This window comes from Klebsiella pneumoniae subsp. pneumoniae HS11286, assembly GCF_000240185.1.
In the GTDB taxonomy this organism is placed as follows: domain Bacteria; phylum Pseudomonadota; class Gammaproteobacteria; order Enterobacterales; family Enterobacteriaceae; genus Klebsiella; species Klebsiella pneumoniae.
This window is the reverse complement of record NC_016845.1, coordinates 4819752-4874015: the sequence shown is the minus strand read 5'-3', so window position 1 is coordinate 4874015 and position 54264 is coordinate 4819752. Positions and strand designations below refer to the sequence as shown.

The 54264-nt window shown below is 52.2% G+C and carries 72 protein-coding genes, 1 tRNA gene and 4 rRNA genes (2 of these 77 running past the window's edge); 64 read left to right on the top strand and 13 right to left on the bottom strand.

The features are described from left to right. From KPHS_48750 to KPHS_48720, 4 genes are all read left to right on the top strand, one after another. Positions 1–91, top strand: partial view of an elongation factor G gene (locus KPHS_48750; protein ID YP_005229175.1) — the 3' end only. Its footprint begins 2024 nt before the window's first position; only the last 91 of its 2115 coding nucleotides appear in the window; its start codon lies beyond the left edge, outside the window; it ends in the stop codon at positions 89–91. A gap of 69 nt (positions 92–160) precedes the next feature. Next, positions 161–1345 (top strand): elongation factor Tu, encoded by a 1185-nt coding sequence (locus tag KPHS_48740; RefSeq protein YP_005229174.1) that lies wholly within the window; start codon positions 161–163, stop codon positions 1343–1345. 180 nt (positions 1346–1525) lie between these two features. Beyond that, positions 1526–1720 (top strand): bacterioferritin-associated ferredoxin, encoded by a 195-nt coding sequence (locus KPHS_48730; protein ID YP_005229173.1) that lies wholly within the window; start codon positions 1526–1528, stop codon positions 1718–1720. A 73-nt stretch (positions 1721–1793) separates the two neighbouring features. After that, positions 1794–2270 (top strand): bacterioferritin, encoded by a 477-nt coding sequence (locus tag KPHS_48720; RefSeq protein YP_005229172.1) that lies wholly within the window; start codon positions 1794–1796, stop codon positions 2268–2270. Here KPHS_48720 and KPHS_48710 read toward each other — a convergent pair. Further along, complete coding sequence (locus tag KPHS_48710; RefSeq protein ID YP_005229171.1) at positions 2254–2739, bottom strand: leader peptidase HopD; 486 nt, start codon at positions 2737–2739, stop codon at positions 2254–2256. The genes KPHS_48720 and KPHS_48710 overlap by 17 nt on opposite strands. Positions 2740–3122: 383 nt before the next feature. Between KPHS_48710 and KPHS_48700 the strand changes: the two genes are divergently transcribed. After that, entirely contained in the window at positions 3123–3434 is a 312-nt protein-coding gene (locus tag KPHS_48700; protein ID YP_005229170.1) for a 30S ribosomal protein S10, read from the top strand. 41 nt (positions 3435–3475) lie between these two features. Here the strand turns inward: KPHS_48700 and KPHS_48680 are convergent, their stop codons facing one another. Beyond that, positions 3476–3868: a hypothetical protein gene (locus KPHS_48680; protein ID YP_005229169.1), complete on the bottom strand. Its 393-nt coding sequence runs from the start codon at positions 3866–3868 to the stop codon at positions 3476–3478. Between the two features lie 9 nt (positions 3869–3877). Here KPHS_48680 and KPHS_48690 point away from each other — a divergent pair, with 9 nt between their 5' ends. From KPHS_48690 to KPHS_48410, 28 genes are all read left to right on the top strand, one after another. After that, complete coding sequence (locus tag KPHS_48690) at positions 3878–4096, top strand: 50S ribosomal protein L3 (protein ID YP_005229168.1); 219 nt, start codon at positions 3878–3880, stop codon at positions 4094–4096. Between the two features lie 10 nt (positions 4097–4106). Then, positions 4107–4712 (top strand): 50S ribosomal protein L4, encoded by a 606-nt coding sequence (locus KPHS_48670; RefSeq protein ID YP_005229167.1) that lies wholly within the window; start codon positions 4107–4109, stop codon positions 4710–4712. Next, positions 4709–5011: a 50S ribosomal protein L23 gene (locus tag KPHS_48660; RefSeq protein YP_005229166.1), complete on the top strand. Its 303-nt coding sequence runs from the start codon at positions 4709–4711 to the stop codon at positions 5009–5011. Before KPHS_48670 ends, KPHS_48660 begins: the two co-directional genes overlap by 4 nt. 17 nt (positions 5012–5028) lie before the next feature. Beyond that, positions 5029–5850, top strand: a complete 822-nt coding sequence (locus tag KPHS_48650; RefSeq protein YP_005229165.1) for a 50S ribosomal protein L2 — start codon at positions 5029–5031, stop codon at positions 5848–5850. Positions 5851–5866: 16 nt separating this feature from the next. Next, positions 5867–6145 (top strand): 30S ribosomal protein S19, encoded by a 279-nt coding sequence (locus KPHS_48640; RefSeq protein ID YP_005229164.1) that lies wholly within the window; start codon positions 5867–5869, stop codon positions 6143–6145. A gap of 14 nt (positions 6146–6159) precedes the next feature. Further along, positions 6160–6492: a 50S ribosomal protein L22 gene (locus KPHS_48630; protein YP_005229163.1), complete on the top strand. Its 333-nt coding sequence runs from the start codon at positions 6160–6162 to the stop codon at positions 6490–6492. A gap of 17 nt (positions 6493–6509) precedes the next feature. Beyond that, positions 6510–7208: a 30S ribosomal protein S3 gene (locus tag KPHS_48620; protein ID YP_005229162.1), complete on the top strand. Its 699-nt coding sequence runs from the start codon at positions 6510–6512 to the stop codon at positions 7206–7208. A gap of 12 nt (positions 7209–7220) precedes the next feature. Further along, complete coding sequence (locus KPHS_48610) at positions 7221–7631, top strand: 50S ribosomal protein L16 (RefSeq protein ID YP_005229161.1); 411 nt, start codon at positions 7221–7223, stop codon at positions 7629–7631. Then, entirely contained in the window at positions 7631–7822 is a 192-nt protein-coding gene (locus KPHS_48600) for a 50S ribosomal protein L29 (protein ID YP_005229160.1), read from the top strand. The genes KPHS_48610 and KPHS_48600 overlap by 1 nt, the downstream gene beginning before the upstream one ends. Next, positions 7822–8076 (top strand): 30S ribosomal protein S17, encoded by a 255-nt coding sequence (locus tag KPHS_48590; RefSeq protein ID YP_005229159.1) that lies wholly within the window; start codon positions 7822–7824, stop codon positions 8074–8076. Before KPHS_48600 ends, KPHS_48590 begins: the two co-directional genes overlap by 1 nt. A 183-nt stretch (positions 8077–8259) precedes the next feature. Beyond that, a complete protein-coding gene (locus KPHS_48580) occupies positions 8260–8613 on the top strand; it encodes a 50S ribosomal protein L14 (RefSeq protein ID YP_005229158.1) in 354 nt (117 codons plus the stop codon). Between the two features lie 10 nt (positions 8614–8623). After that, the gene (locus tag KPHS_48570; RefSeq protein YP_005229157.1) at positions 8624–8938 is read left to right on the top strand and encodes a 50S ribosomal protein L24; all 315 of its coding nucleotides are present in this window, start codon (positions 8624–8626) and stop codon (positions 8936–8938) included. A 14-nt stretch (positions 8939–8952) separates the two neighbouring features. Continuing rightward, positions 8953–9492 carry a 50S ribosomal protein L5 gene (locus tag KPHS_48560; RefSeq protein YP_005229156.1) on the top strand — a complete coding sequence of 180 codons (540 nt, stop codon included), beginning with the start codon at positions 8953–8955 and terminating at the stop codon, positions 9490–9492. Between the two features lie 14 nt (positions 9493–9506). Continuing rightward, entirely contained in the window at positions 9507–9812 is a 306-nt protein-coding gene (locus KPHS_48550; RefSeq protein ID YP_005229155.1) for a 30S ribosomal protein S14, read from the top strand. Positions 9813–9845: 33 nt separating this feature from the next. After that, a complete protein-coding gene (locus KPHS_48540) occupies positions 9846–10238 on the top strand; it encodes a 30S ribosomal protein S8 (RefSeq protein ID YP_005229154.1) in 393 nt (130 codons plus the stop codon). 12 nt (positions 10239–10250) lie between these two features. Continuing rightward, complete coding sequence (locus KPHS_48530) at positions 10251–10784, top strand: 50S ribosomal protein L6 (protein ID YP_005229153.1); 534 nt, start codon at positions 10251–10253, stop codon at positions 10782–10784. Positions 10785–10793: 9 nt separating this feature from the next. Then, entirely contained in the window at positions 10794–11147 is a 354-nt protein-coding gene (locus KPHS_48520) for a 50S ribosomal protein L18 (RefSeq protein ID YP_005229152.1), read from the top strand. A 14-nt stretch (positions 11148–11161) separates the two neighbouring features. Then, a complete protein-coding gene (locus tag KPHS_48510) occupies positions 11162–11665 on the top strand; it encodes a 30S ribosomal protein S5 (RefSeq protein ID YP_005229151.1) in 504 nt (167 codons plus the stop codon). Positions 11666–11668: 3 nt separating this feature from the next. Next, positions 11669–11848 (top strand): 50S ribosomal protein L30, encoded by a 180-nt coding sequence (locus KPHS_48500; protein YP_005229150.1) that lies wholly within the window; start codon positions 11669–11671, stop codon positions 11846–11848. Between the two features lie 3 nt (positions 11849–11851). Then, positions 11852–12286, top strand: coding sequence for a 50S ribosomal protein L15 (locus tag KPHS_48490; protein YP_005229149.1), 435 nt, complete (start codon positions 11852–11854; stop codon positions 12284–12286). Between the two features lie 7 nt (positions 12287–12293). After that, positions 12294–13625, top strand: a complete 1332-nt coding sequence (locus tag KPHS_48480) for a preprotein translocase subunit SecY (RefSeq protein ID YP_005229148.1) — start codon at positions 12294–12296, stop codon at positions 13623–13625. Positions 13626–13921: 296 nt separating this feature from the next. Beyond that, a complete protein-coding gene (locus KPHS_48470) occupies positions 13922–14278 on the top strand; it encodes a 30S ribosomal protein S13 (RefSeq protein YP_005229147.1) in 357 nt (118 codons plus the stop codon). Between the two features lie 268 nt (positions 14279–14546). Next, positions 14547–14684, top strand: coding sequence for a 30S ribosomal protein S11 (locus KPHS_48460; protein ID YP_005229146.1), 138 nt, complete (start codon positions 14547–14549; stop codon positions 14682–14684). A 33-nt stretch (positions 14685–14717) separates the two neighbouring features. Next, positions 14718–15338, top strand: a complete 621-nt coding sequence (locus KPHS_48450) for a 30S ribosomal protein S4 (protein YP_005229145.1) — start codon at positions 14718–14720, stop codon at positions 15336–15338. Positions 15339–15363: 25 nt separating this feature from the next. After that, a complete protein-coding gene (locus KPHS_48440; protein YP_005229144.1) occupies positions 15364–16353 on the top strand; it encodes a DNA-directed RNA polymerase subunit alpha in 990 nt (329 codons plus the stop codon). A 40-nt stretch (positions 16354–16393) separates the two neighbouring features. Continuing rightward, complete coding sequence (locus KPHS_48430; protein YP_005229143.1) at positions 16394–16780, top strand: 50S ribosomal protein L17; 387 nt, start codon at positions 16394–16396, stop codon at positions 16778–16780. A 108-nt stretch (positions 16781–16888) separates the two neighbouring features. Then, positions 16889–17257: a DUF1992 domain-containing protein gene (locus tag KPHS_48420; protein ID YP_005229142.1), complete on the top strand. Its 369-nt coding sequence runs from the start codon at positions 16889–16891 to the stop codon at positions 17255–17257. Between the two features lie 2 nt (positions 17258–17259). Continuing rightward, a complete protein-coding gene (locus KPHS_48410) occupies positions 17260–17685 on the top strand; it encodes a zinc-responsive transcriptional regulator (protein YP_005229141.1) in 426 nt (141 codons plus the stop codon). Between the two features lie 271 nt (positions 17686–17956). Here KPHS_48410 and KPHS_48400 read toward each other — a convergent pair whose 3' ends face one another. The 5 genes from KPHS_48400 to KPHS_48360 all read right to left on the bottom strand — a co-directional run bounded on the left by KPHS_48400 (position 17957) and on the right by KPHS_48360 (position 22720). Then, on the bottom strand, positions 17957–18370 hold the full coding sequence (locus KPHS_48400) for a large-conductance mechanosensitive channel (RefSeq protein ID YP_005229140.1): 414 nt from the start codon (positions 18368–18370) through the stop codon (positions 17957–17959). Between the two features lie 140 nt (positions 18371–18510). Next, on the bottom strand, positions 18511–19887 hold the full coding sequence (locus KPHS_48390) for a potassium transporter peripheral membrane protein (RefSeq protein YP_005229139.1): 1377 nt from the start codon (positions 19885–19887) through the stop codon (positions 18511–18513). Positions 19888–19900: 13 nt separating this feature from the next. Beyond that, positions 19901–21196, bottom strand: coding sequence for an RNA methyltransferase Sun (locus KPHS_48380; protein YP_005229138.1), 1296 nt, complete (start codon positions 21194–21196; stop codon positions 19901–19903). Positions 21197–21248: 52 nt separating this feature from the next. Further along, entirely contained in the window at positions 21249–22196 is a 948-nt protein-coding gene (locus KPHS_48370) for a methionyl-tRNA formyltransferase (protein YP_005229137.1), read from the bottom strand. 14 nt (positions 22197–22210) lie between these two features. After that, positions 22211–22720, bottom strand: a complete 510-nt coding sequence (locus tag KPHS_48360; protein YP_005229136.1) for a peptide deformylase — start codon at positions 22718–22720, stop codon at positions 22211–22213. Between the two features lie 128 nt (positions 22721–22848). Here KPHS_48360 and KPHS_48350 point away from each other — a divergent pair, with 128 nt between their 5' ends. Genes KPHS_48350 through KPHS_48300 form a run of 6 tightly spaced genes read left to right on the top strand, consistent with a single transcriptional unit; the run spans position 22849 to position 26639 of the window. Further along, on the top strand, positions 22849–23973 hold the full coding sequence (locus tag KPHS_48350) for a putative competence protein (RefSeq protein ID YP_005229135.1): 1125 nt from the start codon (positions 22849–22851) through the stop codon (positions 23971–23973). After that, positions 23945–24418 carry a DUF494 domain-containing protein gene (locus KPHS_48340; RefSeq protein YP_005229134.1) on the top strand — a complete coding sequence of 158 codons (474 nt, stop codon included), beginning with the start codon at positions 23945–23947 and terminating at the stop codon, positions 24416–24418. Before KPHS_48350 ends, KPHS_48340 begins: the two co-directional genes overlap by 29 nt. A 25-nt stretch (positions 24419–24443) precedes the next feature. Then, positions 24444–24986, top strand: a complete 543-nt coding sequence (locus tag KPHS_48330) for a putative DNA topoisomerase (RefSeq protein YP_005229133.1) — start codon at positions 24444–24446, stop codon at positions 24984–24986. Between the two features lie 4 nt (positions 24987–24990). Beyond that, complete coding sequence (locus tag KPHS_48320) at positions 24991–25563, top strand: putative RNA-binding protein with unique protein fold (protein ID YP_005229132.1); 573 nt, start codon at positions 24991–24993, stop codon at positions 25561–25563. A gap of 3 nt (positions 25564–25566) precedes the next feature. Beyond that, on the top strand, positions 25567–26385 hold the full coding sequence (locus KPHS_48310) for a shikimate 5-dehydrogenase (RefSeq protein YP_005229131.1): 819 nt from the start codon (positions 25567–25569) through the stop codon (positions 26383–26385). Continuing rightward, complete coding sequence (locus KPHS_48300; RefSeq protein YP_005229130.1) at positions 26382–26639, top strand: DUF1488 domain-containing protein; 258 nt, start codon at positions 26382–26384, stop codon at positions 26637–26639. Before KPHS_48310 ends, KPHS_48300 begins: the two co-directional genes overlap by 4 nt. On the opposite strand, the gene KPHS_48290 is transcribed toward KPHS_48300, so the two are convergent. Further along, the gene (locus tag KPHS_48290; RefSeq protein YP_005229129.1) at positions 26615–27265 is read right to left on the bottom strand and encodes a transferase; all 651 of its coding nucleotides are present in this window, start codon (positions 27263–27265) and stop codon (positions 26615–26617) included. The two genes, KPHS_48300 and KPHS_48290, sit on opposite strands and share 25 nt — an antisense overlap. 382 nt (positions 27266–27647) lie before the next feature. Here KPHS_48290 and KPHS_r00240 point away from each other — a divergent pair. The 5 genes from KPHS_r00240 (at position 27648) to KPHS_r00070 (ending at position 32737) form a co-directional block, all read left to right on the top strand. Continuing rightward, positions 27648–29174, top strand: a 16S ribosomal RNA gene (locus KPHS_r00240). A 205-nt stretch (positions 29175–29379) separates the two neighbouring features. Next, a 23S ribosomal RNA gene (locus KPHS_r00160) occupies positions 29380–32279 on the top strand. A gap of 99 nt (positions 32280–32378) precedes the next feature. Next, positions 32379–32493, top strand: a 5S ribosomal RNA gene (locus KPHS_r00080). A 13-nt stretch (positions 32494–32506) separates the two neighbouring features. Then, positions 32507–32582: transfer RNA gene (locus tag KPHS_t00580), tRNA-Thr, on the top strand. A 40-nt stretch (positions 32583–32622) separates the two neighbouring features. Then, positions 32623–32737 (top strand): 5S ribosomal RNA (locus KPHS_r00070). The 16S, 23S and 5S rRNA genes sit together here with 1 tRNA gene alongside, the layout of an rRNA operon. 226 nt (positions 32738–32963) lie before the next feature. On the opposite strand, the gene KPHS_48280 is transcribed toward KPHS_r00070, so the two are convergent. The 3 genes from KPHS_48280 to KPHS_48260 form a co-directional block, all read right to left on the bottom strand. Next, a complete protein-coding gene (locus KPHS_48280) occupies positions 32964–33185 on the bottom strand; it encodes a membrane protein (RefSeq protein ID YP_005229128.1) in 222 nt (73 codons plus the stop codon). 293 nt (positions 33186–33478) lie between these two features. Continuing rightward, positions 33479–36589, bottom strand: a complete 3111-nt coding sequence (locus tag KPHS_48270; protein ID YP_005229127.1) for an inner membrane multidrug efflux protein BpeB — start codon at positions 36587–36589, stop codon at positions 33479–33481. A gap of 12 nt (positions 36590–36601) precedes the next feature. After that, entirely contained in the window at positions 36602–37741 is a 1140-nt protein-coding gene (locus KPHS_48260) for a transmembrane protein (RefSeq protein ID YP_005229126.1), read from the bottom strand. Between the two features lie 377 nt (positions 37742–38118). Between KPHS_48260 and KPHS_48250 the strand changes: the two genes are divergently transcribed. The 7 genes from KPHS_48250 (at position 38119) to KPHS_48190 (ending at position 43463) form a co-directional block, all read left to right on the top strand. Beyond that, on the top strand, positions 38119–38769 hold the full coding sequence (locus KPHS_48250) for a DNA-binding transcriptional regulator EnvR (RefSeq protein YP_005229125.1): 651 nt from the start codon (positions 38119–38121) through the stop codon (positions 38767–38769). Positions 38770–39044: 275 nt separating this feature from the next. Beyond that, the gene (locus KPHS_48240; RefSeq protein ID YP_005229124.1) at positions 39045–40271 is read left to right on the top strand and encodes an integrase family protein; all 1227 of its coding nucleotides are present in this window, start codon (positions 39045–39047) and stop codon (positions 40269–40271) included. Between the two features lie 92 nt (positions 40272–40363). After that, positions 40364–41305 carry a hypothetical protein gene (locus KPHS_48230; RefSeq protein ID YP_005229123.1) on the top strand — a complete coding sequence of 314 codons (942 nt, stop codon included), beginning with the start codon at positions 40364–40366 and terminating at the stop codon, positions 41303–41305. Positions 41306–41486: 181 nt separating this feature from the next. Next, positions 41487–41771 (top strand): phage transcriptional regulator AlpA, encoded by a 285-nt coding sequence (locus KPHS_48220; protein ID YP_005229122.1) that lies wholly within the window; start codon positions 41487–41489, stop codon positions 41769–41771. 10 nt (positions 41772–41781) lie between these two features. After that, positions 41782–42561: a Roi protein gene (locus tag KPHS_48210; protein YP_005229121.1), complete on the top strand. Its 780-nt coding sequence runs from the start codon at positions 41782–41784 to the stop codon at positions 42559–42561. Between the two features lie 541 nt (positions 42562–43102). Further along, entirely contained in the window at positions 43103–43282 is a 180-nt protein-coding gene (locus KPHS_48200) for a host cell division inhibitor Icd-like protein (protein YP_005229120.1), read from the top strand. Then, positions 43275–43463, top strand: coding sequence for a hypothetical protein (locus KPHS_48190; protein YP_005229119.1), 189 nt, complete (start codon positions 43275–43277; stop codon positions 43461–43463). The genes KPHS_48200 and KPHS_48190 overlap by 8 nt, the downstream gene beginning before the upstream one ends. 76 nt (positions 43464–43539) lie before the next feature. Here the strand turns inward: KPHS_48190 and KPHS_48180 are convergent, their stop codons facing one another. Then, positions 43540–43668: a hypothetical protein gene (locus KPHS_48180; RefSeq protein ID YP_005229118.1), complete on the bottom strand. Its 129-nt coding sequence runs from the start codon at positions 43666–43668 to the stop codon at positions 43540–43542. A 98-nt stretch (positions 43669–43766) separates the two neighbouring features. Here KPHS_48180 and KPHS_48170 point away from each other — a divergent pair, with 98 nt between their 5' ends. From KPHS_48170 to KPHS_48140, 4 genes are all read left to right on the top strand, one after another. Next, positions 43767–44135, top strand: coding sequence for a hypothetical protein (locus KPHS_48170; protein ID YP_005229117.1), 369 nt, complete (start codon positions 43767–43769; stop codon positions 44133–44135). Beyond that, on the top strand, positions 44132–44497 hold the full coding sequence (locus KPHS_48160; protein ID YP_005229116.1) for a hypothetical protein: 366 nt from the start codon (positions 44132–44134) through the stop codon (positions 44495–44497). The genes KPHS_48170 and KPHS_48160 overlap by 4 nt, the downstream gene beginning before the upstream one ends. Next, complete coding sequence (locus KPHS_48150; RefSeq protein ID YP_005229115.1) at positions 44497–46632, top strand: putative prophage protein; 2136 nt, start codon at positions 44497–44499, stop codon at positions 46630–46632. Before KPHS_48160 ends, KPHS_48150 begins: the two co-directional genes overlap by 1 nt. Positions 46633–46974: 342 nt before the next feature. Beyond that, positions 46975–47310, top strand: coding sequence for a hypothetical protein (locus KPHS_48140; protein ID YP_005229114.1), 336 nt, complete (start codon positions 46975–46977; stop codon positions 47308–47310). A gap of 48 nt (positions 47311–47358) precedes the next feature. Here KPHS_48140 and KPHS_48130 read toward each other — a convergent pair whose 3' ends face one another. Next, positions 47359–47871: a hypothetical protein gene (locus KPHS_48130; RefSeq protein YP_005229113.1), complete on the bottom strand. Its 513-nt coding sequence runs from the start codon at positions 47869–47871 to the stop codon at positions 47359–47361. A 263-nt stretch (positions 47872–48134) separates the two neighbouring features. Between KPHS_48130 and KPHS_48120 the strand changes: the two genes are divergently transcribed. The 9 genes from KPHS_48120 to KPHS_48040 all read left to right on the top strand — a co-directional run. Then, on the top strand, positions 48135–49301 hold the full coding sequence (locus KPHS_48120) for a phage major capsid protein, HK97 family (RefSeq protein ID YP_005229112.1): 1167 nt from the start codon (positions 48135–48137) through the stop codon (positions 49299–49301). A gap of 51 nt (positions 49302–49352) precedes the next feature. Beyond that, entirely contained in the window at positions 49353–49913 is a 561-nt protein-coding gene (locus KPHS_48110; RefSeq protein YP_005229111.1) for a phage prohead protease, HK97 family, read from the top strand. A gap of 1 nt (position 49914) precedes the next feature. Continuing rightward, the gene (locus KPHS_48100) at positions 49915–51156 is read left to right on the top strand and encodes a phage portal protein, HK97 family (protein YP_005229110.1); all 1242 of its coding nucleotides are present in this window, start codon (positions 49915–49917) and stop codon (positions 51154–51156) included. Positions 51157–51332: 176 nt separating this feature from the next. Next, positions 51333–51488 carry a putative phage head-tail adaptor gene (locus tag KPHS_48090; RefSeq protein ID YP_005229109.1) on the top strand — a complete coding sequence of 52 codons (156 nt, stop codon included), beginning with the start codon at positions 51333–51335 and terminating at the stop codon, positions 51486–51488. Continuing rightward, complete coding sequence (locus tag KPHS_48080; RefSeq protein YP_005229108.1) at positions 51485–51784, top strand: phage QLRG family, putative DNA packaging; 300 nt, start codon at positions 51485–51487, stop codon at positions 51782–51784. Before KPHS_48090 ends, KPHS_48080 begins: the two co-directional genes overlap by 4 nt. Before the next feature lie 206 nt (positions 51785–51990). After that, positions 51991–52227, top strand: coding sequence for a putative prophage holin (locus tag KPHS_48070; protein ID YP_005229107.1), 237 nt, complete (start codon positions 51991–51993; stop codon positions 52225–52227). Beyond that, complete coding sequence (locus KPHS_48060; protein YP_005229106.1) at positions 52220–52372, top strand: hypothetical protein; 153 nt, start codon at positions 52220–52222, stop codon at positions 52370–52372. The genes KPHS_48070 and KPHS_48060 overlap by 8 nt, the downstream gene beginning before the upstream one ends. Before the next feature lie 130 nt (positions 52373–52502). Then, on the top strand, positions 52503–52859 hold the full coding sequence (locus tag KPHS_48050; protein YP_005229105.1) for a phage terminase small subunit: 357 nt from the start codon (positions 52503–52505) through the stop codon (positions 52857–52859). Next, positions 52843–54264, top strand: partial view of a putative phage terminase, large subunit gene (locus tag KPHS_48040; protein ID YP_005229104.1) — the 5' portion only. 240 nt of this gene lie beyond the right edge of the window; the window shows 1422 of its 1662 coding nt (coding positions 1–1422); its start codon is at positions 52843–52845; its stop codon lies off the right edge, out of view. Before KPHS_48050 ends, KPHS_48040 begins: the two co-directional genes overlap by 17 nt.

Genomic DNA, 54264 nt, shown 5'->3' with positions numbered 1-54264 from the left:
AGGTCGTGCATCATACACCATGGAATTCCTGAAGTATGATGATGCGCCGAACAACGTTGCTCAGGCCGTTATTGAAGCCCGTGGTAAATAATCCACAGGATTAAAACCTAAGTCCCGTGCTCTCTCCGAAGGGGAGAGCACTATAGTAAGGAATATAGCCGTGTCTAAAGAAAAATTTGAACGTACAAAACCGCACGTCAACGTTGGTACTATCGGCCACGTTGACCATGGTAAAACTACCCTGACTGCTGCCATCACTACCGTTCTGGCTAAAACCTACGGTGGTTCTGCTCGCGCATTCGACCAGATCGATAACGCGCCGGAAGAAAAAGCTCGTGGTATCACCATCAACACCTCTCACGTTGAATATGACACCCCGACTCGCCACTACGCGCACGTAGACTGCCCGGGCCACGCCGACTATGTTAAAAACATGATCACCGGTGCTGCGCAGATGGACGGCGCGATCCTGGTTGTTGCTGCGACTGACGGCCCGATGCCGCAGACTCGTGAGCACATCCTGCTGGGTCGTCAGGTAGGCGTTCCGTACATCATCGTGTTCCTGAACAAATGCGACATGGTTGATGACGAAGAGCTGCTGGAACTGGTTGAGATGGAAGTTCGTGAACTGCTGTCTCAGTACGATTTCCCGGGCGACGACACCCCGATCGTTCGTGGTTCTGCTCTGAAAGCGCTGGAAGGCGACGCAGAGTGGGAAGCGAAAATCATCGAACTGGCTGGCCACCTGGATACCTATATCCCGGAACCAGAGCGTGCGATTGACAAGCCGTTCCTGCTGCCGATCGAAGACGTATTCTCCATCTCCGGTCGTGGTACCGTTGTTACCGGTCGTGTAGAGCGCGGTATCATCAAAGTAGGTGAAGAAGTTGAAATCGTTGGTATCAAAGAAACCGCGAAAACCACCTGTACTGGCGTTGAAATGTTCCGCAAACTGCTGGACGAAGGCCGTGCTGGTGAGAACGTAGGTGTTCTGCTGCGTGGTATCAAACGTGAAGAAATCGAACGTGGTCAGGTACTGGCTAAGCCGGGCACCATCAACCCGCACACCAAGTTCGAATCTGAAGTGTACATCCTGTCCAAAGATGAAGGCGGCCGTCACACTCCGTTCTTCAAAGGCTACCGTCCGCAGTTCTACTTCCGTACTACTGACGTGACTGGCACCATCGAACTGCCGGAAGGCGTAGAGATGGTAATGCCGGGCGACAACATCAAAATGGTTGTTACCCTGATCCACCCGATCGCGATGGACGACGGTCTGCGTTTCGCAATCCGTGAAGGCGGCCGTACCGTTGGCGCGGGCGTTGTAGCTAAAGTTCTGGGCTAATTCGTTAGCTTTGAATTAAAAAGGGCGCTTCGGCGCCCTTTTTGCTGTCTGTCATTCAGCGAAAAACGGATTTTTGCTGGCTATTCATATCGTGCGTTGCGGCGGATAATGAGCAAATGGTCTATTGTAATCATAACCATTCTCATTTAATATTTGTGCATAAATTGAACGGGAGTTTCTATGTACGTTTGTTTGTGCAATGGCGTCAGCGATAAAAAAATTCGTCAGGTTGTGCGCCAGTTTCAACCGCAATCTTTTCAGCAATTACGTAAGTTTGTTCCCGTGGGAAATCAATGCGGTAAGTGTGTTCGTGCCGCGCGTGAAGTGATGGAAGATGAATTAACCACCATGCCGGAATTCAAAGAAATCGCCTGAAGTCCACGCTTCTCTTTTGACATCCCTATAGGCCGGACTACGCTTCAATGAGTGGAAGCGGAGGGACTATATAATGAAAGGTGATGTCAAAATCATAAGTTATCTCAATAAATTATTGGGAAATGAGCTAGTCGCAATTAATCAGTACTTTCTTCATGCGAGAATGTTTAAAAATTGGGGCCTGATGCGCCTCAACGATATTGAGTACCACGAATCCATCGACGAAATGAAGCACGCCGATAAGTATATCGAGCGTATTCTTTTTCTCGAAGGTATCCCTAATCTGCAGGATCTCGGCAAACTTGGCATCGGTGAAGATGTGGAAGAGATGCTGCGGTCCGATTTGAGGCTGGAGCTGGAAGGGGCGCAAAATTTGCGTGAGGCTATTGCCTATGCCGACAGCGTCCATGACTACGTCAGCCGCGATATGATGATTGAGATCCTGGCGGATGAAGAAGGCCATATCGACTGGCTGGAAACCGAACTCGATTTGATTGGCAAAATCGGTCTGCAAAATTACCTGCAGTCGCAGATCAAAGTGTCAGACTAGCCAGCGTCTGCCACCCGCACCAAAAACCCGCGGCCGCCAGGAATGGCCCAAACGGCAGCGGGTTGCTTCTTCCCCATTTGCTCTTCCTGCCGCAACTGGCGTATAAACCTGCTCCTGCCCACGCTATGCCGGCGAGTAGCGAGGCAACCAGGACCAACTGCGGCAGCAATCGCCAGCCATGCCAGGCGCCGAGGGCGGCAAGATATTTTATATCTCCATAACCCAACCCTTCATAGCCGCGGATACCGCGGTATAGCCAGTAAATCGCAGCCAAAGAGAGATAGCCCGTTATCGCCCCCCAGACGGCATCATGCAGCTGGTGCGGCGCCAGACAGAGATAAAAAAGTAAACCACTCCACAGCAGGGGACAGGTGTAACGGTCGGGCAACAGACCGTGGCGCAGATCCTGGTGGCATAATGCCACGGTCAAACCGCTATAGCACAGCAAGAAGGGGAGGGCGGCGAGCATAGTTGACCCCGCAATGATCGATGAACATTGCGTCACTATGCTCATCCTCTCCCGTTCAGCACAAAAGGCATTTTCCGGGAATGGATCCCACAATCCGCACTCTTACTCCGCATTGCAGCCCCGTACAGCGCGCTAACGCGAAGGCGCGCAAATCCTGGTGATGATTTTCTAAACAGCACTTGCGTCGCGCCAGAATTTGCGTATAATGCGCGGGCCTGTCAAAGTTGACGGCCGGTTCAATATGAACCCTGGTAATCGCATTTGGGTTATCAAACAATGTCCCCAATCGGGGGACTATGTAAGAACGGTTACACTCTCCCATCAATCGTAATGGGTATGAGGAGTAATCATTTCGTCTATAAAATAATTGGAGCTCTGGTCTCATGCAGAACCAAAGAATCCGTATCCGCCTGAAAGCGTTTGATCATCGTCTGATCGATCAATCAACCGCGGAAATCGTCGAGACTGCTAAGCGCACTGGTGCGCAAGTCCGTGGTCCGATCCCGCTGCCGACCCGCAAAGAGCGCTTTACCGTTCTGATCTCCCCGCACGTCAACAAAGACGCGCGTGACCAGTACGAAATTCGCACTCACAAGCGTCTGGTTGACATCGTTGAGCCAACTGAAAAAACCGTTGATGCTCTGATGCGTCTGGATCTGGCTGCCGGTGTAGACGTGCAGATCAGCCTGGGTTAATCAGGTCATCGAGCGATTGAGAGGTTGAAACAATGATTGGTTTAGTCGGTAAAAAAGTGGGCATGACCCGCATCTTCACTGAAGATGGCGTTTCTATCCCAGTAACCGTAATCGAAGTTGAAGCAAACCGTGTTACTCAGGTTAAAGACCTGGCTAACGATGGCTACCGCGCAATCCAGGTTACCACCGGTGCTAAAAAAGCTAACCGTGTAACCAAGCCGGAAGCGGGTCACTTCGCTAAAGCTGGCGTTGAAGCTGGCCGTGGTCTGTGGGAATTCCGTCTGGCTGACGGCGAAGAATTCACCGTAGGTCAGAACATTAGCGTTGAACTGTTTGCTGACGTTAAAAAAGTTGACGTAACCGGTACCTCTAAAGGTAAAGGTTTTGCTGGTACCGTTAAGCGCTGGAACTTCCGTACCCAGGACGCTACTCACGGTAACTCCTTGTCCCACCGCGTTCCGGGTTCTATCGGTCAGAACCAGACTCCGGGCAAAGTGTTCAAAGGCAAGAAAATGGCAGGTCAGCTGGGTAATGAGCGTGTAACCGTTCAGAGCCTGGACGTAGTACGTGTTGACGCTGAGCGCAACCTGCTGCTGGTTAAAGGTGCTGTCCCGGGTGCGACCGGTAGCGACCTGATCGTTAAACCAGCTGTGAAGGCGTGAGGAGATAGCAATGGAATTAGTATTGAAAGACGCGCAGAGCGCGCTGACTGTTTCCGAAACTACCTTCGGTCGTGATTTCAACGAAGCGCTGGTTCACCAGGTTGTTGTTGCTTATGCAGCCGGTGCGCGTCAGGGCACTCGTGCTCAGAAGACTCGTGCTGAAATCACTGGCTCCGGTAAAAAACCGTGGCGCCAGAAAGGTACCGGCCGTGCGCGTTCTGGTTCTATCAAGAGCCCGATCTGGCGTTCCGGTGGCGTGACCTTCGCTGCTCGTCCGCAGGACCACAGTCAAAAAGTTAACAAGAAGATGTACCGCGGCGCGCTGAAAAGCATTCTGTCCGAACTGGTACGTCAGGATCGTCTGATCGTTGTCGAGAAGTTCTCTGTTGAAGCGCCGAAAACTAAGCTGCTGGCACAGAAACTGAAAGACATGGCTCTGGAAGATGTGCTGATCATCACCGGTGAGCTGGACGAGAACCTGTTCCTGGCCGCACGTAACCTGCATAAGGTTGACGTACGTGATGCGAACGGTATCGACCCGGTTAGCCTGATCGCCTTCGACAAAGTCGTAATGACTGCTGATGCTGTTAAGCAAGTTGAGGAGATGCTGGCATGATTCGTGAAGAACGTCTGCTGAAGGTGCTGCGCGCACCGCACGTTTCTGAAAAAGCGTCTACTGCGATGGAAAAAACAAACACCATCGTTCTCAAAGTTGCTAAAGACGCGACCAAAGCAGAAATCAAAGCTGCTGTGCAGAAACTGTTTGAAGTCGAAGTCGAAGTCGTTAACACCCTGGTTGTTAAAGGGAAAGTTAAACGTCACGGACAGCGTATCGGTCGTCGTAGCGACTGGAAAAAAGCTTACGTCACCCTGAAAGAAGGCCAGAATCTGGACTTCGTTGGCGGCGCTGAGTAAGTCGGAGGAGTAATACAATGGCAGTTGTTAAATGTAAACCGACATCTCCGGGTCGTCGCCACGTCGTTAAAGTGGTTAACCCAGAGCTGCACAAGGGCAAACCTTTTGCTCCGTTGCTGGAAAAAAACAGCAAATCCGGTGGTCGTAACAACAATGGCCGTATCACCACCCGTCATATCGGTGGTGGCCACAAGCAGGCTTACCGTATTGTTGACTTCAAACGCAACAAAGATGGTATCCCGGCAGTTGTTGAACGTCTTGAGTACGATCCGAACCGCTCCGCGAACATCGCGCTGGTTCTGTACAAAGACGGCGAGCGCCGTTACATCCTGGCCCCGAAAGGCCTGAAAGCTGGCGACCAGATTCAGTCTGGCGTTGATGCTGCAATCAAAGCAGGCAACACCCTGCCGATGCGCAATATCCCGGTTGGTTCTACCGTTCATAACGTAGAAATGAAACCAGGTAAAGGCGGTCAGCTGGCTCGTTCCGCTGGTACTTACGTTCAGATCGTTGCTCGTGACGGTGCTTATGTCACCCTGCGTCTGCGTTCTGGTGAAATGCGTAAAGTCGAAGCAGACTGCCGCGCGACTCTGGGCGAAGTTGGCAATGCTGAGCATATGCTGCGCGTTCTGGGTAAAGCAGGTGCTGCACGCTGGCGTGGTGTTCGTCCTACCGTTCGCGGTACTGCGATGAACCCAGTAGACCACCCACATGGTGGTGGTGAAGGTCGTAACTTTGGTAAGCACCCGGTATCCCCGTGGGGCCTGCAGACCAAAGGTAAGAAGACCCGCAGCAACAAGCGTACTGATAAATTCATCGTACGTCGCCGTAGCAAATAATTTTAGAGGATAAGCCATGCCACGTTCTCTCAAGAAAGGTCCTTTTATTGACCTGCACTTGCTGAAGAAGGTAGAGAAAGCGGTGGAAAGCGGAGACAAGAAGCCCCTGCGCACTTGGTCCCGTCGTTCAACGATCTTTCCTAACATGATCGGTTTGACCATCGCTGTCCATAATGGTCGTCAGCACGTTCCAGTATTTGTTTCCGACGAAATGGTCGGTCACAAACTGGGTGAATTCGCACCGACTCGTACTTATCGCGGCCACGCTGCTGATAAAAAAGCGAAGAAGAAATAAGGTAGGAGGAAGAGATGGAAACTTTAGCTCAACATCGCCATGCTCGTTCTTCTGCTCAGAAGGTTCGCCTTGTAGCTGACCTGATTCGCGGTAAGAAAGTGTCGCAGGCCCTGGATATTCTGACCTACACCAACAAAAAAGCTGCTGTACTGGTCAAGAAGGTACTGGAATCTGCCATTGCTAACGCTGAACACAACGATGGCGCTGACATTGATGATCTGAAAGTTGCGAAAATTTTCGTAGACGAAGGCCCGAGCATGAAGCGCATTATGCCGCGTGCTAAAGGTCGTGCAGATCGCATCCTGAAGCGCACCAGCCACATCACTGTGGTTGTGTCCGATCGCTGAGACTCTGGAGACTAGCAATGGGTCAGAAAGTACATCCTAATGGTATTCGCCTGGGTATTGTCAAACCATGGAACTCTACCTGGTTCGCGAACACCAAAGAATTCGCTGACAACCTGGACAGCGATTTTAAAGTACGTCAGTTCCTGACTAAAGAACTGGCTAAAGCGTCTGTATCTCGCATCGTTATCGAGCGTCCGGCTAAGAGCATCCGTGTGACCATTCACACCGCTCGCCCGGGTATCGTTATCGGTAAGAAAGGCGAAGACGTAGAAAAACTGCGCAAGGTCGTAGCGGATATCGCTGGCGTACCTGCACAGATCAATATCGCCGAAGTTCGTAAACCTGAACTGGACGCAAAACTGGTTGCTGACAGCATCACTTCTCAGCTGGAACGTCGCGTTATGTTCCGTCGTGCGATGAAGCGTGCTGTACAGAACGCAATGCGTCTGGGCGCTAAAGGTATCAAAGTTGAAGTTAGCGGCCGTCTGGGCGGCGCGGAAATCGCACGTACCGAATGGTACCGTGAAGGTCGCGTACCGCTGCACACTCTGCGTGCTGACATCGACTACAACACCTCTGAAGCGCACACCACTTACGGTGTAATCGGCGTTAAGGTATGGATCTTCAAAGGTGAGATCCTGGGTGGTATGGCTGCTGTTGAACAACCGGAACCGGCTGCTCAACCTAAAAAGCAGCAGCGTAAAGGCCGTAAATAAGGAGCGTCGCTGATGTTACAACCAAAGCGTACAAAATTCCGTAAAGTGCACAAAGGCCGCAACCGTGGTCTGGCGCAGGGTACGGATGTTAGCTTCGGCACTTTCGGTCTGAAAGCTGTTGGCCGTGGTCGTCTGACTGCACGTCAGATCGAAGCAGCACGTCGTGCTATGACCCGTGCAGTTAAGCGTCAAGGTAAGATCTGGATCCGTGTATTCCCGGACAAACCGATCACCGAGAAGCCGCTGGAAGTTCGTATGGGTAAAGGTAAAGGTAACGTGGAGTACTGGGTTGCCTTGATTCAGCCGGGTAAAGTCCTGTATGAAATGGACGGTGTACCGGAAGAGCTGGCCCGTGAAGCATTCGGCCTGGCAGCAGCGAAACTGCCGATCAAAACCACCTTTGTAACTAAGACGGTGATGTAATGAAAGCAAAAGAGCTGCGTGAAAAAAGCGTTGAAGAGCTGAACGCTGAGCTGCTGAACCTGCTGCGTGAGCAGTTCAACCTGCGCATGCAGGCTGCAAGTGGCCAGCTGCAACAGACTCATCTGCTGAAGCAAGTGCGTCGTGATGTTGCACGCGTTAAGACTTTACTGACTCAGAAGGCGGGTGCGTAATGACCGATAAAATCCGTACTCTGCAAGGTCGCGTAGTTAGCGACAAAATGGAGAAATCCATTGTTGTTGCTATCGAACGTATGGTGAAACACCCGGTTTACGGTAAATTCATCAAACGTACGACCAAACTGCACGTACATGACGAGAACAACGAATGCGGTATCGGCGACAAGGTTGAAATCCGCGAATGCCGTCCGCTGTCCAAGACTAAGTCCTGGACGCTGGTTCGCGTTGTAGAGAAAGCGGTTCTGTAATAGAGTACGCATTCTCGATACGGATAAACGGCTCAGCGATGAGCCGTTTATTTTTTCTACCCATATCTGGTTTGTGGTGTTATAATGCCGCGCCCTCGATATGGGGCTTTTTAACGACCCTAATTTTCGGGTCTCAGTAGTAGTTGACATTAGCGGAGCACTAAAATGATCCAAGAACAGACTATGCTGAACGTCGCCGACAACTCCGGTGCACGTCGCGTAATGTGTATCAAGGTTCTGGGTGGCTCGCACCGTCGCTACGCAGGCGTAGGCGACATCATCAAGATCACCATCAAAGAAGCAATTCCGCGTGGTAAGGTCAAAAAAGGTGATGTGCTGAAGGCGGTAGTGGTGCGCACCAAGAAGGGTGTTCGTCGCCCGGACGGTTCTGTCATTCGCTTCGATGGTAATGCATGCGTTATTCTGAACAATAACAGCGAGCAGCCTATCGGTACGCGTATTTTTGGGCCGGTAACTCGTGAACTTCGTACCGAGAAGTTCATGAAAATTATCTCTCTGGCACCAGAAGTACTCTAAGGAGCGAATCATGGCAGCGAAAATCCGTCGTGATGACGAAGTTATCGTGTTAACCGGTAAAGATAAAGGTAAGCGCGGTAAAGTTAAGAATGTCCTGTCTTCCGGCAAGGTCATTGTTGAAGGTATCAACCTGGTTAAGAAACACCAGAAGCCGGTTCCGGCTCTGAACCAACCAGGCGGCATCGTTGAAAAAGAAGCTGCAATTCAGGTTTCTAACGTTGCAATCTTCAATGCGGCAACCGGCAAGGCTGACCGTGTAGGCTTTAGATTCGAAGACGGTAAAAAAGTCCGTTTCTTCAAGTCTAACAGCGAAACTATCAAGTAATTTGGAGTAGTACGATGGCGAAACTGCATGATTACTACAAAGACGAAGTAGTTAAGAAACTCATGACTGAGTTTAACTACAATTCTGTCATGCAAGTCCCTCGGGTCGAGAAGATCACCCTGAACATGGGTGTTGGTGAAGCGATCGCTGACAAGAAACTGCTGGATAACGCAGCAGCTGACCTGGCAGCAATCTCCGGTCAAAAACCGCTGATCACCAAAGCACGCAAATCAGTTGCAGGCTTCAAAATCCGTCAGGGCTATCCGATCGGCTGTAAAGTAACTCTGCGTGGCGAACGCATGTGGGAGTTCTTTGAGCGCCTGATCACTATTGCTGTACCGCGTATTCGTGACTTCCGCGGCCTGTCCGCTAAGTCTTTCGACGGTCGTGGCAACTACAGCATGGGTGTCCGTGAGCAGATCATCTTCCCAGAAATCGACTACGATAAAGTCGACCGCGTTCGTGGTTTGGATATTACCATTACCACTACTGCGAAATCTGACGAAGAAGGCCGTGCTCTGCTGGCTGCCTTTGACTTCCCGTTCCGCAAGTAAGGTAGGGTTACTTAATGGCTAAGCAATCAATGAAAGCACGCGAAGTAAAGCGCGTGGCTTTAGCTGATAAATTCTTCGCTAAACGCGCTGAACTGAAAGCTATCATCTCTGATGTGAACGCAACCGACGAAGATCGTTGGAATGCCGTTCTCAAGCTGCAGACTCTGCCGCGTGATTCCAGCCCGTCTCGTCAGCGTAACCGCTGCCGTCAAACAGGTCGTCCGCATGGTTTCCTGCGGAAGTTCGGGTTGAGCCGTATTAAGGTCCGTGAAGCCGCTATGCGCGGTGAAATCCCGGGTCTGAAAAAGGCTAGCTGGTAATTGTCACCAATTGAATCACGGGAGTAAAGACAGATGAGCATGCAAGATCCGATCGCGGATATGCTGACCCGTATCCGTAACGGTCAGGCCGCGAACAAAGCTGCGGTCACCATGCCTTCCTCCAAGCTGAAAGTGGCAATCGCCAACGTGCTGAAGGAAGAAGGTTTTATCGAAGATTTTAAAGTTGAAGGCGACACCAAGCCTGAACTGGAACTTACTCTCAAGTATTTCCAGGGCAAAGCTGTTGTAGAAAGCATTCAGCGTGTCAGCCGCCCAGGTCTGCGCATCTATAAGAAAAAAGATGAGCTGCCGAAAGTTATGGCCGGTCTGGGTATCGCAGTTGTTTCTACCTCTAAAGGTGTTATGACTGATCGTGCAGCGCGCCAGGCTGGTCTTGGTGGCGAAATTATCTGCTACGTAGCCTAATCGGAGGAAAAAATGTCTCGTGTTGCTAAAGCACCGGTCGTTGTTCCTGCCGGCGTTGATGTAAAAATCAACGGTCAGGTTATTACGATCAAAGGTAAAAACGGCGAGCTGACTCGTACTCTCAACGATGCTGTTGAAGTTAAACATGCAGATAATGCACTGACCTTCGGTCCGCGTGATGGTTACGCAGACGGTTGGGCTCAGGCTGGTACCGCGCGTGCCCTGCTGAACTCAATGGTTATCGGTGTTACCGAAGGCTTCACTAAGAAGCTGCAGCTGGTTGGTGTAGGTTATCGTGCAGCGGTCAAAGGGAATGTAGTAAACCTGGCTTTAGGTTTCTCTCACCCGGTTGATCATCAGCTGCCTGCGGGTATCACTGCAGAATGTCCGACTCAGACTGAAATCGTGCTGAAAGGCGCTGATAAGCAGGTGATCGGCCAGGTTGCAGCAGATCTGCGCGCCTACCGTCGTCCTGAGCCTTACAAAGGCAAGGGTGTTCGTTACGCCGACGAAGTCGTGCGTACCAAAGAGGCTAAGAAGAAGTAAGGTAACACTATGGATAAGAAATCTGCTCGTATCCGTCGTGCGACCCGCGCACGCCGCAAGCTCCAGGAGCTGGGCGCAACTCGCCTGGTGGTACATCGTACCCCGCGTCACATTTACGCACAGGTAATTGCACCGAATGGTTCTGAAGTTCTGGTAGCTGCTTCTACTGTAGAAAAAGCTATCGCTGAACAACTGAAGTACACCGGTAACAAAGACGCTGCAGCAGCTGTGGGTAAAGCTGTCGCTGAACGCGCTCTGGAAAAAGGCATCAAAGATGTTTCCTTTGACCGTTCCGGGTTCCAATATCATGGTCGTGTCCAGGCACTGGCAGATGCTGCCCGTGAAGCTGGCCTTCAGTTCTAAGGTAGAGGTGTAAGATGGCTCACATCGAAAAACAAGCTGGCGAACTGCAGGAAAAGCTGATCGCGGTAAACCGCGTATCTAAAACCGTTAAAGGTGGTCGTATTTTCTCCTTCACAGCTCTGACTGTAGTAGGCGATGGTAACGGTCGCGTTGGTTTTGGTTACGGTAAAGCGCGTGAAGTTCCAGCAGCGATCCAGAAAGCGATGGAAAAAGCCCGTCGCAATATGATTAACGTCGCGCTGAACCACGGCACCCTGCAGCACCCGGTTAAGGGTACTCACACGGGTTCTCGTGTATTCATGCAGCCGGCTTCCGAAGGTACCGGTATCATCGCCGGTGGTGCAATGCGCGCCGTTCTGGAAGTCGCTGGGGTTCGTAACGTTCTGGCTAAAGCGTATGGTTCCACTAACCCGATTAACGTGGTTCGTGCAACTATCGACGGTCTGGAAAACATGAAGTCCCCGGATATGGTCGCTGCCAAGCGTGGTAAATCCGTTGAAGAAATTCTGGGGAAATAAACCATGGCAAAGACTATTAAAATTACTCAAACCCGCAGTGCAATCGGTCGTCTGCCGAAACACAAGGCAACGCTGCTTGGCCTGGGTCTGCGTCGTATTGGTCACACCGTAGAGCGCGAGGATACTCCTGCTGTTCGTGGTATGGTCAACGCGGTTTCCTTCATGGTTAAAGTTGAGGAGTAAGAGATGCGTTTAAATACTCTGTCTCCGGCCGAAGGCTCCAAAAAGGCGGGTAAACGCCTGGGTCGTGGTATCGGTTCTGGCCTCGGTAAAACCGGTGGTCGTGGTCACAAAGGTCAGAAATCTCGTTCTGGCGGTGGCGTACGTCGCGGTTTCGAGGGTGGTCAGATGCCTCTGTACCGTCGTCTGCCGAAATTCGGCTTCACTTCTCGTAAAGCGATGATCACCGCAGAGATCCGTCTCTCCGATCTGGCTCACGTAGAAGGCGATGTAGTAGACCTGAACGCGCTGAAAGCGGCTAACATTATCGGTGTCCAGATCGAGTTCGCGAAAGTGATCCTGTCTGGTGAGGTAACTCGTCCGGTAACTGTTCGTGGCCTGCGTGTGACTAAAGGTGCTCGTGCTGCTATCGAAGCTGCTGGCGGTAAAATTGAGGAATAAGTAGCAGATGGCTAAACAACCGGGATTAGATTTTCAAAGTGCCAAAGGTGGCCTTGGCGAACTGAAACGCAGACTTCTGTTTGTGGTCGGTGCGCTGATAGTGTTCCGTATTGGCTCTTTTATTCCGATCCCTGGTATTGATGCCGCTGTACTTGCCAAACTGCTTGAGCAACAGCGAGGCACCATCATTGAAATGTTCAACATGTTCTCTGGTGGTGCTCTCAGCCGTGCTTCTATCTTTGCGCTGGGGATTATGCCGTACATTTCGGCATCGATCATCGTGCAGCTGCTGACGGTGGTTTATCAACCGCTGGCGGAACTGAAGAAAGAAGGGGAGTCTGGTCGTCGTAAGATCAGCCAGTACACCCGCTACGGTACTCTGGTGCTGGCGATATTCCAGTCGATCGGTATTGCTACCGGTCTGCCGAATATGCCTGGTATGCAAGGCCTGGTGATTAATCCAGGCTTTGCATTCTATTTCACCGCTGTTGTCAGTCTGGTCACAGGGACTATGTTCCTGATGTGGCTCGGCGAACAGATCACTGAACGTGGTATCGGTAACGGTATCTCGATCATTATCTTCGCCGGTATCGTTGCGGGACTCCCGCCGGCCATCGCCCATACTATCGAGCAAGCGCGTCAAGGCGACCTGCACTTCCTCCTGTTGCTGTTGGTTGCAGTATTAGTATTTGCAGTGACCTTCTTTGTTGTATTCGTTGAGCGTGGTCAACGCCGCATTGTGGTAAACTACGCGAAACGTCAACAGGGTCGTCGTGTCTATGCTGCACAGAGCACACATTTACCGCTGAAAGTGAATATGGCGGGGGTAATCCCGGCAATCTTCGCTTCCAGTATTATACTGTTCCCGGCAACCATCACGTCATGGTTCGGGGGTGGTACTGGTTGGAACTGGCTGACAACAATTTCGCTGTATTTGCAGCCTGGGCAACCGCTTTATGTGTTACTCTATGCGTCTGCAATCATCTTCTTCTGTTTCTTCTACACGGCGTTGGTTTTCAACCCGCGTGAAACAGCAGATAACCTGAAGAAGTCCGGTGCATTTGTACCAGGAATTCGTCCGGGAGAGCAAACGGCGAAGTATATCGATAAAGTGATGACTCGCCTGACTCTGGTTGGTGCGTTGTACATTACTTTTATCTGCCTGATCCCGGAGTTCATGCGTGACGCGATGAAAGTGCCGTTCTACTTCGGTGGGACCTCGCTGCTTATCGTTGTTGTCGTGATTATGGACTTTATGGCTCAAGTGCAAACTCTGATGATGTCCAGTCAGTATGAGTCTGCATTGAAGAAGGCGAACCTGAAAGGCTACGGCCGTTAAAACTGGTCGCCCGAGAAGTTACGGAGAGTAAAAATGAAAGTTCGTGCTTCCGTCAAGAAATTATGCCGTAACTGCAAAATCGTTAAGCGTGATGGTGTCATCCGTGTGATTTGCAGTGCCGAGCCGAAGCATAAACAGCGCCAAGGCTGATTTTTTCGCATATTTTTCTTGCAAAGTTGGATTGAGCTGGCTAGATTAGCCAGCCAATCTTTTGTATGTCTGTACGTTTCCATTTGAGTATCCTGAAAACGGGCTTTTCAGCATGGTGCGTACATATTAAATAGTAGGAGTGCATAGTGGCCCGTATAGCAGGCATTAACATTCCTGATCACAAACATACCGTTATCGCTTTAACCGCTATTTTCGGTATCGGCAAAACCCGTTCTAAAGCCATCTGCGCTGAAACGGGCATCGCTGAAAATGTTAAGATCAGTGAGCTGTCTGAAGAACAAATTGATATTCTGCGTGAAGCAGTAGGTAAATTTGTCGTTGAAGGTGATCTGCGCCGTGAAATCACCCTGAGCATCAAGCGTCTGATGGACCTTGGTTGCTACCGTGGTTTGCGTCATCGTCGTGGTCTCCCGGTTCGCGGTCAGCGTACCAAGACCAACGCACGTACCCGTAAGGGTCCGCGTAAACCGATCAAGAAATAATCGGGGTGATTGAATAATGGCAAAGGCACCAATTCGTGCACGTAAGCGTGTAAGAAAACAAGTCTCTGACGGCGTGGCTCATATCCATGCTTCTTTTAACAACACCATCGTTACCATCACTGATCGTCAGGGTAACGCACTGGGTTGGGCAACAGCCGGTGGTTCCGGTTTCCGTGGTTCTCGCAAATCCACTCCGTTCGCAGCTCAGGTTGCAGCAGAGCGTTGCGCAGAAGCCGTAAAAGAATACGGCATCAAGAATCTGGAAGTTATGGTCAAAGGTCCGGGTCCGGGTCGCGAATCTACCATTCGTGCACTGAACGCCGCTGGTTTCCGCATCACTAATATTACTGATGTGACTCCGATCCCTCATAACGGTTGTCGTCCGCCGAAAAAACGTCGCGTATAACGCTGCGTTTTCCAGGTTAGTTGGAGAAAGAAAATGGCAAGATATTTGGGTCCTAAGCTCAAGCTGAGCCGTCGTGAGGGCACCGACTTATTCCTTAAGTCTGGCGTTCGCGCGATCGATACCAAGTGTAAAATTGAACAAGCTCCTGGCCAGCACGGTGCGCGTAAGCCGCGTCTGTCTGACTATGGTGTGCAGTTGCGTGAAAAGCAAAAAGTTCGCCGTATGTACGGTGTGCTGGAGCGTCAGTTCCGTAACTACTATAAAGAAGCAGCACGTCTGAAAGGCAACACCGGTGAAAACCTGTTGGCTCTGCTGGAAGGTCGTCTGGACAACGTTGTATACCGTATGGGCTTCGGCGCCACTCGTGCTGAAGCACGCCAGCTGGTTAGCCACAAAGCGATTATGGTAAACGGTCGTGTTGTTAACATCGCTTCTTATCAGGTTAAAGCGAATGACGTTGTCAGCATTCGTGAGAAAGCGAAAAAGCAATCTCGCGTGAAAGCCGCTCTGGAGCTGGCTGAGCAGCGTGAAAAGCCAACCTGGCTGGAAGTTGATGCTGGCAAGATGGAAGGTACGTTCAAGCGTCAGCCGGAGCGTTCTGATCTGTCTGCGGACATTAACGAACACCTGATCGTCGAGCTTTACTCCAAGTAAAGCTTAGTACCAAAGAGAGGACACAATGCAGGGTTCTGTGACAGAGTTTCTAAAACCGCGCCTGGTCGATATCGAGCAAGTGAGTTCGACGCACGCCAAGGTGACCCTTGAGCCTTTAGAGCGTGGCTTCGGCCATACTCTGGGTAACGCACTGCGCCGTATTCTGCTCTCATCGATGCCGGGTTGCGCGGTGACCGAGGTTGAGATTGATGGTGTACTGCACGAGTACAGCACCAAAGAAGGCGTTCAGGAAGACATCCTTGAAATCCTGCTCAACCTGAAAGGGCTGGCGGTGAGAGTTCAGGGTAAAGATGAAGTCATCCTTACTTTGAATAAATCTGGCATTGGCCCTGTGACCGCAGCCGACATTACCCACGACGGTGATGTCGAAATCGTCAAGCCGCAGCACGTGATTTGCCACCTGACTGATGAGAACGCTGCTATTAGCATGCGTATCAAAGTTCAGCGCGGTCGCGGTTATGTGCCGGCTTCTGCCCGAATTCATTCGGAAGAAGATGAGCGCCCAATCGGCCGTCTGCTGGTCGACGCCTGCTACAGCCCTGTAGAGCGTATTGCCTACAATGTTGAAGCTGCGCGTGTAGAACAGCGTACCGACCTGGACAAGCTGGTCATCGAAATGGAAACCAACGGCACAATCGATCCTGAAGAGGCGATTCGTCGTGCGGCAACCATCCTGGCTGAACAACTGGAAGCTTTTGTTGACCTACGTGATGTACGTCAGCCAGAAGTGAAAGAAGAGAAACCAGAATTCGATCCGATCCTGCTGCGCCCTGTTGACGATCTGGAATTGACTGTCCGCTCTGCTAACTGCCTCAAGGCAGAAGCTATCCACTATATCGGTGATCTGGTACAGCGTACCGAGGTTGAGTTGCTGAAAACGCCGAACCTGGGTAAAAAATCTCTTACTGAGATTAAAGACGTGCTGGCTTCCCGTGGACTGTCTCTGGGCATGCGCCTGGAAAACTGGCCACCAGCAAGCATTGCTGACGAGTAACCGGATCACAGGTTAAGGTTTTACTGAGAAGGATAAGGTCATGCGCCATCGTAAGAGTGGTCGTCAACTGAACCGCAACAGCAGCCATCGCCAGGCTATGTTCCGTAACATGGCAGGTTCGCTGGTTCGTCATGAAATCATCAAGACGACCCTGCCGAAAGCGAAAGAACTGCGTCGCGTAGTTGAGCCGCTGATTACTCTTGCCAAGACTGATAGCGTTGCTAATCGTCGTCTGGCATTCGCCCGCACTCGTGATAACGAGATCGTGGCAAAACTGTTTAACGAGCTGGGCCCGCGTTTCGCGAGCCGCGCCGGTGGTTACACTCGCATTCTGAAGTGTGGCTTCCGTGCAGGCGACAACGCGCCGATGGCATACATCGAGCTGGTTGATCGTGCTGAGCCGAAAGCAGAAGCTGCTGCAGAGTAATCTGTAGTAACGTAAAAAAACCCGCCCTGGCGGGTTTTTTTATATCTACCCCATCCCCATTTCACTACACTATCTGTACTCTTTTTGTTCATCCCCTGGAGCCGTAGAATGTGGTTGCTGGATCAGTGGGCGGAACGTCATATCCTCGATGCCCAAACCAAAGGTGAGTTCGATAATTTACCCGGCAGCGGAGAACCGCTGACTCTCGATGACGATTCACATGTGCCGGCGGAGTTGCGGGCAGGCTATCGCCTTCTGAAAAATGCAGGATGTCTTCCTCCGGAACTGGAGCAACGCAAAGAAGCGTTGGCTCTGGCAGACTTACTGAACGGCGTCCGTCAGGACGATCCGCGTCATGCCGAACTTAGCAAACGCCTTGCCCTGCTCGAGCTGAAGTTACGTCAGGCAGGTCTGAACACCGACTTTTTACGCGGTGAGTACGCCGATGCGTTGCTGCAAAAAATAAATCAGGAGTAAATATGTATCGTATTGGTGAACTGGCAAAACTGGCCGACGTGACGCCTGATACCATCCGCTACTATGAAAAGCAGCAGATGATGGATCATGACATACGCACCGAGGGAGGATTTCGTCTGTACTCGGATAACGATCTTCAACGGCTGCGCTTTATTCGTTATGCCCGACAACTGGGTTTCAGCCTGGAAGCGATCCGCGAATTATTGTCGATCCGCATCGATCCGGAGCATCATACCTGTCAGGAGTCGAAAGGGATCGTTCAGGCGCGATTAAGTGAAGTTGAGGCGCGGATTAAAGAGCTACAGACGATGCGCCGCTCTCTGCAGCGGCTCAACGATGCCTGTTGCGGCACTGCCCACAGCAGCGTTTACTGTTCTATCCTTGAGGCCCTTGAACAAGGGGCCAGCAACGGCAATGGCGGACGTTGATTTTTTAAACGCGCGGATCTACACTCGCGCCGAGTTTATACATATACCGGAGTAACTATGAGTCGCTATCAGCATACTAAAGGACAAATTAAAGATAACGCCATTGAGGCACTTCTCCACGATCCGTTATTCAGGCAGCGCGTAGAGAAAAACAAGAAAGGGAAAGGAAGCTATCAACGTAAAGATAAACATGCAGGAAGGATTGATCGGGAGGCCAGTGGCAAGCAAGCGAATCGCTTTTTTACCACTGGCCTTCTGCTTTCTCTGCTGATTAAGAACGGTTGTTTTGTTCTTTCAGCAGATCGCGAATTTCGCTCAGCAGAACTTCTTCTTTAGAGGGAGCTGGCGGTGCCGCCGGAGCCTCTTCTTTCTTACGATTTAACTTATTCATCAATTTAATCGCCATGAAGATGGCAAACGCGACGATGATGAAATCGAAAACGTTTTGAATGAATACCCCATAATGCATCACCACAGCCGGGACATCGCCTTGGGCATCACGTAGCGTGACGGCAAACTGTTTAAAATCGATCCCGCCAATCAACAGGCCGAGTGGCGGCATAATAATATCCGCGACCAGTGATGAAACAATTTTACCGAATGCTGCACCGATGATCACACCCACTGCCAAATCGACAACGTTCCCGCGCATCGCGAATTCGCGAAACTCTTTTAAAAAACTCATTTTATTCTCCTTGTGCCAGCTGACGTTGTAAGTTTAACAAATGTATTTTCATTTGCCATTCCCAGCAGATAGTTACTGCAAAATATTAACCTTTGAATAATAAGGGATAATAAAAAGGCGCCTGTTCGGCGCCCTGGGAATTACAGGAAGAAAGGACTTGGCTGGAACAGCCTTTCGACATCGGAAATAAACTTCTTATCGGTCAAAAACATGATCACATGGTCGCCCTGCTCGATCCGTAGATTATTATTGGCGATCATCACGTCATTGCCCCGCACGACGGCGCCGATGATCGTGCCCGGTGGAAGTTTGATCTCATCGATCGAACGCCCGACTACCCGGGAGGTGCTCTCATCGCCGTGCGCGACTGCCTCGATCGCTTCTGCAACGCCGCGGCGCAAGGAGGAGACGCCGACAATATCAGCTTTACGGACATGACTGAGGAGTGCGGAAATTGTGGCCTGCTGAGGCGAAATCGCAATATCGATGACGCTACCCTGGACCAGATCCACGTAGGCTCTGCGCTGGATTAGCACCATCACTTTTTTCGCGCCCATTCGCTTGGCCAACATAGCCGACATAATATTGGCTTCGTCGTCGTTAGTGACGGCAATAAACAGGTCCACCTGGTCAATATGCTCTTCAGCCAACAGCTCCTGGTCCGATGCATCCCCGTAGAAGACGATAGTATGCTGCAGCTTTTCCGCCAGCTCAGCGGCTCGCTGCTGATTACGTTCGATAAGCTTAACGCTGTAATCTTTTTCCAGCTTATGGGCCAGACCCGCGCCAATATTGCCCCCGCCGACCAGCATAATACGCTTATACGGCTTTTCCAGTCGCTGCAGTTCGCTCATGACCGCGCGAATATGCTGCGAGGCGGCAATAAAGAAGACTTCATCTCCGGCCTCGACAATCGTCGAACCCTGCGGGCGGATGGGGCGATCGTGGCGGAAAATGGCGGCCACGCGCGTATCGATATGCGGCATATGCTCCCGCATAGTGGATAAGGCATTCCCCACCAGCGGGCCACCATAATAGGCTTTTACTACCGCGAGACTGACTTTTCCTTCTGCGAAGTTCACGACCTGCAGCGCGCCGGGATATTCGATCAGACGGTGGATGTTGTCGATGACCAGTTGTTCCGGAGCGATTAAGTGATCGATGGGTACCGCTTCAGAGTTGAAGAGCTTTTCCGCATCACGAACGTAATCAGGCGCACGAATACGCGCTATGCGGTTTGGCGTATTGAACAATGAATAAGCGACCTGGCAGGCCACCATGTTGGTTTCGTCCGAACTAGTGACCGCTACCAGCATATCGGCATCATCGGCCCCCGCCTCACGCAGTACGCGAGGGTGAGAGCCATGCCCCTGGACGACACGCAGGTCGAACTTATCCTGCAGGCTGCGCAGACGGTCGCCATTGGTATCAACCAGCGTAATATCATTGTTCTCGCCGACGAGGTTTTCCGCCAGCGTGCCGCCGACCTGGCCGGCGCCCAGAATAATAATCTTCATCTGCAGTGACCCATTAGTTCCGACGTTTGATTAGCTTAGCGTAAAAGAAGCCATCACCTTCTTCCACGCCCGGCAGATTTTGCTGCCCGGGGCTCGCCGGCGTGCCGGTTGCGTGAAGTTCTGCATCCGGAGTTCGCGCGAGGAAGGCGGCAATTTGCTGACCGTTCTCTTCCGGCAGAATAGAACAGGTTGCGTAAACCAGCGTGCCGCCTGGCTTCAGGTGCGCCCAGGTGGCATTGAGGATCTCGGCCTGCAGCTGGGCTAACTCGGCGATATCCCGATCCCGGCGCAGCCATTTGATATCCGGATGGCGGCGAATAACGCCGGTTGCGGAGCAGGGGGCATCCAGCAGAATACGATCGAACTGCTCATTGCCACACCACTGCTCAGGGAAGCGGCCATCGCCCTGCTTGACTTCGGCTTTCATGCCCAGCCGTTTCAGGTTGTCATAGACGCGGGACAGACGCTGTTCATCAATATCCACCGCCATGACCTGAGACTGGGGGGCGACTTCCAGAATATGCGTCGTTTTCCCGCCCGGTGCCGCGCAGAGATCGAGGATGCGTTCGCCATTTTTCGGCTGCAGGTAGCGCATACAGCCCTGGGCCGAGGCGTCCTGAACGGTTACCCAACCTTCATCAAATCCTGGTAACGCGTGGACCGGGGCAGGGGTGGCCAGGCGTACGGCGTCCGGATAATCAGGGTGGGTAAAGCCCTCTAAACCGGCCTCGTTAAGCAGGGCAAGCCACTCATCCCGGGAATGATGGTTGCGGTTAACGCGCAGCCACATCGGCGGGCGCTGGTTGTTCGCCTCGACGATCTCCTGCCACTGCTCCGGCCAGGCCTGCTGCAGGCGTTTCAGCAGCCATTTGGGATGAAGATAGCGGTTTTCATGCTCAGCAAATTCGGCTAACAACGCTTCCTGCTGGCGCTGGAACTGGCGTAGCACGCCGTTGATTAGCCCTTTAAGCTGCGGGCGTTTAATGGCCACCGCGCCTTCTACCGTTTCCGCCAGCGCGGCATGCGGGGGAATGCGGGTGTAGAGTAACTGATAGAGACCAACCATGATCAGAAAGTGCACGGTGCGCTGTTTGCCGGTCATCGGACGCGCCATTAGCTTGCTGATGAGCCACTCCAGCTGGCTTAGAGTACGTAGTACACCAAAGCACAACTCCTGCAGTAGCGCTTTATCTTTATCGCTGACTTTCTGCTGTAGAGGGGGCAGTACGTTGCTTAAAGACTGCCCTTTTTCAACAACTTGTTCGATAGCCTGGGCGGCCAGGCTGCGTAAATTTATATTCTTTTTCATAAGCGCAAAAATAAAAATGCCCGGCGAACCCGGGCTTCAGAAGAGACGACCGTCAGGCGAGACGGGTGCCAGGGATAAACCACTCCCGGCGGGAATTGAGTAAGTCCTGGGCGCTCATCGCTTTTTTACCCGCAGGCTGTAGCGACTCCAGGCTGAGGATCCCATCCCCCGTGGCGACCTGAATACCCTGTTTGGTTGCTGCCACGATAGTACCCGGTTCGGCGTGAGCGGCTTCGGCGATGACCGATGCCCGCCACACTTTTACCGGTTGTCCGTCAATTTCCAGCCAGCTCATTGGCCACGGATTAAACGCGCGGATGCAGCGTTCCAACTGCGCAGCGGAAAGCGACCAATCGATACGAGCCTCTTCTTTACTCAGCTTTTCGGCATGGCACACCAGCGATTCATCTTGTACTTCAGGCCGTGCGGTGCCGTTGACCAGCTGGGCTAACGTTGCCAGCAGCCCCTGCGGGCCGAGCTCGGCCAGCTTATCGTACAGGCTGCCGCTGGTATCCTCTGCGGTAATGGGGCAGGAAAGCTTATACAGCATATCCCCCGTATCAAGGCCGACGTCCATCTGCATGATGGTTACGCCAGTTTCGCTATCCCCCGCCCACAGTGAACGCTGAATTGGCGCTGCGCCACGCCAGCGCGGTAGCAGCGAGCCGTGAACGTTGATACAGCCCAGACGGGGCATCTCCAGCACCGCTTTAGGCAGAATCAGACCGTACGCCACTACCACCATAATATCGGCGCCGAGATCGGCGACTAACCGCTGGTTATCCTGCGGACGCAGGGAGGATGGCTGGAACACAGGTAAGTTATGGGCTTCTGCCAGCACTTTTACCGGGCTTGGCATCAATTTTTTGCCGCGACCAGCAGGGCGATCAGGCTGAGTGAATACGCCAACAACCTGATGTTCAGACGACAGCAGCGCATCAAGATGACGCGCTGCAAAATCAGGGGTGCCGGCGAAAATGATACGTAGTGATTGTGACACGGTATTCCTTGTTATCAGGCACGGGAACGTAAACGATCCAGTTTCTCTACCTTCTGACGAATGCGCTGTTGTTTGAGTGGTGACAGATAGTCAATAAACAGTTTGCCGACCAGGTGATCCATCTCATGCTGGATACAGATAGCCAGCAGGCCATCGGCCTCCAGTTCAAACGGCTTACCATCGCGCTCCAGTGCCCGGATCTTCACTTTTTCCGCACGCGGGACCAGGGCGCGCTGTTCAGGAATAGACAAGCAGCCTTCTTCAATACCGGTTTCGCCATCTTTCTCCAGCATTTCCGGATTAATTAATACCAGCTGCTCTTCACGATTTTCCGACACATCAATAACGATAATGCGCTGATGGATATCGACCTGGGTTGCGGCCAGACCGATGCCTTCCTCGGCGTACATGGTGTCGAACATATCATCGACGATACGCTGAATTTCCGCATTCACTTCTTTGACCGGCTCGGCGACTTTGCGAAGGCGCTCGTCCGGAATATGTAACACTTGCAAAACTGCCATAAAGTTCCAGAGTCGTATTCAGGAGTTGATAAGATTATTAGCTCTATTCTAGACAAAACCCCCTGCAATTGACAGTCTCACTGTCCAATCGCAAAGATTGTCAATACCGCTTATGGCAGGGGGTAAGGATGACGCCCGACGAGATTTGGCTGCGGCTGATGAAGGTCAGTAGCTTGTATGGCGACAGGATGGTAGAGATCGCTCAGCGCTTATGCGCAGCCGCCAGCGTTGATCGTGAAGCGCTGCATGCCGTCGGGATGACCGCGGCGCAGGCAAAGTTATTTTTCCGGCTTGACGAGCATGAGCTTGACGAGACGCGGCGCTGGCTGGGACAACCGGATCATCATCTGTTACGGGGTGACGATCCGCGCTATCCATTGCGGTTAAAGGCTATCGCTGATTATCCCGGCGCGTTGCTGGTCAGCGGCGGCCTCGCCCTGCTTCACAGCGCGCAGCTTGCCGTTATTGGCAGTCGCTCGCACTCCTGGTATGGCGCCCGCTGGGGGAAACTGTTCAGCGAAACGCTGGCGCAGAAAGGGATTACCATCACCAGTGGGCTGGCGTTAGGCATTGACGGGGTCGCGCACCGCGGCGCGCTGGCGGCGGAGGGTAAAACTATCGCGGTACTGGGCAATGGGCTGAGTCAGGTTTATCCGCGGCGCCATGCAACCCTCGCCCGGCAGATCATCGACAATGGCGGTACGCTGGTATCTGAATTTCCACTCATTACGCCGCCGCTTCCCGCACATTTCCCCAGGCGCAACCGGATTATCAGCGGCTTAAGCCTGGGCGTGCTGGTGATTGAGGCGGCGTTGCGAAGCGGATCGCTGGTCACCGTCCGCTGCGCCCTGGAGCAGGGAAGGGATGTGTTCGCCCTGCCTGGCCCGATAGGCAATCCGGGATCGGAAGGCCCGCACTGGTTAATTAAGCAAGGCGCGGTGCCAGTGACCTCGCCAGAGGATATTGTGGAATACTGGCATAACGAGCTGGCCTGGCTGACTGATACGTCTGATTCGATAAATATTTGCGTCGATCAGCCGTCTGTAGCATTGCCATTTCCGGAGCTCCTGGCTAACGTAGGAGATGAGGTAACACCTGTTGACGTTGTCGCTGAACGTGCCGGCCAATCTGTGCCAGTAACCGTAGCTCAGCTACTTGAACTGGAGTTAGCAGGCTGGATCGCAGCTGTACCCGGCGGCTATGTCCGATTAAGGAGGGCAAGCCATGTTCGACGTACTCATGTATTTGTTTGAAACTTACATCCATAGCGAAGCAGAAATGCGCGTGGATCAGGACAAACTGACGCGGGATCTTACCGATGCGGGTTTTGAGCGGGAAGACATCTATAACGCGTTAATGTGGCTCGAGAAACTGGCTGATTATCAGGAGGGTCTCGTTGAACCCATGCAGCTCGCTTCCGACCCGCTCTCTCTTCGGGTATATACCGAAGAGGAGTGCCAGCGTCTGGATGCCAGTTGCCGGGGGTTTTTACTCTTCCTCGAGCAGATTCAGGTGTTGAACCTCGAAACGCGAGAAATGGTGATAGAGCGCGTACTGGCGCTGGATACGGCAGAATTTGAGCTGGAAGACCTGAAATGGGTCATCCTGATGGTACTGTTCAATATCCCGGGCTGTGAAAACGCCTATCAGCAAATGGAAGAATTACTCTTCGAAGTAAATGAAGGTATGCTGCATTAATCTTTTGCAGCAACATCGAGTTGTTATGACCAAATCAGCACTGTTTTCGGTGCGTAAAAATGAGCCCTGCCCGCAGTGCGGGGCCGAACTGGTGATCCGTTCCGGGAAACATGGCCCGTTTCTCGGCTGTTCGCATTATCCGGACTGTGACTATATTCGTCCCCTGAAAAGCCAGGCGGACGGGCATATCGTTAAGGTGCTGGAGGGGCAAGAGTGCCCATCGTGCGGTGCGGTTATGGTGTTACGCCAGGGGCGTTTTGGGATGTTCATTGGCTGTAGCCGCTATCCGGAATGTGAACATACCGAGCTGATTGATAAACCCGATGAGACGGCTATCGCTTGCCCGCAGTGCGGACAAGGCCATCTGGTCCAGCGTCGTTCCCGTTTCGGTAAAACCTTTCACTCCTGCGATCGCTATCCTGATTGCCAGTTCGTTATCAATTTTAAACCGGTGGCGGGCGAATGCCCTGAATGCCATTACCCGCTGTTAATAGAAAAGAAGACGGCGCAGGGGCTCAGACGCTTCTGTGCCAGTAAACAATGTGGAAAGCCGATCCCGGCGGAATAAATCAGTGAACAATAACCTGCCCTCAGAAGCCGTCGCCCATGCCGTGGCGGTCCTGAAAAATGAACATGTCATCGCCTATCCCACCGAAGCCGTGTTTGGCGTCGGCTGCGACCCTGACAGCGAAACGGCCGTTATGCGCCTGCTGGAGCTGAAGCAGCGTCCTGTTGAGAAAGGATTGATCCTTATCGCCGCCAGCTTTGAGCAACTGAAGCCCTATATTGATGATTCACGGTTAAGTGACTCACAGCGGGAAGCCATCTTCTCTTGCTGGCCGGGACCGGTGACGTTTGTATTCCCGGCGCGTCCTGAAACGCCGCGCTGGCTGACTGGACGTTTTGATTCACTGGCCGTACGCGTGACTAACCATCCGCTGGTAATCGAATTGTGCGAAGCCTACGGAAAACCACTGGTTTCGACCAGCGCCAATCTCACCGGGCAACCACCGTGCCGTACTACCGCAGAGGTCCATGCTCAGTTTGGCGACAGCTTCCCGGTGGTGGATGGCGCCACGGGCGGCCGGCAAAACCCATCTGAAATCCGTGATGCCCTGACGGGTGAACTGTTCCGCCAGGGGTGAACCATGGAAACCTATGCCGTTTTTGGTAATCCGATCGCGCACAGCAAGTCGCCTGCTATTCATCAGCTGTTTGCCCGCCAGTTAGGAATTACTCATCCTTATGGACGTGTACTGGCGCCGCTGGACGATTTTGTCTCTTCTCTGAATCAGTTCTTTGCAGAAGGAGGAAAGGGGGCCAACGTCACCGTTCCTTTTAAAGAGGAAGCCTTTGCGCGTGCCGACGAACTGACAGAACGCGCAGCGCTGGCGGGAGCAGTAAACACCCTGAAACGCCTGGAAGATGGCCGTTTACTGGGGGACAACACCGACGGTATTGGTCTTCTGAGCGATCTGGAACGCCTGGGATTCATTAAGCCACGCCAACGGATCCTGCTTGTTGGTGCTGGTGGGGCATCTCGCGGTGTTCTTTTGCCGCTTCTGTCGCTGGGATGCGCCGTCACGATCGTGAATCGCACCTATTCTCGTGCCCGTGAGTTAGCCACTCTCTTCGCCCATACCGGGAGCGTTAGCGCAAGGGAGATGGATACCTTATCCGGGGAAACATTCGATCTGATCGTCAATGCGACGTCCAGTGGAATAGACGGTGATGTACCAGCTATCCCGGCATCTATTGTCAACGCTGACGTATATTGCTATGACATGTTTTACCAGAAAGGGCCGACACCGTTTCTTCACTGGTGCCAGCAATATGGCGCAGTTCACTGTGCCGATGGGCTGGGAATGCTGGTGGCGCAAGCCGCCCATGCTGTTCTGCTATGGCACGGCGTTCTGCCGGCTATCGCTCCGGTCATTGAAACGCTGCAGCAGGAACTGAATGCATGAATCAGGCGATTCAGTTTCCTGACCGGGAATCATGGGATGCCGAACGGCAGGGCGTGGTTTTTCCCGCGCTGGTGAATGGGATGCAATTAACCTGCGCAATTTCAGGGCAAATCCTGCAGCAGCGTTTCGGTGCAGAGGGGCCAGCGCAGTGGCTGGCCGCCTTCCAGGAACATCGTTGGGATCTAGAGGAAGAGGCAGAAGCATTGATCCGCGATGGTCAGGAAGATGCTCAGGGCTGGATCTGGTTATCCTGATCCAGGTACTCATTTTTCCATTTCACATAGTTATTTGCTGAATACTTGAGTCCTTCCCGTTCCGCCTCTGTCAGGGGGCGGATCTGTTTGACCGGATTGCCAAAGTAAAGGTAGCCGCTTTCCAGCTGTTTGTTCTGCGGTACCAGACTTCCCGCACCTATCATGACGTCGTCGCCAACGACGACACCATCTAATAAGATCGAACCCATGCCAACCAGTACGCGGTTGCCGATAGTGCAGCCGTGCAGCATCACTTTATGACCAACAGTTACATCCTCACCAATGATCAGCGGATTTCCCTCCGGCTTATAAGAGGACTTATGGGTCACATGGAGAACGCTACCGTCCTGAATATTGCTGCGTTGACCTATCGATACATAGTTGACGTCGCCGCGAATGGCCACCAGAGGCCAGACGCTGACGTCATCGGCAATTCTGACATCGCCGATGACGACGCTGGATGCGTCAATCATGACGCGAAGACCGATTTGTGGGAAAAATGCTTTGTAGGGGCGCAGCTGAGCAGACATATAGACCTCAAAAATACGGGAGCATAAGAAGACTTTGGTGGCTTTTATCTCCCTGTGCAACCCCTGAAAACGGTGAAAATTGAGCAAATCGTGCAATTACACGGCGAAAAGGGTGAAAAATCACCATTCAGAAAAAAAGATCGAAAAAAGGCTTGTGCAAAAAAATGGGATCCCTATAATGCGCTCCCACTGACACGGCGGATGTGAATCACTTCACACAAACAGCCGGTTCGGTTGCAGAGAAAAATCCTGAAAAACGGGTTGACTCTGAAAGAGGAAAGCGTAATATACGCCACCTCGCGACAGAGCGCTAAAGCGCGTCGCAACTGCTCTTTAACAATTTATCAGACAATCTGTGTGGGCACTCAAAGTGACATGGATTCTTAACGTCCTCGGACGAAAAATGAATACCAAGTCTCAAGAGTGAACACGTAATTCATTACGAAGTTTAATTCTTTGAGCATCAAACTTAAATTGAAGAGTTTGATCATGGCTCAGATTGAACGCTGGCGGCAGGCCTAACACATGCAAGTCGAGCGGTAGCACAGAGAGCTTGCTCTCGGGTGACGAGCGGCGGACGGGTGAGTAATGTCTGGGAAACTGCCTGATGGAGGGGGATAACTACTGGAAACGGTAGCTAATACCGCATAATGTCGCAAGACCAAAGTGGGGGACCTTCGGGCCTCATGCCATCAGATGTGCCCAGATGGGATTAGCTAGTAGGTGGGGTAACGGCTCACCTAGGCGACGATCCCTAGCTGGTCTGAGAGGATGACCAGCCACACTGGAACTGAGACACGGTCCAGACTCCTACGGGAGGCAGCAGTGGGGAATATTGCACAATGGGCGCAAGCCTGATGCAGCCATGCCGCGTGTGTGAAGAAGGCCTTCGGGTTGTAAAGCACTTTCAGCGGGGAGGAAGGCGTAAGGTTAATAACCTCATCGATTGACGTTACCCGCAGAAGAAGCACCGGCTAACTCCGTGCCAGCAGCCGCGGTAATACGGAGGGTGCAAGCGTTAATCGGAATTACTGGGCGTAAAGCGCACGCAGGCGGTCTGTCAAGTCGGATGTGAAATCCCCGGGCTCAACCTGGGAACTGCATTCGAAACTGGCAGGCTAGAGTCTTGTAGAGGGGGGTAGAATTCCAGGTGTAGCGGTGAAATGCGTAGAGATCTGGAGGAATACCGGTGGCGAAGGCGGCCCCCTGGACAAAGACTGACGCTCAGGTGCGAAAGCGTGGGGAGCAAACAGGATTAGATACCCTGGTAGTCCACGCCGTAAACGATGTCGATTTGGAGGTTGTGCCCTTGAGGCGTGGCTTCCGGAGCTAACGCGTTAAATCGACCGCCTGGGGAGTACGGCCGCAAGGTTAAAACTCAAATGAATTGACGGGGGCCCGCACAAGCGGTGGAGCATGTGGTTTAATTCGATGCAACGCGAAGAACCTTACCTGGTCTTGACATCCACAGAACTTTCCAGAGATGGATTGGTGCCTTCGGGAACTGTGAGACAGGTGCTGCATGGCTGTCGTCAGCTCGTGTTGTGAAATGTTGGGTTAAGTCCCGCAACGAGCGCAACCCTTATCCTTTGTTGCCAGCGGTCCGGCCGGGAACTCAAAGGAGACTGCCAGTGATAAACTGGAGGAAGGTGGGGATGACGTCAAGTCATCATGGCCCTTACGACCAGGGCTACACACGTGCTACAATGGCATATACAAAGAGAAGCGACCTCGCGAGAGCAAGCGGACCTCATAAAGTATGTCGTAGTCCGGATTGGAGTCTGCAACTCGACTCCATGAAGTCGGAATCGCTAGTAATCGTAGATCAGAATGCTACGGTGAATACGTTCCCGGGCCTTGTACACACCGCCCGTCACACCATGGGAGTGGGTTGCAAAAGAAGTAGGTAGCTTAACCTTCGGGAGGGCGCTTACCACTTTGTGATTCATGACTGGGGTGAAGTCGTAACAAGGTAACCGTAGGGGAACCTGCGGTTGGATCACCTCCTTACCTTAAAGAACCTGCCTTTGTAGTGCTCACACAGATTGTTTGATAAATAATAAATTTCAAAATGTACTGCGAAGTGCATTGTGAAATTTTGCTCTTTAAAAATCTGGATCAAGCTGAAAATTGAAACGACACACAGTTAATGTGTGTTCGAGTCTCTCAAATTTTCGCAATCAGAAGTGAAACATCTTCGGGTTGTGAGGTTAAGCGACTAAGCGTACACGGTGGATGCCCTGGCAGTCAGAGGCGATGAAGGACGTGCTAATCTGCGAAAAGCGTCGGTAAGGTGATATGAACCGTTATAACCGGCGATGTCCGAATGGGGAAACCCAGTGCAATTCGTTGCACTATCGTTAACTGAATACATAGGTTAACGAGGCGAACCGGGGGAACTGAAACATCTAAGTACCCCGAGGAAAAGAAATCAACCGAGATTCCCCCAGTAGCGGCGAGCGAACGGGGAGCAGCCCAGAGTCTGAATCAGCTTGTGTGTTAGTGGAACGGTCTGGAAAGTCCGACGGTACAGGGTGATAGTCCCGTACACCAAAATGCACAGGCTGTGAACTCGAAGAGTAGGGCGGGACACGTGGTATCCTGTCTGAATATGGGGGGACCATCCTCCAAGGCTAAATACTCCTGACTGACCGATAGTGAACCAGTACCGTGAGGGAAAGGCGAAAAGAACCCCGGCGAGGGGAGTGAAAAAGAACCTGAAACCGTGTACGTACAAGCAGTGGGAGCACCTTCGGGTGTGACTGCGTACCTTTTGTATAATGGGTCAGCGACTTATATTCTGTAGCAAGGTTAACCGTATAGGGGAGCCGCAGGGAAACCGAGTCTTAACTGGGCGTTAAGTTGCAGGGTATAGACCCGAAACCCGGTGATCTAGCCATGGGCAGGTTGAAGGTTGGGTAACACTAACTGGAGGACCGAACCGACTAATGTTGAAAAATTAGCGGATGACTTGTGGCTGGGGGTGAAAGGCCAATCAAACCGGGAGATAGCTGGTTCTCCCCGAAAGCTATTTAGGTAGCGCCTCGTGAACTCATCTTCGGGGGTAGAGCACTGTTTCGGCTAGGGGGTCATCCCGACTTACCAACCCGATGCAAACTACGAATACCGAAGAATGTTATCACGGGAGACACACGGCGGGTGCTAACGTCCGTCGTGAAGAGGGAAACAACCCAGACCGCCAGCTAAGGTCCCAAAGTCATGGTTAAGTGGGAAACGATGTGGGAAGGCACAGACAGCCAGGATGTTGGCTTAGAAGCAGCCATCATTTAAAGAAAGCGTAATAGCTCACTGGTCGAGTCGGCCTGCGCGGAAGATGTAACGGGGCTAAACCATGCACCGAAGCTGCGGCAGCGACACTATGTGTTGTTGGGTAGGGGAGCGTTCTGTAAGCCTGCGAAGGTGTGCTGTGAGGCATGCTGGAGGTATCAGAAGTGCGAATGCTGACATAAGTAACGATAAAGCGGGTGAAAAGCCCGCTCGCCGGAAGACCAAGGGTTCCTGTCCAACGTTAATCGGGGCAGGGTGAGTCGACCCCTAAGGCGAGGCCGAAAGGCGTAGTCGATGGGAAACAGGTTAATATTCCTGTACTTGGTGTTACTGCGAAGGGGGGACGGAGAAGGCTATGTTAGCCGGGCGACGGTTGTCCCGGTTTAAGCATGTAGGCTGATTGTCCAGGCAAATCCGGATAATCAAGGCTGAGGTGTGATGACGAGGCACTACGGTGCTGAAGTAACAAATGCCCTGCTTCCAGGAAAAGCCTCTAAGCATCAGGTAACATCAAATCGTACCCCAAACCGACACAGGTGGTCAGGTAGAGAATACCAAGGCGCTTGAGAGAACTCGGGTGAAGGAACTAGGCAAAATGGTGCCGTAACTTCGGGAGAAGGCACGCTGGTGTGTAGGTGAAGTCCCTGCGGATGGAGCTGAGACCAGTCGAAGATACCAGCTGGCTGCAACTGTTTATTAAAAACACAGCACTGTGCAAACACGAAAGTGGACGTATACGGTGTGACGCCTGCCCGGTGCCGGAAGGTTAATTGATGGGGTTATCCGTAAGGAGAAGCTCTTGATCGAAGCCCCGGTAAACGGCGGCCGTAACTATAACGGTCCTAAGGTAGCGAAATTCCTTGTCGGGTAAGTTCCGACCTGCACGAATGGCGTAATGATGGCCAGGCTGTCTCCACCCGAGACTCAGTGAAATTGAACTCGCTGTGAAGATGCAGTGTACCCGCGGCAAGACGGAAAGACCCCGTGAACCTTTACTATAGCTTGACACTGAACATTGAGCCTTGATGTGTAGGATAGGTGGGAGGCTTTGAAGCGTGGACGCCAGTCTGCGTGGAGCCAACCTTGAAATACCACCCTTTAATGTTTGATGTTCTAACGTTGGCCCCTGACCGGGGTTGCGGACAGTGTCTGGTGGGTAGTTTGACTGGGGCGGTCTCCTCCCAAAGCGTAACGGAGGAGCACGAAGGTTAGCTAATCCTGGTCGGACATCAGGAGGTTAGTGCAATGGCATAAGCTAGCTTGACTGCGAGCGTGACGGCGCGAGCAGGTGCGAAAGCAGGTCATAGTGATCCGGTGGTTCTGAATGGAAGGGCCATCGCTCAACGGATAAAAGGTACTCCGGGGATAACAGGCTGATACCGCCCAAGAGTTCATATCGACGGCGGTGTTTGGCACCTCGATGTCGGCTCATCACATCCTGGGGCTGAAGTAGGTCCCAAGGGTATGGCTGTTCGCCATTTAAAGTGGTACGCGAGCTGGGTTTAGAACGTCGTGAGACAGTTCGGTCCCTATCTGCCGTGGGCGCTGGAGAATTGAGGGGGGCTGCTCCTAGTACGAGAGGACCGGAGTGGACGCATCACTGGTGTTCGGGTTGTCATGCCAATGGCACTGCCCGGTAGCTAAATGCGGAAGAGATAAGTGCTGAAAGCATCTAAGCACGAAACTTGCCCCGAGATGAGTTCTCCCTGAGACTATAAGTCTCCTGAAGGAACGTTAAAGACGATGACGTTGATAGGCCGGGTGTGTAAGCGCAGCGATGCGTTGAGCTAACCGGTACTAATGAACCGTGAGGCTTAACCTTACAACGCCGAAGATGTTTTGGCGGATTTGAGAGAATTTTCAGCTCTGATTCAGATTAATCGATACGTTGGTGAAACGTGTTGATAAAACAGAATTTGCCTGGCGGCACTAGCGCGGTGGTCCCACCTGACCCCATGCCGAACTCAGAAGTGAAACGCCGTAGCGCCGATGGTAGTGTGGGGTCTCCCCATGTGAGAGTAGGGAACTGCCAGGCATCAAATTTAGCGTGCTGATATGGCTCAGTTGGTAGAGCGCACCCTTGGTAAGGGTGAGGTCCCCAGTTCGACTCTGGGTATCAGCACCACTTTTTAGGTTAAAGTTCGGCACGTTGTAAAGAATTTGCCTGGCGACAATAGCGCGGCGGTCCCACCTGACCCCATGCCGAACTCAGAAGTGAAACGTCGTAGCGCCGATGGTAGTGTGGGGTCTCCCCATGTGAGAGTAGGGAATCGCCAGGCATCAAATAAAGCAGAAGGCCCAGTCGAAAGACTGGGCCTTCTGCTTTTGTGTTATCTGTTATCTGTTGATAAACAGTCCTGCCACCAGGGGGAAACCCGTCAAAGTCGATTTGCTCGTAATGCAGCAAGGGACAGAGAGTTTATTTGCCCGGTTGTCATGTGGATGATGCGCAGAAGAGCAGATACAGGTTCGACGCTAGCCCCAGTATCTGCTGGTCGGGGGTGAATTAGCGGGTCAGAGCAACGATCCCTAACGTGAGGCCGGCTACCGCGGCCGCACCCCCGGCGATTGCGCCTGCGGTTTCCCAGTTGTCTTCTGTTGTGCCTTTCATACAGGTATTGGTATGGACTAAGCGGCCTTGCGAGTCATAAACCGGTACGCAGGGAGAGTCATGGGCACAGCCTGCCAGTAGAGAGGCCAGCAGCGCCACGATTAAATACTTTTTCATGATATTACCTCTGGATAATCCGCAGGGTTGTACTGAGAGCCAGTGCAGAACGGAATGGCTTATTTTATCACCGCGGATTGTCCGGGCCGGAGGCCGAAATCATCTCAATATATGAGCCACGTAAATATCGTGAAGATAAGCAGGGGAATATGCAGAAAAGATGGAGAGAAAGATCGTCTCCCCGCGCTGCCGCATGCGATAGAGGTTGTCAGATAGCGGGAAGCTGAGCGGGTTGCTAATATGCCAGGCGAAAAAAAAGCGCCCGCAGGGGGCGCCTTTAAAACCAGGCCGCGTTATTCAGCGTGCCGGGTAAAACGTCGTCTGACGACCACAAAGAAGACCGGAACAAAGAAGATCGCCAGCAGCGTCGCGGTCAGCATCCCGCCCATCACGCCGGTGCCAACCGCATTCTGCGCCCCGCTGCCGGCACCATGGCTAATCACCAGCGGCATGACCCCGAGAATAAAGGCCAGAGAGGTCATCAGAATAGGCCGCAGGCGCATCCGCGATGCCTCCAGCGTGGCCTCAATGATCCCTTTCCCTTCTTTCTCCATCAGATCCTTGGCGAACTCGACGATCAGGATCGCATTCTTGGCCGACAAACCGATCGTGGTCAAGAGTCCGACCTGGAAGTAAACGTCATTATTCAGCCCACGCAGCGTGGCGGCTAACAGCGCGCCAATGACCCCCAGCGGAACCACTAACATGACTGAGAAGGGGATCGACCAGCTCTCATACAGCGCCGCCAGACACAGGAAGACGACGATCAGCGAGATGGCATAGAGCGCAGGCGCCTGGTTGCCGGAGAGCCGTTCCTGGTAAGACATCCCGGTCCAGTCATAACCGATGCCGCTCGGCAGTTTACTGGCCAGCGTTTCCATCAGCGCCATGGCTTCCCCGGTACTTTTGCCTGGCGAAGCTTCACCGAGGATCTCCATAGATGGCAACCCATTGTAGCGCTCCAGGCGCGGCGAGCCATATATCCAGCGTGAAGTGACAAAGGCGGAGAACGGCACCATTTCGCCGTTGGCGCTACGAACATACATGTTGTTAATGTCGCTCGGCAGCATACGGAAGTGGGCATCAGCCTGAACGTACACTTTTTTCACGCGGCCGCGGTCAATAAAGTCATTGACGTAGTATCCGCCCAGCGCGGCTGATATCGTTTCATTGATATCGGAGAGCGATACGCCCAGCGCCTGCGCTTTTTCCTGATCGACATCCAGTTTGAACTGAGGGGTATCTTCCAGCCCATTAGGGCGTACCCGAACCAGCTGATCCGGATGCTGTTTCACCATGCCCAGCAGTTGATTGCGCGCCTGGGTCAGAGCGGTATGACCGAGTCCGCCCTGGTCGATCAGTTCAAAGTCGAAGCCGGTGGCGGTACCCAGCTCAATAATGGCTGGCATGTTGAACGGGAAAACCATGGCGTCTTTGATCTGGCTAAAGGCTACGGTGGCCCGCTTGATGATGGACTCCACGCTGTTTTCATCGCCGCTGCGCGCTTCCCAGGGCTTCAGGCTGACAAACGCCATACCGGAGTTTTGTCCCTGGCCGCTGAAGCTGAAGCCGTTAACGGTAAAGACGCTTTCAACGTTGGCCTTCTCGTTATGCAGGTAGTAATCAGTCACCGTATCCAGGACCTTCTGCGTGCGCTCCTGGGTAGCACCGGACGGCAGCTGGATCATGGTCAGGAAGACGCCCTGGTCTTCGTCGGGCAGAAAGGACGTGTGCAAGCGCATGAACAGCACGGCCATCCCCACGACGATCAGCAGGTAGATCACCAGATAACGGCCAGTTCCACGTAAAATACCGCTGACGCTGTTGGTATAGTGGTTAACGCTCTGGTCGAAGCGGGCGTTAAACCAGCCGAAAAATCCTTTTTTCTCATGGTGTTCAGCTGAGGCTGGCTTCAACAACGTGGCGCAGAGCGCCGGCGTCAGTACCAGCGCAACCAGCACGGAGAGCGCCATGGCGGAGACGATGGTGATTGAAAACTGACGATAAATCGCGCCGGTTGAGCCGCCGAAAAAGGCCATCGGGACAAATACTGCGGAGAGCACCATGGCGATACCCACCAGCGCTCCCTGGATCTGAGACATAGATTTTTCCGTCGCTTCTTTTGGCGAGAGCTTCTCCTCAACCATCACACGTTCGACGTTTTCCACTACTACGATAGCGTCATCGACCAGCAGACCTATCGCCAACACCATGCCAAACATTGTCAGCGTGTTGATGGAGTAGCCAAACATCGACAATACCGCGAAGGTTCCCAACAGCACCACGGGTACGGCAATGGTTGGAATGAGTGTTGCGCGCATGTTCTGCAGGAACAGATACATGACAAGAAAGACGAGAATAATTGCTTCAAAAAGCGTTTTGACCACTTCGTGAATGGAGATTTTGACGAAAGGGGTCGTATCATACGGATAGACCACCTTCATCCCCTGAGGGAAGTAGGGCTGCAGCTCGGCCAGCTTCGCTTTAATCGCGGTGGCGGTATCCAGGGCGTTGGCGCCGGTCGCAAGCTTAATACCCAGACCAGAGGCAGGTTTACCGTTAATTCTGGCGACAACGTTATAGTTCTCTCCCCCCAGCTCAATGCGGGCGACGTCTTTCAGATGGACGACAGAGCCATCGGCATTGACCCGCAGCGTGACCTTGCCAAACTCCTGCGGATCTTTGAGCCGCGTCTGAGCGATGATTGACGCGTTCAACTGCTGGCCTTTCAGCGCTGGCGTGCCGCCGAGCTGACCCGCGGCGATCTGATCGTTCTGGACCTGCAGCGCATTGATGACGTCCACCGGCGTCAGGTTGTATTTATTCAGCAGGTTGCCATCCAGCCAGACGCGCATGGCGTATTGCGCGCCGAACAGCTGCACATCGCCCACGCCGTTGAGGCGGCTAATAGGATCTTTGACATTGGAGGCGACATAGTCAGAAATATCGTCCTGGGTGGTGGTCGGGTTATCAGAGATAAAGCCGGCGACCAACAGGAAGCTGCTACTGGATTTCTCGACGCTAATCCCCTGCTGCTGTACTTCCTGGGGCAGCAGCGGCGTGGCCAGCTGCAGTTTGTTTTGCACCTGTACCTGGGCAATATCGGGATCGGTACCCGATTTAAAGGTGAGCGTAATGGTTACCGAACCGGCAGAGTCGCTGGTCGACGACATATACATCAGATTGTCGATGCCGTTCATATTCTGCTCGATAACCTGAGTGACCGTATCCTGTACGGTCTGGGCATCTGCACCGGGGTAGGTGGCGGAGATCGCTACCGCAGGAGGGGCGATTGTCGGGTACTGAGCTATCGGCAGCTGCAGGATGGCCAGGCCGCCGGCAATCATCATAATGATAGCCAGCACCCAGGCGAAGACCGGTCGATGAATAAAAAACTTAGACATGGCTGGGTATCCTTATTGCACGGCCGGCGCCGCACGCTCCGCTTCCGCTTTGACAGTGACGCCTGGACGGACTTTCTGTAAGCCGCTGACAATCACTTTATCGCCCGGCTTCAGCCCACTGGTGATAAGCCACTTATCGCCAACGGCCTGAGTCGCGACCACTTCCCGGGTTTCAACCTGGTTTTTGTCATTCACCAGCATCACGGAGGCATCACCACGCGGCGTGCGGGTCACCCCTTGCTGCGGTACCAGGATAGCCTGCGGATCGACGCCTTCGTCTATGCGGGCGCGGACGAACATCCCTGGCAGCAGGACATGCTGCGGGTTAGGGAAGATAGCGCGCAGAGTAATTGAGCCCGTACTTTCATCAACAGTGACGTCAGAAAACTGCAGTGAACCTTTGAGCGGATAGGCCTGGCCGTTCTCCATGACCAGCTCAACGCTTTTGGTATCACCGCCGCGCTGCAGGCTTTCCTGCTTAAGGCGCATGAAGTCATTACTGGACTCCGTCACGTCAACATAGATGGGATCGAGCTGCTGGACGGTAGCCAGGGCATCCGACTGGCCGTTGGTGACCAGCGCCCCTTCGGTGACGCTCGATTTACCGATGCGCCCGCTAATGGGGGAGGTTACTTTGGTGTAGGCCAGGTTGATACGGGCCGTTTCTACGGCAGCTTTGGTGGCGATGACATCGGCATCGGCCTGGCGGGCGGTGGCCACTGCCTGATCGTATTCCTGCTGGCTGATATATTTAGTACCCAGCAGTGGAACGTAGCGTTTCACCGTCAAATGGGCGATAGCGGCCGCGGCTTCGGCTTTGGCCTCATCGCCTTTGGCGCTGTTCCACGCCGCCTGGTAGGTCGCCGGATCGATCTGATAGAGCGACTGGCCTGCTTCGACATCACTTCCTTCAACAAAGTTACGCTTCAGAATGATACCGCTCACCTGGGGGCGGACTTCCGCTACGCGAAAAGCAGAGGTTCGGCCCGGCAGTTCGGTGGTGACTGATAGCGGCGCGCTGTTCACGACATGGACCGTCACCTGCGGCGCCTGCGCATGGGGTTGCTGGTTGTCAGAATTATCGCAACCGGTTAGCAATAAGGCCGAGATAATTAAACCGGATAAAAGTGTCACTCTGGCGTGAGTCGTCATGGCGGTTCCTTATAGATTACGTACCCAATCAGGCGGCGAATCTGTGAAAGAAAGAGGGAATCAAAAAGCAGTTTGCCATCCTACAAATAAACGCCGTTGGATGTAAGAGATACTTATTTTTAAGCAATCAGCAAGGCACGCAAAACAAAAAAATGGTCACTGTAGTATTGCGATTTATCGCAATTGTAAAAGTTGATAAATAGACATTATTTCAGTGAATGTATTTTCCGGTGATATTCACTTGAATAATTAATTCTCTTTTCGCATCAGGATTAACTTGTCTGCATTTTTGCTAAATAATACTTCATGGCAAATGCTAGATTAATTCTAATTAAGAATATCCTATATTATCTGCTTATCGGGAAGTGGGGCCTTGTATGGCAAGAAAAACAAAAGAAGAGGCGCAGCGCACGCGGCAGCTCCTGATTGAGTCCGCAATCCAGCAGTTCGCCCTGCGCGGAGTAACCAACACCACCCTGACGGATATCGCCGATGCGGCGGGAGTGACTCGCGGCGCGGTGTACTGGCATTTTGCCAGTAAGACGGAGCTGTTTAATGAAATGTGGCAGCAGCAGCCGCCGCTTAGAGATTTGATTCAGCCCAGTCAGGCCATAGAGTACGAACATGAGCCGCTAAATGCTTTACGCGAGCGGTTTATTGCAGGCCTGCGCTATATTGCTGCGAATCCTCGACAGCGCGCTCTGATGCAAATTCTTTATCAGCGCTGTGAGTTTTCCAGTGATATGCTTTCGGAATACGAAATTCGCCAACGTATTGGTTTTAATTATTCACTCATTGGCGGCATCCTGCAGTGCTGCGTGCGTAACAATATATTGCCAGCCGAAACAAACATTGAGATGATATTAATTGTTTTACACAGTGCTTTTTCCGGGCTGATTAAAAACTGGCTGCTCGATCCGCAACGCTTCGATCTTTATCAGCAGGCGCCTGCGCTGGTGGATAATATAATGGCGGTGGTCTGTGCTGCGCGTTTATCGGGAGGGCCTGCGCTACGGCTGGTGAATTAGTAATGAGTTCTGTTGGCGCAGATAATAAAAAAGGCGCTTCCCCATGCCGAAGAGCGCCTTTTATATCAAGCAAGCAACTGACTAGTATCAGTTCATGCCGTACTGTCAGATTAGCTGTTTTCATGCTTTGGAGTGGGTTTTGTATTTTATTTAAAATCAATTGGTTATGTGAAATTGTGACTGTATATTGTTCCAGTGCTTTTTGTTGTTTATGCTATTATGCAAGCAATTCTGTATAAACATTTGTATAAACACTTTGGGCTGGGTGGTGGTCTATGGCTGGCGAACTTAACAAACTGAGCGACAGGAAGTTAAAGGGATTACATGGCATCCCGGCCAGTAAGATTGAGTTTTATGCTGATGGTGCCGGGTTGAGCGCTAAGGTAACGAAAGCTGGTGGTATTAGCTGGGTGTTTACTTACCGGCTCGACGGGCAGAAGCTGCATCGGCTAACTCTGGGGCGATACCCTGATATGAGTCTCAAAGAGGCCCGTTCCTCGCGTGATAAATGTCGCCAGTGGCTGGCCTCAGGTAAAGACCCAAAGCACCAGTTGGCGCTAACTACTCAGGAAACGCTTAAACCGGTCACGGTGCAGGAAGCTATCGAATACTGGATACGCGAATATGCGGAAGAAAACCGTGCGAACGTTGAGCGGCATAAAGCGGAGCTACGCAAGCATATTTACCCTTACATTGGAAAAATGGCGCTCGCTGACTGCGAAACCCGATACTGGCTTGACTGCTTTGACAGGATGAAAAAGAAAACGCCAGTTGCTGCGGGTTATGTATTTCAGATGTGTAAGCAGGCTCTGAAATTCTGCCGCGTTCGCCGTTACGCCGTCAGTACCGCCCTTGAAGATTTGAGTATTCCCGATGTTGGTAAAAAGCAGGCGAAAAAAGATCGGGTACTGAAAGATAAAGAGGTTGGGGGATTATGGGCTGCTATATCGTCCGGCGATACTTTTCTGCCTTACTACACAAACTTGCTCAGGATCACCACTTTGTTTGGTTGCCGCACCCAGGAGGCCAGATTGTCAGAGTGGGCCGAATGGGATATGGAGGCATGGGTGTGGACAGTACCAAAAGCGCATAGTAAAGGCGGTGAAAAGATTGTGCGTCCAGTTCCAGAGGCGATGCGTTCATTTATTGAAATGCTCCACGATGAAACAAAATCATCCGGCTACCTTCTTGGGGTTGTGAAGAATAGCGAAGCGGTTAGCCAGTGGGGCCGTAGTGTTTATAAAAAACTGAGGCATTCTGAACCCTGGACATTGCATGATCTACGGCGAACGCTTGCAACGCATATGAATAATATGGGTATAGCTCCGCACGTTGTTGAACAGTTGCTGGGCCACTCAATGCCAGGGGTTATGGCGATTTATAACCGTAGTCTGTATCTGCCGGAGAAACTGGACGCGCTGAATAAGTGGTATGATCGCTTAGAACTTCTTGCGGGTAATCATCAAAATGTGGTTCTGTTAACTGTAGCGAATAGAGATTAAACTGGTCTTGCGAGTCTAGGTCGGCCAACCGAAAAGCGGGAAACCCTACCCGCCTGGCTCGCAAGTTAATTAGGGGCGTTGAGGGTAGCGTTATGGCAGAAAAAGAAATAAAGATTCCATTTTCATATTGTAGATTGTCCAGAGGTGCATCATTTCTGGGGGTTGAACCGTCAGATTTGATCAACCTTGCTATTGAAAATAAAATCGAAATAAGCATGATGCTGAAAAGGTTTCACTGCCGAATCCTTCTTCGTGAAGATTTTAGTGATGTAAAGGATTGGTATTCATCACTATATTTTCCTCGTACTTTTAATTCTATGTCAGGGCAAACCCGCGCGATAACGAATCACTCTTTTATTGAATTTACTAATGGCCGTTATTTTGAACCTGATAAACTATTATCTGGTTCAGACATCTTTACGGAACAAGAAAGTAAAGGGTTCCTTGTCGGATATGGCTTTGCATTAGGTCTGTGGCGGGTAATGCCCGATCAGTTTGAGTCATCTTTACCTGTGAAGGATTTTTTCCCCGGATTTTTCCCGTGCCTCACGGGCGGTGAAACTCCAGTAATTCAGATTCTGCCAGCCCAACCTTTTATCGATCAGGCTAATGGCAAGAGGTTTAATTTCGACCCTTATGAGTTTGAAGCCGGGTATGATGATTTATGGGTTACTAATTATGATATTAAACGGCTTATGGAAAGCGGCCTTGATTTCGATAAGCTGCCAATGCTCAATGATATTGAACGACCTGATTTAGACTCTGATTCAAAAAATAGTATTAATAAACGCTCAGAAAGTGCAAAAGAAAAACATGCACGAAATGAACTATTAATTTTAAGTGCTGCAATAAAATTCAAAGAAACAAGTTCTGATATTTTCAATGAAAAGTGCTTGAAAAAAGATGGGAGCTACAATTTCTCAGCATGGGCCAGAGAACTTTCCGACAGAGTGCACTTATTTCCTGACGGACAATGCCCGGTCAAGAGCGTTGACACAATTACCTCATACATTAGTAGGCACTTTAAGTTTTAATTGTAGTAGCTTCTAAACGTTAGAAAGGGTGTTCTAATCATTAGATTACCCTTTTTAGAATTAAACACGCCTTTTTAAATTTTAGAAGCCATTTTTATTAATTTACTTTAGACAAATACTTCCCCCACAACGCAAGAACAGACAGGAAAGGCTCCTTCTGATTGCGTTAAGTGGAGGAAGCATGTCAAATACTCGTTTTACCCCGCCAACACCAGAACAACGCCGCACCATTCTCGCAGAATATGGCATTAAGTTTGATCGCCGTATTCGTGAAAGTGAATGCTTCGAAATAACCAGCCTTTCCCGTTCCACCCGCTGGTATATGGAGAACGAAGGTAAATTCCCGCCACGCTGCCACTTTGGCCGTAATAGTTGCGCATGGCTTCTGTCAGATGTTCTTTGGTGGGTTCGCAATCCACCTGCTGTTGAGAACGTCAACACCCCTTACAACCGTAAATCCGCGTAAGGGGGGCGCTATGCAAAAATTAAATGAGTTGGTTCCGGTTAACCCCGGAAATATTGGCGGCGTGACGGTATCGCTGGTCAGTGCAAAAAAACTCCATGAGTTTCTCGGCGTTGGGCGTGATTTCACCACATGGATTAAGGGGCGTATCAGCCAGTATGGTTTTACTGCTGGTGTAGATTTTACGGTGGTTGAAAATTTGAGCGCCCCCGTTTCGGGGAGCGCAAAATATCGCCAACAAATTGCACATGATTACCTGATCACCATCGACATGGGTAAAGAGCTGGCAATGGTTGAGCGCAACGAAAAAGGGCGGGAGGTGCGCCGCTATTTCATCAACTGCGAACGCCAGGCAAAAGCCGCCGCTAATATCCCCCAGACGTTACCGGAAGCCCTGCGCCTTGCTGCTGATCTGGCCGAAAAGGCAAGCGAACTTGAAAACCGGCTGGTGGCCGCTGCGCCAAAAGTTGATTTCGCTGATCGCGTGGCGGAGATCAGTAAGGGGATTTCCATTCCAAACTATGCCAAAGCCGTAGGGCTTGGCCCCATCAAATTATTCGGCTGGATGAGGCAACAGGGGATTCTCATCAATGGTGGCCAGCGCCACAACCTGCCTATGCAGCGTTATATCGATAGCGGTTATTTTGCCGTTCGCCAGGGAACGTATGAAACGAATGGCGAGGTAAGAGCCTCATTCACAACGATGCTGACGGGGAAGGGTGAGCAGTGGTTAACGAAAAGACTGATCGCTGGTGGTGTATTGCCGGAGGTGCCGAATGCTGACGCTGAATAAAACAAAGGCAGCTTTGCAGAGCTGCCAATGTCACTACGAAAAACCGAAACAGATTAAGCATACCAGGGTTAATGCTGGTGGTCAAAGAATGAGCCAGCGCAATTCTGCGCCCGCTGATTTTATTCAGCCTTTTGGCTCAATACCTTTCTTTCGGAGGGCTTCCCGGCCTAATTCCTTCATCCAATTTGCGAGGCTAACACTCTCTGCTTGGGCTTCTTTTTCAAATTGCTCTTTAAGTTCGGGGGGGATTCGAATCTGGAACGCTGGTGCTTTCCCCGCTCCTTTTGGTTGCCGATCTCGTTTAATGGGTGTTGACATGTGCGTACCTATTGGCGTACTGTTTTCTTTAATAGGTACACACCTTAACACGGTGCTATCTAAAAAAACAACGCCCCGGACTGTTCGAGCAGTACCGAGGCGTCTCACCAAACCGTTAAGTGAGGTAACAGTTATGGCTGACAATCAGTCTACCCAAACTCGCCCGGAATTTACATGGTTATTCCTGGCAACCCCAGATCACACTCCTGAATGCACCCCAGTAGTGCTTCGCTTTGATGCTGACACGGAAGCTAAAGCCCGCGCCGCTTTCCCCGGCTGGGATTTAGTTTTTGCCGCCAAAATCCGCGCTCAGGCTCCTTGCCGCGTTGCGTTCTTCGATTACACCACCCGCCGCGGGTGGGAGTTCGACAGCGCCGCGATTCAGGAGGTGCGTCATGCGTAAGGTCAAATGGTCGGAAATTGACATTGAAGATGAACTGCGCCGCCTGGAAGCGTTGCTCTCAACATCGCTGTATATGAATTTTGATGATGAAACCGAGTACAGCGTTGCGATGGATCTGATCAGCATGTCGTTGTCCCGCGTTCGTGAACTAAAAGCGGCAAGTGAGGTGACCCATGCGTGATATTTACCATCAGCTTGTTAAGAGCACTCCTGATTTTAAAAACTTCACTGATGAGGCTTTGGCTGAATCCAGCGATTTATATTCTGCTGGCGCATTTGCCATCAATAGTGCGCTCACACTGATCGGCAATCTGGCGTTTGATGCAACCAATGCAGAGGACTATTCCGATGAAGATGCCCGGCGTGATTTGATCCTTGTAAGCCATGCATTGCGTCACCTTCCCAGAATGGCGCAAGCACTCAATCAGAGTAGTGATGCTGCGGATTATGTGCGTACCCAGCGTAATAACGCGGGGGAGCAATCATGATCAGTCTCTTGAAATTTAACGAGCTGGAAAACCGTGTCGATTTGCTGGTTAACCGCGTCCTGGAGTTAGAACAGCAGGTGCGCACACTCACCGAAAGCCAGGGGGGAGATATTCCTCCCGGTATGGCTCCGGTCGCCACGCTGGCGGCTGAGTTCGGCATATCGACGAAAAAAGCCGAAGAGCTGGCAAAAAACACGGGCGTGATGCTGGTCAGAATGAAAGCTGGTGGCTTTATCGCGCCGGATAACAAGTTCAGAGAGGTGGCGAGGCAGGTTCTGCGCAGCGCGAAGCGCAAATATGGATCGGCGTACTGGTATCACCCATTACTTGGCAAATTTCAGATGAGCGGAGGTATCCCGCAATGACCGATATTTTTGAAGTGATAGGCCCATTGTTCCGCAAACTGACCGAAACCTGTATTGCTCACCAGATAGCGGAAACCGGTTCGGCAACCTTGCTGGTGGAAAGCGATAAGTATATGGCCCGCTATCGCTTCACGCTGGAGCCGCGCGTAACTGAAAACGTATTGATGAAATATATGATTTTTGGCTGCTTTGAAGAATTCGGGCGCGATGAGGGGTTAAGGCGTTTGCGGGATATTCTGCTGACCTGCTTTACCGACGATGGCGATATTAACGAAATGGGGTTGCAGATAGTGAAAAGCTGCCACCTTGAGTACCTGCATGAAGACCTGGGCGCGGATATGTCCAATAAGGTGTTGCACTGATGAAGATGAAGAATGCCCCGAATATCAAATTTCTGCCGAAAGATAAATTTACTGAGGCGATTATCTTTGCGGGTGAAGATGCCTATTCACATGTGCAGCACTGGATCGAGAGCGAAGGTAAAAGGGCGTGGGATGATGTACCGCCTGTTTATCTGGGCAAAAGGCAACTGGCAGAACTGGAACGATTAAACATCGTTGATAACGGCCGTCGCAGTGTTCGTGTGATCCGAGCTGGCGAGCTTTCCGAAATGCAGATAAGCACTATCGCAACCAAATTGGCGCTGGCGGATGTGAAAGAGGCCCGGCTGTTTAATGGCATGTTTGAGCCTCAGCCGAAGGAGGACTGGACGGGCAGGCTTCCACGTCTCAAAGAAGAGGCCGAACGCGGGGAAAGTATTGTGGTGAACCTGCCTGTGAAAAAACGGGAGCCAAAGCCTGAACCGGGCGATGAACTCAAACCCCGCGTGGAAAGCCGCAGCGATGGCCTGTACTGGATCACGCCAAAGGTGGACAAGGATAGTGGCGAGATCATCAATAACGAAACGTGGCTGTGCTCGCCTCTTGAGGTGGTCGGCTCCGGTAGTGACGGGGCAGAGCGCTATCTTGTTTTGCGCTGGCGTTCGCCGCGTGGCCATGAAGATATTACCAGGGCGATCCCCTGTGCTGATATCGGTGAGCGCGACGGCTGGCGCTCACTTAAAGCTGGTGGGGTGAATGTGACCACTAAAAGCACCTTCCGGGCGATTCTGGCCGACTGGTTGCAGCAAAGCGGCACTGATCGGGAATGGATTATCACCCATACCACTGGCTGGCATCATGGCGCATATATCATGCCTGATGGTGAAGTGATTGGTGATCCAGAGACGCCCATTCTCTTTAACGGTCGCAGCGCTGCATCTTCCGGGTATGCCATTGCTGGTACTGCTGCTACCTGGCGGGATTCCGTCGCCCGTCTGGCCGGGGGCAATCCGTCCATGATGCTGGGCGTGGCAGCGGCATTATCCGCGCCGCTTATTGGCCTGGTGGGTGCTGATGGTTTCGGCGTCCATTTGTTCGAGCAGTCGAGCGCCGGTAAGACCACTACCGCCAATATTGCGAGCAGCCTGTGGGGTGAGCCTGATGCGTTGCGGCTTACCTGGTACGGTACTGCGCTTGGCATAGCAAACGAAGCGGAGGCGCATAACGACAGCCTGTTACCGCTTGATGAGGTAGGACAGGGCAGCAGTGCCAAAGATGTTGCCACGTCTGCTTACACCCTGTTTAACGGCGCCGGAAAGTTGCAGGGAGCCAAAGAGGGCGGCAATCGGGAGCTTAAACGCTGGCGCACTGTGGCGATCAGTACCGGGGAAATGGATATTGAAACCTTCCTGGCTGCTGGTGGGCTGAAAGTGAAAGCGGGCCAACTGGTGCGCTTGCTCAACATCCCTATGGAGAAATCGACGGCCTTTAACGGTCTGCCAAACGGCAAGGCTCATGCTGACGCATTGAAAGAAGCCTGGATTGATAACCACGGGGCGGCGGGGCGTGAGTGGGTTAAATGGCTGGCAGCTAACCAGCAGGAGGCTAAACAGGCGGTACGTGACGCGCAAACGCGCTGGCGCGGCCTCATCCCGGCGGATTACGGTGAGCAGGTACACCGCGTGGCCGAACGCTTTGCAATCCTCGAAGCCGCGCTGGTAACTGGTGCATCAATCACCGGATGGAGTGAACAGGCCAGCCGTGACGCTATCCAGCATAGCTTTAACGCCTGGGTGAAAGAGTTCGGCACTGGTAACAAAGAGCACCAGCAGATCATCGAGCAGTGCGAGGCGTTCCTGAATGCCTACGGTTTAAGCCGCTTTGCACCGTTGCCCTATGATCCCTCCAGTATGCCGATTCGCGATCTGGCCGGGTATCGAAAGCGCAAAAGCAGCCATGATGATGCGCCGCTGGTGTTCTATACGTTCCCCGCAACGTTTGAGAAGGAGATAGCTCAGGGCTTTAACGCCAGGCAGTTTGCCCGCGTGCTTGCCGCTGCTGGCTTGCTTTCTGAGCCGTCCAGCGGGCGTGGATACCAGCAGAAATCCCCGCGTATTGATGGGCGTCAAATCAACGTTTATGTGCTTCACCAGGTTGCGGAAGGTGGAGAAGAATAAATTACACATGTGAGGGTTGTTAATGTTGGTTCAGTTGGTTCAGTGTCTATTGGTTATGTTCATATGGCTGTTTTATATGGGTTTAATGTCAAAAAAATGAACCAACACTGAACCAACAAATAGCAGTTTTGAACCAACAAACGGGCAGTTTGAACCAACATTTTAGAACCTCATGGACTGAACCAACATGAAAATACCCAATGTTGGTTCAAATCGGGGCTTTGTTGGTTCACTCATCGAAAAATAATCCTTATAAAACAATAATCTTTACAAATTGAACCAACTGAACTGACTGAACCAACATAGTTTTGTATATATACGTGAAAAATAAAGAGGTCATTAATGAAACTGATTGGCAAAGATAACGGGCATATGAGCGATCTCAAGTTTCTCTACAGCGCCGTTGATGAGCTTTCAAATAAAGATGAGATTACGGTGACGGATTTTCTGGCTCTGAGCGCTTTTGTCACTTCTGAAAAACTTGATCTGGAATCGTACCAGTCTGGGCTGGAAGAAGGGGGGCAAGAGTTGTCGAAAGACGCCAGCGCTTACCTCGATCTTCTACAGAGGATTGCGGCTGATTTGTCGTACCCAACCTCTGGCCTTGAGAACGCTATCCATAGCGCACAATCAACAGCAAGCTGGGCTTTCTATCAGTGGGGGCTGGATAAAGAATAATCATCCAGCCATATAAGCTAAAGGCCTGGTTTTTTCCCAGGCCATATTTTAAAGCAGACCTAACAGCGCAGAAGCGCCAGCGCCAACGATACTGGCAACGGTGCTATTTTCCAGTAACTGTTTCAACATTGATTTAGCCTGTGGATCGCCAGATTTAGCTACTTTCTCGACAAGTTCAGTAATACTGATATTCACCAGCATATGATTACTTTCACCTATTTGAACTTGCTCACCACTGACGGAGCCAATATTAAAAGTATTCATGCTCTTTGCTGTCCTGTGTGCGTCGGAAGAAAGATTCTCTACGGATAACGTAAGTAAGTGAGGATGCGTTGTACCTGCGTTCAGCGTTCCGTTCTTTGATATTGAAAGATCGACAACTTTAAGACTTAACTCGCGGCTTCCAATCTTCTGAATCAGAATATCACCCAATTCAATTTGCGGTTCGTCAGTAAACGGGATATCTACCTGATTTTTTCCTGTGTTCCTGCTTCCTTTAAACTCCTCGCCGGAAATTAAAAAAATATCCGGGTATGCCATATCGTCAAAATCGAAGTCCATAAAATCCCCCAGAAGTGGTGTTTTTCCCGTTCATATTATCAAACCTTGTAAATTATTTGTTCTCCTGTTTTCGCTGCTGTTTGCGACAACATAGAGGTGTTTACTCATTGATTATTATGTATATCTTGAAGAGTGGCACTCAGACGTGAGCCGCCACTGTCCACCTGGTTTTTTTCCCGTTCTGCGACGGTTTCCTTTCCAGGTGGACATCCCTCCAAGCGCTGGTTTCACGTCTCAACGTTAATTGTTACGGAAACCACTCCATGAAGAAATTACTTGAATTACGCCAGCAGAAAGCCGCACTCAAAACCCAGATGCGTTCCATGCTGGAAAAAGCTGACAGCGAAAAGCGAAGCCTGAACGATGAAGAGGGCAAGCAGTTCGATGAACTCCGCGCCCAGGCTGATGCGCTTGAAGTTGAAATTACCCGCCTTGAGGCCGTCGCCGACGATCAGCGCAATCTGCCTGGTACTTCTGTTGAAGGTAAAGGTGTAAGCAACGATGAGCTGCGCCACTACATCATGACCGGCGATACCCGCTCTCTCTCCACGTTGGTGCAGGCTGACGGCGGCTATACCGTTATCCCTGAGCTGGACAAAGAGATCATGCGCCAGTTGCAGGATGACAGCGTGATGCGCTCCATCGCTACGGTGAAGACCACCAAAACCAACGAATACCAGAAGCTGGTATCAGTGGGTGGCACTACCGTTAAGCGCGGCACCGAAGGCGAAGCGCGTACCGAAACCAGCACACCTAAGATGGAGCGCGTTGATATCAAACTCAACCCGATCTACGCCTACCCGAAAACCACTCAGGAAATTCTCGACTTCTCCGAAGTTGATATTCTGGGTTGGCTGTCTTCCGAAATCACCGACACCTTCACTGCTACCGAAGAAACCGACTTTGTGAACGGCGACGGTGATAAAAAATCCAAAGGGTTCCTGTCCTATCCGCGTGCGGCCACCAGCGATAAAACCCGTCCGTTCGGAACGCTGGAGAAAATGGAAGCTGCTGCCGTTTCCTCTGATGGCTTGATCGACCTGCTGTATAAGCTGAAAGCCAAATACCGTAAAAATGCCGTATGGGTGATGAACTCCAATACTGCCGCTACGCTGCAAAAGCTGAAAAACGGCAACGGGGATTACATCTGGCGTGATCGTCTCGTCGCTGACTCTCCCGATACCCTCCTTGGCCGTCCGGTTCAATATCTGGAAACCATGCCTGATGCGGCTGCGGGTGAAGCGTTCCTGGCAGTCGGGGACTTTAAGCGCGGTTACTTTATCGTGGATCACACTACTGGCGTGCGTACCCGCCCCGACAACATCACCGAACCTGGTTTCTACAAGGTGCATACCGATAAATACCTGGGCGGTGGTGTGGTGGACTCCAACGCCATCAAGGTGCTTGAGCTTTCCGGTTCAGGTTCCTGATCTGACGTTTAAGGGGCTTCGGCCCCTTTTTGCCCTTTGTGGAGTCCAACAATGAAAACAATCGATTTTGAAATCCGTACCTCCGAACTGAGCGCCAGCAACAAAAAGCTGGTGGGCTATGCCGTGCGCTGGAACAGCCTGTCAGAGGTGATCTGGGATGAGTTCCGCGAGCAGTTTGCGCCGGGGGCGTTTAAAGACAGCCTGGCATCCGGTAGCGATGTGCGTGCACTGTACGAGCATAACTATACCCAACTGCTGGGGCGTACCAAATCCGGCACGCTGGTGTTGTCCGAAGATGATACCGGGCTGCGTTTCGAGCTGACCCCGCCAAACACCCAACTTGGCAATGATGTGCTGGAGCTGGTGGAGCGTGGAGACATTTCCGGCATGAGCTTCGGGTTCCGTGCGCTGAAAGAGTCCTGGGATATTACTCCTACACCGTATATTCGCACTGTTACCGCTGCCGAGCTGCGGGAGATCACCGTTACTTCTATGCCTGCTTACCCTGAGTCCGGCGTGGAAATTGCGCACCGTTCTCTGTTCTCCCAACATCCTGAACTGCGCCGTGCTGGTGATAACCGCCGACGCTGGGCTGACTTAGCGGGGCTGTGATATGTGGAATATCTGGCCTTTTGGCCGTAAATCTGAGCCATCCGAACAGCGCAGCATGACGATTGATGAGTTTCTGGCGATGGCAGGGATTCCAAATACCGGATCAGGCGAATATGTGTCTGCCGGTACTGCGGAATCCCTGCCGGCGGTGATGAATGCCGTGTCAGTTATCAGTGAGGCAGTGGCAACAATGCCCTGCTATCTCTACCGCGTGCACAACGATAACGGGCGAGAAGCGCGAGAGTGGTTGAGTAATCATCCGGTAGATTTTCTCCTGAATGAGCAACCTAACGATTGCCAGACGCCTTACCAGTTCAAGCGCACGATGATGCGCCATTGTCTGCTGAACGGTAACGCCTATGCGGTGATCCAGTGGGGCCGCGACGGTCAGCCGGAATCCCTGCATCCGTATGCGCCGGGGGAGGTTGTTCCTGAGCGTATCGGCCAGCATAAGTACAAATACACTGTTACTGAGCCGTTTACCGGGGCAGTGCGCACCTACTTGCAGGAAGAGATTCTGCACCTGCGTTACTCGACCGATGATGGTTTTCTGGGGCGCTCGCCGATCACCATCTGCCGTGAAGCGCTGGGGTTAGGTCTGGCCCAGCAGCGCCACGGTGCCAGCATTATGAAAGATGGCATGATGGCGGCGGGCGTAGTCACTACTGCTGAATGGCTCGATAGTGTGAAGGGTAAGCAGGCGCTGGACGCGCTTGAGCGCTACAAAGGTGCCAGAAATGCCGGTAAAACACCGATCCTTGAAGGTGGCATGGACTATAAGCAGCTTGGCATGAGCAATCAGGATGCTGAGTGGCTGGCCTCCCGGCGCTTCACCATCGAAGATATTGCCCGCATGTTTAACGTTTCTCCCATCTTCCTGCAGGAATACAGCAACAGCACCTACAGCAATTTTAGTGAGGCGAGCCGCGCCTTTCTTACCATGACAATGCGCCCGTGGCTGGCGAACTTTGAGCAGCAGATTAAATCCGCGTTGCTGGTGGCATCGCCTGTACCCGGAATTCGTTATCAGGTGGAGTTCGACTCTGCCGATCTTCTTCGAGCCACTCCAACCGAACGTTACGCAACTTATGAGCGCGGTATCAAGAACGGGATCATGAACCCGAACGAAGCCCGCGAACGCGAAGGGATGCCGCCGCGTGAAGGGGGCGACGAATACAGCCAGGCATGGAAGCAGGAAGTGAAGGTCAGTACCGGTTCTGAGAATAAGGAGGATGCGTCATGAGGCCGGGAGGATTAAGGCAACGCGTTACGATTCAGAATTTTACTACCAGCCGAACCCCTTCTGGTGGCGTCATTCAGGAATGGTACGACGTTGCGACAGTCTGGGCAGAAGTTAAGGGGATCAGTGGCCGTGAGCTGATTGCTGCGGGTGCTGAAATGTCCGAGGTTACATTTCGTATGTGGGTACGTTACCGCTCTGACGTAACCAGCGCCAGCCGGATCATCTGGAAACAGAAAGGACATGATGCAAAAGCATTTGATATTCAGTCGGCAATTCCTGATGAAAAGGCTACCAGGCTGGAGTTGCTTTGTAAGGGAGGGCTTAAGCCGTGAGTGAACTAATTGGGCTTGATGAGGCAAAACTTCACTGTCGCATCGATAACGATGATTCCTATGAAGATGCAATGATTCAGGCATACATCGAAGCGTCACTGGAAGTCTGCCAGAAGCATATCGGTAAACGGTTCGGTGCTGGCCTGGAATTTACTCCTGCCATCAAGATCGGATGCCTTATGTACGTTTCCCAACTGTACGAATACCGCACGATGATTAGTGATGTGGAGGCGAAAGAGATCCCCCTTGCTATCTCTGCATTGTGGTCTGTGTATCGCGATGTGGGGGTGTACTGATGCCGTGGCAACCAATGCGCCGGTGCACTGAGCCGGGATGCAATAAGCGGGTGAAGTCTGGTAAGTGCTATGAGCACAAGCGCGAAGCCTGGCGGGCGGAAGATGCCAGACGCGGCCACCGTCGCGCCCGTGGTTACTCAGCATCATGGGAGAAGTACCGCGCTCAGTATCTGAAACGTCAGCCGCTATGTGTCGAGTGCCAGAAGTTGGGCCTCTACGTTCCTGCAAAGATTGTCGATCACATCATCCCTATCGACGGCGGTGATGATGTTCTGTTCTGGCCTGAGTGGAATCACCAGCCGTTATGCCAGACGCATCATAACCAGAAGACCACACAGCAAGACCCTATCACCAAAGCCAACCGCAAAGCGGGGATGTACCACGAGCAGGAAGAGCGGGCAGCACAGCGCAATAACTGGATGTATGAGGTTGATCATGAATGAGAAAGACGTGGTGAATCTGTATCAGTCGCTGGCCCGATGCCGTGATGGCTTCATGCAGACCCGCACCAGACGCGATGAGCGCCAGCCTGTGCAGCGCATGAGTGAGCGTGACCGGGAGTTGCGGGAATGCTTCCGCAACCGCTGACAGGCCGCACCGATGGGGTGGGGGAGGTTTTCAGGACGAACACGAGGGCGCCAGGCACCACCCGCCCCCTCAAATTTTTACGCACGGTGATTTTTTTGAAAATAAAACGCGATGGAAACGAGAAATTTTTATGGCAAGACCACCAAAACCGCCAGCTTACCTTGATGAGTTAGCCGCGCAGCAGTGGAAAGCGAAAGCGAAGCAACTGGCCGAGCGTGGCGATCTGACACCCGCCGACTGGAACAACCTTGAGCTTTTTTGCGTCAACTATTCGATGTACCGCAAAGCCGTGGAAGACCTTGCCAGCCGTGGGTTCAGCATTGTTAACAGCCAGGGTGGCGAGAGCCGAAATCCGGCACTGAGTGCAAAGGCCGATGCTGAAAAAATCATGATTAAAATGTCGTCGCTGCTGGGCTTTGATCCGGTAAGCCGTCGCCGTAACCCGGTGGAAACGGAAGAGGAGGACGAGCTTGACCGTCTGGAATGAGTACGCAAATGCGATAAAAAAGGGCGAAATTCCGGCCTGTAAGCGCGTAAAACAGGCCGTGGAAAGGTACTTTTCCGACCTGAATGACCCTCGTTATGAGTTCGATACGGCGACCGTAGAGCGGTTTATTGCGTTCTCCCGGCTCTGTCCTCACGTCAAAGGCCCGCTTCGGGGCCAGCCAATTGATCTGGAACCGTGGCAGCAGTTCGCCTTTGCTAACCTGCTGGGCTTTAAAGTCAGAGAGACAGGCCGCCGTAAGTACAGCAGCGCTTTTATTGAGGTGCCGCGCAAGAACGCCAAATCCACCGTAGCCGCCATGCTGGCTAACTGGTTTCTGGTAATGGAGAAGGGCCAGCAGGATATCTACACGGCGGCGGTGAGCCGGGATCAGGCCCGAATCGTGTTCGACGATGCCCGCCAGATGTGCCTGCTGTCAAAACCGCTGAAAAAGCGCGTAAATATTCAGGCGCATAAAGTCATTTTCCCGAAGAGCAACAGCCTGCTAAAGCCGCTGGCGGCGAAAGCGGCCACCATTGAAGGGACTAACCCCAGCCTGGCGATTGTCGATGAATACCACCTTCACCCGGATAACGGCGTTTATTCCGCCCTTGAGCTGGGTATGGGCGCACGTCCTGAGGCGATTTTGTTCGCCATCACGACAGCCGGGAGTAACGTTGTCTCCGCCTGTAAACAGCATTATGACTACTGCTGTCAGATTCTGGCCGGGGAAGAGAGCAATGACTCGCTGTTTGTCCTGATCTACGAACTGGACGACGAAAGCGAGGTTGAGCAGCCGGAAATGTGGATCAAGGCTAACCCTAACCTGCATGTGTCCGTTGACGCGGCGAAACTGGAATCCACCATCCAGAAAGCGCGCGGCATTCCGTCGCAGTGGGTGGAGATGCTGACCAAGCGTTTCAATATCTGGTGCCAGGGCTCCACGCCGTGGATGGGGGCCGGCGCATGGGATGCCTGTGCGCTCGACTATACCGAAGACGATCTGGCCGGAATGGAGTGCTACGCCGGGTTTGACCTGTCCTCAACCAGCGATATTACCAGCGTGAGTTACGCTTTCCCGTTTGAACGCGAGATCAGGCTTCTTACCCGGCACTATCTGCCCGAAGCGCAGCTACTTAACGTTGCTAACAAAAACCGCGCCATCTATCGCCAGTGGGTAAAAGCGGGATGGATACGCACCACCCCCGGCGACTGTATCGACTATGACCGCATCCGTGACGATATCCTGCGCGACGCTGAAACATTCAATATCCGGCTGGTGGGCTTTGATACGTGGAACGCCACACACCTGCGCACCCAGCTACAGGGGGCGGGGCTTGATGTGGAGCCGTTCCCGCAAACCTATCTCAAGTTCAGTCCGGTAGCGAAATCCTTTGAGGTTTTTGTT

Bases quoted from the DNA above. Each gene is read 5' to 3' on its own strand.
- KPHS_48610 (YP_005229161.1), top strand. From the start codon at position 7,221: ATGTTACAACCAAAGCGTACAAAATTCCGTAAAGTGCACAAAGGCCGC.
- KPHS_48510 (YP_005229151.1), top strand. From the start codon at position 11,162: ATGGCTCACATCGAAAAACAAGCTGGCGAACTGCAGGAAAAGCTGATC.
- KPHS_48420 (YP_005229142.1), top strand. From the start codon at position 16,889: ATGTGGTTGCTGGATCAGTGGGCGGAACGTCATATCCTCGATGCCCAA.
- KPHS_48410 (YP_005229141.1), top strand. From the start codon at position 17,260: ATGTATCGTATTGGTGAACTGGCAAAACTGGCCGACGTGACGCCTGAT.
- KPHS_48430 (YP_005229143.1), top strand. From the start codon at position 16,394: ATGCGCCATCGTAAGAGTGGTCGTCAACTGAACCGCAACAGCAGCCAT.
- KPHS_48340 (YP_005229134.1), top strand. From the start codon at position 23,945: ATGTTCGACGTACTCATGTATTTGTTTGAAACTTACATCCATAGCGAA.
- KPHS_48190 (YP_005229119.1), top strand. From the start codon at position 43,275: ATGCGTAAGGTCAAATGGTCGGAAATTGACATTGAAGATGAACTGCGC.
- KPHS_48120 (YP_005229112.1), top strand. From the start codon at position 48,135: ATGAAGAAATTACTTGAATTACGCCAGCAGAAAGCCGCACTCAAAACC.
- KPHS_48560 (YP_005229156.1), top strand. From the start codon at position 8,953: ATGGCGAAACTGCATGATTACTACAAAGACGAAGTAGTTAAGAAACTC.
- KPHS_48540 (YP_005229154.1), top strand. From the start codon at position 9,846: ATGAGCATGCAAGATCCGATCGCGGATATGCTGACCCGTATCCGTAAC.
- KPHS_48310 (YP_005229131.1), top strand. From the start codon at position 25,567: ATGGAAACCTATGCCGTTTTTGGTAATCCGATCGCGCACAGCAAGTCG.
- KPHS_48180 (YP_005229118.1), bottom strand. From the start codon at position 43,668: ATGGCTTACAAGGATCAAATCACGCCGGGCATCTTCATCGGAATAGTC.
- KPHS_48490 (YP_005229149.1), top strand. From the start codon at position 11,852: ATGCGTTTAAATACTCTGTCTCCGGCCGAAGGCTCCAAAAAGGCGGGT.
- KPHS_48260 (YP_005229126.1), bottom strand. From the start codon at position 37,741: ATGACGACTCACGCCAGAGTGACACTTTTATCCGGTTTAATTATCTCG.
- KPHS_48100 (YP_005229110.1), top strand. From the start codon at position 49,915: ATGTGGAATATCTGGCCTTTTGGCCGTAAATCTGAGCCATCCGAACAG.
- KPHS_48330 (YP_005229133.1), top strand. From the start codon at position 24,444: ATGACCAAATCAGCACTGTTTTCGGTGCGTAAAAATGAGCCCTGCCCG.
- KPHS_48140 (YP_005229114.1), top strand. From the start codon at position 46,975: ATGAAACTGATTGGCAAAGATAACGGGCATATGAGCGATCTCAAGTTT.
- KPHS_48280 (YP_005229128.1), bottom strand. From the start codon at position 33,185: ATGAAAAAGTATTTAATCGTGGCGCTGCTGGCCTCTCTACTGGCAGGC.
- KPHS_48500 (YP_005229150.1), top strand. From the start codon at position 11,669: ATGGCAAAGACTATTAAAATTACTCAAACCCGCAGTGCAATCGGTCGT.
- KPHS_48380 (YP_005229138.1), bottom strand. From the start codon at position 21,196: ATGAAAAAGAATATAAATTTACGCAGCCTGGCCGCCCAGGCTATCGAA.
- KPHS_48730 (YP_005229173.1), top strand. From the start codon at position 1,526: ATGTACGTTTGTTTGTGCAATGGCGTCAGCGATAAAAAAATTCGTCAG.
- KPHS_48240 (YP_005229124.1), top strand. From the start codon at position 39,045: ATGGCTGGCGAACTTAACAAACTGAGCGACAGGAAGTTAAAGGGATTA.
- KPHS_48660 (YP_005229166.1), top strand. From the start codon at position 4,709: ATGATTCGTGAAGAACGTCTGCTGAAGGTGCTGCGCGCACCGCACGTT.
- KPHS_48110 (YP_005229111.1), top strand. From the start codon at position 49,353: ATGAAAACAATCGATTTTGAAATCCGTACCTCCGAACTGAGCGCCAGC.
- KPHS_48460 (YP_005229146.1), top strand. From the start codon at position 14,547: ATGGTCAAAGGTCCGGGTCCGGGTCGCGAATCTACCATTCGTGCACTG.
- KPHS_48060 (YP_005229106.1), top strand. From the start codon at position 52,220: ATGAATGAGAAAGACGTGGTGAATCTGTATCAGTCGCTGGCCCGATGC.
- KPHS_48210 (YP_005229121.1), top strand. From the start codon at position 41,782: ATGCAAAAATTAAATGAGTTGGTTCCGGTTAACCCCGGAAATATTGGC.
- KPHS_48230 (YP_005229123.1), top strand. From the start codon at position 40,364: ATGGCAGAAAAAGAAATAAAGATTCCATTTTCATATTGTAGATTGTCC.
- KPHS_48090 (YP_005229109.1), top strand. From the start codon at position 51,333: ATGTGGGTACGTTACCGCTCTGACGTAACCAGCGCCAGCCGGATCATC.
- KPHS_48710 (YP_005229171.1), bottom strand. From the start codon at position 2,739: ATGCTCGCCGCCCTCCCCTTCTTGCTGTGCTATAGCGGTTTGACCGTG.
- KPHS_48650 (YP_005229165.1), top strand. From the start codon at position 5,029: ATGGCAGTTGTTAAATGTAAACCGACATCTCCGGGTCGTCGCCACGTC.
- KPHS_48630 (YP_005229163.1), top strand. From the start codon at position 6,160: ATGGAAACTTTAGCTCAACATCGCCATGCTCGTTCTTCTGCTCAGAAG.
- KPHS_48580 (YP_005229158.1), top strand. From the start codon at position 8,260: ATGCTGAACGTCGCCGACAACTCCGGTGCACGTCGCGTAATGTGTATC.
- KPHS_48450 (YP_005229145.1), top strand. From the start codon at position 14,718: ATGGCAAGATATTTGGGTCCTAAGCTCAAGCTGAGCCGTCGTGAGGGC.
- KPHS_48270 (YP_005229127.1), bottom strand. From the start codon at position 36,589: ATGTCTAAGTTTTTTATTCATCGACCGGTCTTCGCCTGGGTGCTGGCT.
- KPHS_48550 (YP_005229155.1), top strand. From the start codon at position 9,507: ATGGCTAAGCAATCAATGAAAGCACGCGAAGTAAAGCGCGTGGCTTTA.
- KPHS_48400 (YP_005229140.1), bottom strand. From the start codon at position 18,370: ATGAGTTTTTTAAAAGAGTTTCGCGAATTCGCGATGCGCGGGAACGTT.
- KPHS_48700 (YP_005229170.1), top strand. From the start codon at position 3,123: ATGCAGAACCAAAGAATCCGTATCCGCCTGAAAGCGTTTGATCATCGT.
- KPHS_48050 (YP_005229105.1), top strand. From the start codon at position 52,503: ATGGCAAGACCACCAAAACCGCCAGCTTACCTTGATGAGTTAGCCGCG.
- KPHS_48440 (YP_005229144.1), top strand. From the start codon at position 15,364: ATGCAGGGTTCTGTGACAGAGTTTCTAAAACCGCGCCTGGTCGATATC.
- KPHS_48600 (YP_005229160.1), top strand. From the start codon at position 7,631: ATGAAAGCAAAAGAGCTGCGTGAAAAAAGCGTTGAAGAGCTGAACGCT.
- KPHS_48670 (YP_005229167.1), top strand. From the start codon at position 4,107: ATGGAATTAGTATTGAAAGACGCGCAGAGCGCGCTGACTGTTTCCGAA.
- KPHS_48130 (YP_005229113.1), bottom strand. From the start codon at position 47,871: ATGGACTTCGATTTTGACGATATGGCATACCCGGATATTTTTTTAATT.
- KPHS_48150 (YP_005229115.1), top strand. From the start codon at position 44,497: ATGAAGATGAAGAATGCCCCGAATATCAAATTTCTGCCGAAAGATAAA.
- KPHS_48640 (YP_005229164.1), top strand. From the start codon at position 5,867: ATGCCACGTTCTCTCAAGAAAGGTCCTTTTATTGACCTGCACTTGCTG.
- KPHS_48620 (YP_005229162.1), top strand. From the start codon at position 6,510: ATGGGTCAGAAAGTACATCCTAATGGTATTCGCCTGGGTATTGTCAAA.
- KPHS_48170 (YP_005229117.1), top strand. From the start codon at position 43,767: ATGATCAGTCTCTTGAAATTTAACGAGCTGGAAAACCGTGTCGATTTG.
- KPHS_48250 (YP_005229125.1), top strand. From the start codon at position 38,119: ATGGCAAGAAAAACAAAAGAAGAGGCGCAGCGCACGCGGCAGCTCCTG.
- KPHS_48480 (YP_005229148.1), top strand. From the start codon at position 12,294: ATGGCTAAACAACCGGGATTAGATTTTCAAAGTGCCAAAGGTGGCCTT.
- KPHS_48360 (YP_005229136.1), bottom strand. From the start codon at position 22,720: ATGGCAGTTTTGCAAGTGTTACATATTCCGGACGAGCGCCTTCGCAAA.
- KPHS_48570 (YP_005229157.1), top strand. From the start codon at position 8,624: ATGGCAGCGAAAATCCGTCGTGATGACGAAGTTATCGTGTTAACCGGT.
- KPHS_48390 (YP_005229139.1), bottom strand. From the start codon at position 19,887: ATGAAGATTATTATTCTGGGCGCCGGCCAGGTCGGCGGCACGCTGGCG.
- KPHS_48350 (YP_005229135.1), top strand. From the start codon at position 22,849: ATGACGCCCGACGAGATTTGGCTGCGGCTGATGAAGGTCAGTAGCTTG.
- KPHS_48530 (YP_005229153.1), top strand. From the start codon at position 10,251: ATGTCTCGTGTTGCTAAAGCACCGGTCGTTGTTCCTGCCGGCGTTGAT.
- KPHS_48520 (YP_005229152.1), top strand. From the start codon at position 10,794: ATGGATAAGAAATCTGCTCGTATCCGTCGTGCGACCCGCGCACGCCGC.
- KPHS_48220 (YP_005229122.1), top strand. From the start codon at position 41,487: ATGTCAAATACTCGTTTTACCCCGCCAACACCAGAACAACGCCGCACC.
- KPHS_48160 (YP_005229116.1), top strand. From the start codon at position 44,132: ATGACCGATATTTTTGAAGTGATAGGCCCATTGTTCCGCAAACTGACC.
- KPHS_48590 (YP_005229159.1), top strand. From the start codon at position 7,822: ATGACCGATAAAATCCGTACTCTGCAAGGTCGCGTAGTTAGCGACAAA.
- KPHS_48720 (YP_005229172.1), top strand. From the start codon at position 1,794: ATGAAAGGTGATGTCAAAATCATAAGTTATCTCAATAAATTATTGGGA.
- KPHS_48300 (YP_005229130.1), top strand. From the start codon at position 26,382: ATGAATCAGGCGATTCAGTTTCCTGACCGGGAATCATGGGATGCCGAA.